This is a genomic window from Kiloniellales bacterium, assembly GCA_030066685.1.
Lineage (GTDB): Bacteria > Pseudomonadota > Alphaproteobacteria > Kiloniellales > JAKSBE01 > JAKSBE01.
In genome coordinates, this window is record JASJBF010000031.1 from 1 (window position 1) to 56,156 (window position 56,156).

Annotated in this window: 53 protein-coding genes and 2 tRNA genes; 37 read left to right on the forward strand and 18 right to left on the reverse strand. The window is 69.0% G+C overall.

What is annotated here, in order from left to right; genetic code table 11:
- On the forward strand, positions 1-551 hold a 551-nt coding region (locus tag QNJ30_17195; protein ID MDJ0945208.1), incomplete at its 5' end, for a transposase.
- Between the two features lie 585 nt (positions 552-1,136).
- Here QNJ30_17195 and QNJ30_17200 read toward each other — a convergent pair.
- The 3 genes from QNJ30_17200 to QNJ30_17210 form a co-directional block, all read right to left on the reverse strand.
- Positions 1,137-1,212 (reverse strand) — tRNA-Asn (locus QNJ30_17200).
- Between the two features lie 250 nt (positions 1,213-1,462).
- A complete protein-coding gene (locus QNJ30_17205; GenBank protein ID MDJ0945209.1) occupies positions 1,463-1,681 on the reverse strand; it encodes a hypothetical protein in 219 nt (72 codons plus the stop codon).
- Between the two features lie 585 nt (positions 1,682-2,266).
- Positions 2,267-2,340: transfer RNA gene (locus tag QNJ30_17210), tRNA-Cys, on the reverse strand.
- A 229-nt stretch (positions 2,341-2,569) separates the two neighbouring features.
- Here QNJ30_17210 and QNJ30_17215 point away from each other — a divergent pair.
- The 4 genes from QNJ30_17215 (at position 2,570) to QNJ30_17230 (ending at position 9,156) form a co-directional block, all read left to right on the forward strand.
- Complete coding sequence (locus QNJ30_17215; GenBank protein MDJ0945210.1) at positions 2,570-3,226, forward strand: protein-L-isoaspartate O-methyltransferase; 657 nt, start codon at positions 2,570-2,572, stop codon at positions 3,224-3,226.
- Between the two features lie 112 nt (positions 3,227-3,338).
- Positions 3,339-4,739: a TolC family outer membrane protein gene (locus tag QNJ30_17220; protein ID MDJ0945211.1), complete on the forward strand. Its 1,401-nt coding sequence runs from the start codon at positions 3,339-3,341 to the stop codon at positions 4,737-4,739.
- Positions 4,740-4,830: 91 nt separating this feature from the next.
- Entirely contained in the window at positions 4,831-6,366 is a 1,536-nt protein-coding gene (locus QNJ30_17225) for a DUF2497 domain-containing protein (protein MDJ0945212.1), read from the forward strand.
- Between the two features lie 132 nt (positions 6,367-6,498).
- On the forward strand, positions 6,499-9,156 hold the full coding sequence (locus QNJ30_17230; protein ID MDJ0945213.1) for a valine--tRNA ligase: 2,658 nt from the start codon (positions 6,499-6,501) through the stop codon (positions 9,154-9,156).
- 20 nt (positions 9,157-9,176) lie between these two features.
- Here the strand turns inward: QNJ30_17230 and QNJ30_17235 are convergent, their stop codons facing one another.
- Entirely contained in the window at positions 9,177-9,782 is a 606-nt protein-coding gene (locus tag QNJ30_17235) for a cysteine hydrolase family protein (protein MDJ0945214.1), read from the reverse strand.
- Between the two features lie 106 nt (positions 9,783-9,888).
- Here QNJ30_17235 and QNJ30_17240 point away from each other — a divergent pair, with 106 nt between their 5' ends.
- Positions 9,889-10,749 (forward strand): LysR family transcriptional regulator, encoded by an 861-nt coding sequence (locus tag QNJ30_17240; GenBank protein MDJ0945215.1) that lies wholly within the window; start codon positions 9,889-9,891, stop codon positions 10,747-10,749.
- Between the two features lie 12 nt (positions 10,750-10,761).
- Here the strand turns inward: QNJ30_17240 and QNJ30_17245 are convergent, their stop codons facing one another.
- Positions 10,762-11,385 (reverse strand): pentapeptide repeat-containing protein, encoded by a 624-nt coding sequence (locus tag QNJ30_17245; GenBank protein MDJ0945216.1) that lies wholly within the window; start codon positions 11,383-11,385, stop codon positions 10,762-10,764.
- A 240-nt stretch (positions 11,386-11,625) separates the two neighbouring features.
- The gene (locus QNJ30_17250) at positions 11,626-12,501 is read right to left on the reverse strand and encodes an arginine deiminase family protein (protein ID MDJ0945217.1); all 876 of its coding nucleotides are present in this window, start codon (positions 12,499-12,501) and stop codon (positions 11,626-11,628) included.
- A gap of 210 nt (positions 12,502-12,711) precedes the next feature.
- Here QNJ30_17250 and ilvD point away from each other — a divergent pair, with 210 nt between their 5' ends.
- From ilvD to QNJ30_17270, 4 genes are all read left to right on the forward strand, one after another.
- Positions 12,712-14,448 carry a dihydroxy-acid dehydratase gene (ilvD, locus tag QNJ30_17255; GenBank protein ID MDJ0945218.1) on the forward strand — a complete coding sequence of 579 codons (1,737 nt, stop codon included), beginning with the start codon at positions 12,712-12,714 and terminating at the stop codon, positions 14,446-14,448.
- Between the two features lie 115 nt (positions 14,449-14,563).
- Positions 14,564-15,469: a DMT family transporter gene (locus tag QNJ30_17260; protein MDJ0945219.1), complete on the forward strand. Its 906-nt coding sequence runs from the start codon at positions 14,564-14,566 to the stop codon at positions 15,467-15,469.
- Positions 15,470-15,608: 139 nt separating this feature from the next.
- Positions 15,609-16,139 (forward strand): DUF2314 domain-containing protein, encoded by a 531-nt coding sequence (locus tag QNJ30_17265; GenBank protein ID MDJ0945220.1) that lies wholly within the window; start codon positions 15,609-15,611, stop codon positions 16,137-16,139.
- 78 nt (positions 16,140-16,217) lie between these two features.
- Positions 16,218-17,705, forward strand: a complete 1,488-nt coding sequence (locus tag QNJ30_17270) for a M81 family metallopeptidase (protein ID MDJ0945221.1) — start codon at positions 16,218-16,220, stop codon at positions 17,703-17,705.
- 13 nt (positions 17,706-17,718) lie between these two features.
- Here the strand turns inward: QNJ30_17270 and QNJ30_17275 are convergent, their stop codons facing one another.
- The 3 genes from QNJ30_17275 to erpA all read right to left on the reverse strand — a co-directional run bounded on the left by QNJ30_17275 (position 17,719) and on the right by erpA (position 19,760).
- The gene (locus QNJ30_17275; GenBank protein ID MDJ0945222.1) at positions 17,719-18,462 is read right to left on the reverse strand and encodes a rhomboid family intramembrane serine protease; all 744 of its coding nucleotides are present in this window, start codon (positions 18,460-18,462) and stop codon (positions 17,719-17,721) included.
- A 43-nt stretch (positions 18,463-18,505) separates the two neighbouring features.
- Positions 18,506-19,279 carry an exodeoxyribonuclease III gene (xth, locus tag QNJ30_17280; protein ID MDJ0945223.1) on the reverse strand — a complete coding sequence of 258 codons (774 nt, stop codon included), beginning with the start codon at positions 19,277-19,279 and terminating at the stop codon, positions 18,506-18,508.
- A 124-nt stretch (positions 19,280-19,403) separates the two neighbouring features.
- A complete protein-coding gene (erpA, locus tag QNJ30_17285; GenBank protein ID MDJ0945224.1) occupies positions 19,404-19,760 on the reverse strand; it encodes an iron-sulfur cluster insertion protein ErpA in 357 nt (118 codons plus the stop codon).
- A gap of 151 nt (positions 19,761-19,911) precedes the next feature.
- Between erpA and QNJ30_17290 the strand changes: the two genes are divergently transcribed.
- From QNJ30_17290 to QNJ30_17370, 17 genes are all read left to right on the forward strand, one after another.
- Positions 19,912-21,099: a deoxyguanosinetriphosphate triphosphohydrolase gene (locus QNJ30_17290; protein ID MDJ0945225.1), complete on the forward strand. Its 1,188-nt coding sequence runs from the start codon at positions 19,912-19,914 to the stop codon at positions 21,097-21,099.
- A complete protein-coding gene (argS, locus tag QNJ30_17295) occupies positions 21,100-22,854 on the forward strand; it encodes an arginine--tRNA ligase (protein MDJ0945226.1) in 1,755 nt (584 codons plus the stop codon). It begins immediately after the preceding gene.
- Positions 22,854-23,951, forward strand: coding sequence for an SPOR domain-containing protein (locus tag QNJ30_17300; protein MDJ0945227.1), 1,098 nt, complete (start codon positions 22,854-22,856; stop codon positions 23,949-23,951). Before argS ends, QNJ30_17300 begins: the two co-directional genes overlap by 1 nt.
- A gap of 52 nt (positions 23,952-24,003) precedes the next feature.
- Positions 24,004-25,017 (forward strand): beta-N-acetylhexosaminidase, encoded by a 1,014-nt coding sequence (gene nagZ / locus QNJ30_17305; protein MDJ0945228.1) that lies wholly within the window; start codon positions 24,004-24,006, stop codon positions 25,015-25,017.
- Between the two features lie 109 nt (positions 25,018-25,126).
- Entirely contained in the window at positions 25,127-25,912 is a 786-nt protein-coding gene (locus tag QNJ30_17310) for a ScpA family protein (GenBank protein MDJ0945229.1), read from the forward strand.
- Complete coding sequence (scpB, locus tag QNJ30_17315) at positions 25,909-26,691, forward strand: SMC-Scp complex subunit ScpB (protein ID MDJ0945230.1); 783 nt, start codon at positions 25,909-25,911, stop codon at positions 26,689-26,691. The genes QNJ30_17310 and scpB overlap by 4 nt, the downstream gene beginning before the upstream one ends.
- Positions 26,692-26,866: 175 nt before the next feature.
- Complete coding sequence (locus QNJ30_17320; protein ID MDJ0945231.1) at positions 26,867-27,943, forward strand: ABC transporter ATP-binding protein; 1,077 nt, start codon at positions 26,867-26,869, stop codon at positions 27,941-27,943.
- A gap of 98 nt (positions 27,944-28,041) precedes the next feature.
- A complete protein-coding gene (locus tag QNJ30_17325; GenBank protein ID MDJ0945232.1) occupies positions 28,042-28,299 on the forward strand; it encodes a twin-arginine translocase TatA/TatE family subunit in 258 nt (85 codons plus the stop codon).
- A 58-nt stretch (positions 28,300-28,357) separates the two neighbouring features.
- Positions 28,358-28,876, forward strand: coding sequence for a Sec-independent protein translocase protein TatB (tatB, locus tag QNJ30_17330; GenBank protein MDJ0945233.1), 519 nt, complete (start codon positions 28,358-28,360; stop codon positions 28,874-28,876).
- 3 nt (positions 28,877-28,879) lie between these two features.
- Positions 28,880-29,686, forward strand: coding sequence for a twin-arginine translocase subunit TatC (gene tatC, locus QNJ30_17335; protein MDJ0945234.1), 807 nt, complete (start codon positions 28,880-28,882; stop codon positions 29,684-29,686).
- A gap of 102 nt (positions 29,687-29,788) precedes the next feature.
- Positions 29,789-31,072, forward strand: a complete 1,284-nt coding sequence (serS, locus tag QNJ30_17340) for a serine--tRNA ligase (protein ID MDJ0945235.1) — start codon at positions 29,789-29,791, stop codon at positions 31,070-31,072.
- The gene (gene surE / locus QNJ30_17345; GenBank protein ID MDJ0945236.1) at positions 31,065-31,847 is read left to right on the forward strand and encodes a 5'/3'-nucleotidase SurE; all 783 of its coding nucleotides are present in this window, start codon (positions 31,065-31,067) and stop codon (positions 31,845-31,847) included. Before serS ends, surE begins: the two co-directional genes overlap by 8 nt.
- Positions 31,844-32,539: a protein-L-isoaspartate(D-aspartate) O-methyltransferase gene (locus QNJ30_17350; protein MDJ0945237.1), complete on the forward strand. Its 696-nt coding sequence runs from the start codon at positions 31,844-31,846 to the stop codon at positions 32,537-32,539. Before surE ends, QNJ30_17350 begins: the two co-directional genes overlap by 4 nt.
- Before the next feature lie 41 nt (positions 32,540-32,580).
- Entirely contained in the window at positions 32,581-33,741 is a 1,161-nt protein-coding gene (locus QNJ30_17355; GenBank protein MDJ0945238.1) for a peptidoglycan DD-metalloendopeptidase family protein, read from the forward strand.
- Positions 33,742-33,937: 196 nt separating this feature from the next.
- The gene (locus QNJ30_17360) at positions 33,938-34,687 is read left to right on the forward strand and encodes a hypothetical protein (protein ID MDJ0945239.1); all 750 of its coding nucleotides are present in this window, start codon (positions 33,938-33,940) and stop codon (positions 34,685-34,687) included.
- Positions 34,688-34,697: 10 nt separating this feature from the next.
- The gene (locus QNJ30_17365) at positions 34,698-35,840 is read left to right on the forward strand and encodes a M48 family metallopeptidase (GenBank protein MDJ0945240.1); all 1,143 of its coding nucleotides are present in this window, start codon (positions 34,698-34,700) and stop codon (positions 35,838-35,840) included.
- Between the two features lie 8 nt (positions 35,841-35,848).
- Positions 35,849-36,412 carry a hypothetical protein gene (locus QNJ30_17370; protein MDJ0945241.1) on the forward strand — a complete coding sequence of 188 codons (564 nt, stop codon included), beginning with the start codon at positions 35,849-35,851 and terminating at the stop codon, positions 36,410-36,412.
- Positions 36,413-36,430: 18 nt separating this feature from the next.
- Here QNJ30_17370 and QNJ30_17375 read toward each other — a convergent pair whose 3' ends face one another.
- From QNJ30_17375 to QNJ30_17385, 3 genes are all read right to left on the reverse strand, one after another.
- Entirely contained in the window at positions 36,431-37,555 is a 1,125-nt protein-coding gene (locus QNJ30_17375) for a M15 family metallopeptidase (GenBank protein ID MDJ0945242.1), read from the reverse strand.
- Between the two features lie 48 nt (positions 37,556-37,603).
- Positions 37,604-38,233 (reverse strand): hypothetical protein, encoded by a 630-nt coding sequence (locus QNJ30_17380; GenBank protein MDJ0945243.1) that lies wholly within the window; start codon positions 38,231-38,233, stop codon positions 37,604-37,606.
- Positions 38,234-38,385: 152 nt separating this feature from the next.
- The gene (locus QNJ30_17385) at positions 38,386-39,264 is read right to left on the reverse strand and encodes an ATP-binding protein (GenBank protein ID MDJ0945244.1); all 879 of its coding nucleotides are present in this window, start codon (positions 39,262-39,264) and stop codon (positions 38,386-38,388) included.
- Positions 39,265-39,470: 206 nt separating this feature from the next.
- On the opposite strand from QNJ30_17385, the gene yajC reads away from it, so the two are divergent.
- The 5 genes from yajC (at position 39,471) to QNJ30_17410 (ending at position 43,315) form a co-directional block, all read left to right on the forward strand.
- Positions 39,471-39,875 carry a preprotein translocase subunit YajC gene (gene yajC / locus QNJ30_17390; GenBank protein ID MDJ0945245.1) on the forward strand — a complete coding sequence of 135 codons (405 nt, stop codon included), beginning with the start codon at positions 39,471-39,473 and terminating at the stop codon, positions 39,873-39,875.
- Positions 39,876-39,942: 67 nt separating this feature from the next.
- Entirely contained in the window at positions 39,943-41,493 is a 1,551-nt protein-coding gene (gene secD / locus QNJ30_17395; protein MDJ0945246.1) for a protein translocase subunit SecD, read from the forward strand.
- Between the two features lie 16 nt (positions 41,494-41,509).
- A complete protein-coding gene (secF, locus tag QNJ30_17400; protein ID MDJ0945247.1) occupies positions 41,510-42,454 on the forward strand; it encodes a protein translocase subunit SecF in 945 nt (314 codons plus the stop codon).
- A 22-nt stretch (positions 42,455-42,476) separates the two neighbouring features.
- Entirely contained in the window at positions 42,477-42,857 is a 381-nt protein-coding gene (locus QNJ30_17405; protein MDJ0945248.1) for an Mth938-like domain-containing protein, read from the forward strand.
- A 20-nt stretch (positions 42,858-42,877) separates the two neighbouring features.
- A complete protein-coding gene (locus QNJ30_17410) occupies positions 42,878-43,315 on the forward strand; it encodes a GNAT family N-acetyltransferase (GenBank protein MDJ0945249.1) in 438 nt (145 codons plus the stop codon).
- A gap of 73 nt (positions 43,316-43,388) precedes the next feature.
- On the opposite strand, the gene QNJ30_17415 is transcribed toward QNJ30_17410, so the two are convergent.
- Positions 43,389-43,994 (reverse strand): urate hydroxylase PuuD, encoded by a 606-nt coding sequence (locus QNJ30_17415; GenBank protein ID MDJ0945250.1) that lies wholly within the window; start codon positions 43,992-43,994, stop codon positions 43,389-43,391.
- 202 nt (positions 43,995-44,196) lie between these two features.
- Between QNJ30_17415 and QNJ30_17420 the strand changes: the two genes are divergently transcribed.
- A complete protein-coding gene (locus QNJ30_17420) occupies positions 44,197-45,063 on the forward strand; it encodes a phytoene/squalene synthase family protein (protein MDJ0945251.1) in 867 nt (288 codons plus the stop codon).
- Positions 45,064-45,250: 187 nt separating this feature from the next.
- Here QNJ30_17420 and QNJ30_17425 read toward each other — a convergent pair whose 3' ends face one another.
- Together QNJ30_17425 and trmFO are read right to left on the reverse strand one after the other, a co-directional pair.
- Positions 45,251-45,715: a TerB family tellurite resistance protein gene (locus QNJ30_17425; protein ID MDJ0945252.1), complete on the reverse strand. Its 465-nt coding sequence runs from the start codon at positions 45,713-45,715 to the stop codon at positions 45,251-45,253.
- 12 nt (positions 45,716-45,727) lie between these two features.
- Positions 45,728-47,113 (reverse strand): methylenetetrahydrofolate--tRNA-(uracil(54)-C(5))-methyltransferase (FADH(2)-oxidizing) TrmFO, encoded by a 1,386-nt coding sequence (gene trmFO / locus QNJ30_17430; GenBank protein ID MDJ0945253.1) that lies wholly within the window; start codon positions 47,111-47,113, stop codon positions 45,728-45,730.
- Positions 47,114-47,312: 199 nt separating this feature from the next.
- On the opposite strand from trmFO, the gene QNJ30_17435 reads away from it, so the two are divergent.
- Positions 47,313-48,038: a hypothetical protein gene (locus QNJ30_17435; protein ID MDJ0945254.1), complete on the forward strand. Its 726-nt coding sequence runs from the start codon at positions 47,313-47,315 to the stop codon at positions 48,036-48,038.
- Positions 48,039-48,226: 188 nt separating this feature from the next.
- On the opposite strand, the gene QNJ30_17440 is transcribed toward QNJ30_17435, so the two are convergent.
- The 3 genes from QNJ30_17440 to uvrA form a co-directional block, all read right to left on the reverse strand.
- Positions 48,227-48,841, reverse strand: coding sequence for a hypothetical protein (locus QNJ30_17440; protein MDJ0945255.1), 615 nt, complete (start codon positions 48,839-48,841; stop codon positions 48,227-48,229).
- A 95-nt stretch (positions 48,842-48,936) separates the two neighbouring features.
- On the reverse strand, positions 48,937-50,184 hold the full coding sequence (locus tag QNJ30_17445) for an adenylate/guanylate cyclase domain-containing protein (GenBank protein ID MDJ0945256.1): 1,248 nt from the start codon (positions 50,182-50,184) through the stop codon (positions 48,937-48,939).
- A gap of 102 nt (positions 50,185-50,286) precedes the next feature.
- The gene (gene uvrA / locus QNJ30_17450) at positions 50,287-53,163 is read right to left on the reverse strand and encodes an excinuclease ABC subunit UvrA (protein MDJ0945257.1); all 2,877 of its coding nucleotides are present in this window, start codon (positions 53,161-53,163) and stop codon (positions 50,287-50,289) included.
- Between the two features lie 310 nt (positions 53,164-53,473).
- Between uvrA and ssb the strand changes: the two genes are divergently transcribed.
- From ssb to QNJ30_17465, 3 genes are all read left to right on the forward strand, one after another.
- Positions 53,474-53,944, forward strand: coding sequence for a single-stranded DNA-binding protein (gene ssb, locus QNJ30_17455; GenBank protein ID MDJ0945258.1), 471 nt, complete (start codon positions 53,474-53,476; stop codon positions 53,942-53,944).
- Positions 53,945-54,109: 165 nt separating this feature from the next.
- Complete coding sequence (locus QNJ30_17460; GenBank protein ID MDJ0945259.1) at positions 54,110-55,252, forward strand: 2'-deoxycytidine 5'-triphosphate deaminase; 1,143 nt, start codon at positions 54,110-54,112, stop codon at positions 55,250-55,252.
- Between the two features lie 146 nt (positions 55,253-55,398).
- Positions 55,399-56,010, forward strand: coding sequence for a hypothetical protein (locus tag QNJ30_17465; GenBank protein MDJ0945260.1), 612 nt, complete (start codon positions 55,399-55,401; stop codon positions 56,008-56,010).
- The last annotated feature ends 146 nt before the right edge of the window (positions 56,011-56,156 follow it).

Genomic DNA, 56,156 nt, shown 5'->3' on the forward strand with positions numbered 1-56,156 from the left:
CGCTGCACGCCCCGGAGGTCGAGTGCATCGGCAAGGGAAAGGCGCACCGACCCTACGAGTTCGGCGTCAAGGTCTCGATCGCCACCACCAACGCCCGCGCGCCGGGCGGTCAGTTCGTGGTCCATGCCAAGGCCCTGCCCGGCAACCCCTATGACGGCCACACCCTGGCGGAGGTCCTCAAGGAGACCCAGGCGCTGACCGGCGGCGAGATCAAACGGGTCTATGTCGACAAGGGCTATCGCGGCCACGACGCGCCCAACCCCTTCCGGGTCTACCGCTCAGGCCAGAAGCGTGGTGTCCATGGTGTGATCCGCAAGGAACTCCGGCGTCGAGCCGCCATCGAGGCCGTCATCGGCCACCTCAAGACCGACGGCCATCTCGGGCGCAACTACCTAAAGGGCCGCCATGGCGACCAGGCCAACGCCGTCCTCACCGCCGTCGGCCACAACCTCCGCCTCGTCCTCAGATGGCTGAGCGCTCTCTTGACCCAAATCCTCGCCGCCATCCTGGCCGCCTTCATGCCCGTCCCGGCGCTCAAGACGGCTTCCTAACGGTCAACTCCATAGCATGCGTGCCGAAGGTCATTTGGCTCGAGGATTCGAAGATTGCCCCTGGACAAAGGTCAGTGCGCCGCAGAGCAGCATTCTGGGGCGCCCCATTATCTGCTTTGGTGGTCGTGCCTGGCCCCAAATTTCGGCACCCGAATTGGTACCGAAAAGAGGGGAAGGGGCGTAAAAAAAGGTTACGGCGCTATTGCGGCCAGGCTCAAAAGCGCAGATTCCCCAATGCGCGATGACGGACAGTGGTCTTCGGTGAAGGCTCTATTCGGTTTAGCAAACCGGCCCGCAATGCTGCGGAAGGCCATTGCCGGCACCTTTAGAAACAGGCCGATGTCGGACGCCCGCACAGCCTCGAGGGAATTGGTTCCGCGATGAGCATGGCCTATTAGGGCAAGAAGCTTAACGGGGACACGGTGGTCCGCGATCGCGGCGTTAGACTTCTTGCGATCGCCTTGGAGGACATCATGAAGCTTGCAGCAGGCTCAAGCCTTCGTTTCGGTGGGACCATGGTGGGACCACAGCAGGATCTCAAGAGAAAAGGGCTTGGGAGTTTATCTCCCAAGCCCTTGTTAAAATTGGCTCCCCGGGCCGGACTCGAACCAGCGACCCAGTGGTTAACAGCCACTTGCTCTACCAACTGAGCTACCGGGGATCAGGGACCGCCAGCTGTCCCGCCGATGACGTTCGGCGGCGGTCTCAAGACCGCGGGGTTATAGCAAAGTCGCGCCGGCCCTGCAATTCGTTCCGGCGCCGCGATCACCCCGGATCCGGGTCCGGCAAGAAGAAAGGCGCGCCGTCGTCGCGCGCGCCTGGGATTTCTGCTTCGAAGGCCGGTCTCCTTGCCGCCGAGCCGCTCCCGGACCCTCGTCGTCCCGCGGCCCGGCTGGCCGCTGCGGCCCTATTCAGCCGGTCTTGCGGTTCTGCCAGAGGTCCTGGGGGACCATGGAAACGTTGGCCGGCAGGGCACCCTTCGCCTGGCCCCGCTCCAGCACGGACAAGGGGATCGCGTTCAGGACACCCCAGGGAGTCAGGATATCGAGCTTGGGATCCTTCTCGTAGGTGCGGCCAATCACCTTGCCCTTGATGTTGATGTTGACCGTCAGCTCCTCGCCGATCTTCATCTTTCTCTCCACTACTTGCGCGTCCTTCGCCCCCGGCTTTCGGCAGGTCCACCGAGGGAGGCCAGTCCGGTGTGCCGCCCGACCCGCCGGGCATTCAGCCACCGTGTTGAGGCACGCTTCCGTCGCTTTCCTGGCGGGAACCAACGATCCGAGTACTTCCCCTCTCGACCGCGCCCGGTTTCCGCTTCTGGCGTCTGCTACCTGCTACGCTCCCCAACCCTTAACGTAAGATTAAAGGGTTCACGCGGGATTTCAAAGATTATTTATGCTTCGTTAATATCCGTGAGTAATTCCACCCAGGGATTTCCGCACGAACATGGTTAACACTTCATGAATCGCAGCAAGGACTGTGACGTCACGCGCAGGATTCCGCGGATTCTTGAGCATACGGCAAAGGGCGTATATGGCTTTTCGGGGCAGCCGCGGGCAGCGGGCCGCGACGGCGCCTCTTTCCCGCCGCGGTTAGGCGAGGCTCGCGACGCCGTCGGCGACTCCGCAAAACCGGCAACCTTGGGGGCCTGGAAGAGGCACAGGGCGGGGCTGCGGTGGCGGGGCCACCAGGGCGAGGGCCAGGCTTTGCGGCGGTGGAGGCCCGGGCCGGAATCGAACCGACGTACGAGGCTTTGCAGGCCTCTGCATAACCACTCTGCCACCGGGCCAAGGAAAGCGCAGGGCCGGAGGTATAGAACCCGCCCGGTATCGGGTCAAGGCGGCCCGGACCGCGCTGCGCGCCGGGCGGGCGGCGGGCTTCGCGGAGCGGCGATTGTCATCCTCAACGGGGCTCTCTATAAAGCGCTGGATCCCGAGCGAGCCCGGGCCCGAGAGAGCCCGCTGGGGCGTTCCGGGACAAGAACAGGCAACCACGGCAAAGCAGGGTGGGCAGCCAAGATGTTCGACTTCGCGACAGCCCGCAGCAACATGGTCGACAGCCAGCTCCGGACCAACAAGGTCACGGACGCCCGCGTCCTGGAGGCCTTTGCAGCCGTCCCGCGCGAGCGGTTCCTGCCCGAGGCGCGGGCCCGCGTGGCCTACGTCGACGAGGACTTGGAGGTGGCGCCGGGGCGTTATCTGATGGAGCCCCTGGTGCTCGCCCGGCTGCTCCAGGCGGCCCAGATCGAGGCCAGCGACGTGGTCCTGGACGTCGGCTGCACGACCGGCTACTCCAGCGCCGTCCTGGCCAGGCTCGCCGGGACCGTGGTGGCTCTGGAAAGCGATGCCGCGCTGCGCGATCAAGCCAACCAGACCCTCCAGGACCTGGGCATCGACAATGCGGTCGTGGTCGCGGGCGAGCTGACCGAGGGCTACCGCAAGCAGGCGCCCTACAACGTCATCCTGCTCGGCGGCGCCGTCACCGAGGTGCCGGAGGCGGTCCTCTCCCAGGTCGCGGAAGGCGGCCGCCTGGTCACCGTCATGGCGCCGCAGGCGCATACTGGCCAGGCGGTCCTGATCCGCAGGAGCGGCGGCCAGTCCTCGCGCCGGGTGCTCTTCGACGCGGCGGTCCGGCTGCTTCCCGGGTTCGCCAGGGCGCCGGGGTTCGTCTTCTGAAGGCTTCGGCGCCGGGCGCAGCCGGGCATTTATCGATAACTTAACCCTAACGATTTCCGGTATATAGTATCGTCGCTTCCGCTCACGACTGCCTCGGGGGGCACGGACTCTCATGACTTGGTTCTCAACGGACGAGACGCTGAACGGCTGCGCGCGCGCGACGATCACCCTGTTGGGGGTCGCTCTTGCCCTGGCAGCCTGGTCCGGCCCGGCGCGGGCGCTGACCTTGGAGGAGGCGCTTTCGGCCGCCTACGAAGAGAACCCGACCTTGCGCGCGGCGCGCGCCCAGCTTCGCTCGGTCAACGAGCAGGTCCCGCAGGAGCTCTCGAACTGGCGGCCGACGGTCACCGTCAACACGACCGTGGGGCAGGAGTACGTGGACAGCGACAACAGCGAAGAACAGAATAGCACGACTCCCTTCGATGCCGAGGTGGTGGTCCAGCAGCCGCTCTATCGCGGCGGGCGGACCGTGGCCGGAACGCGGCGGGCCGAAAATGACATCCGTGCCGAGCGGCAGCGCCTCAGGTCGACTGAACAGGACGTGCTATTCGATGCGGTCGCCTCCTACATGGACGTCTGGCGGGACGAAGCGGTGCTGCGCCTGACCATCAACAACGAGCAGGTGCTGACCCGGCAGCTCGAGGCCTCGCGCGACCGCTTTTCGGTCGGCGAGATCACCCGCACCGACGTGGCGCAGTCCGAGGCGCGCCTCGCCCAGGCCACCGCCGACCGGATCCAGGCGGAAGGCAACCTGGCGGCCACCCGGGCCGTCTTTCGCGAGGTCATCGGCCTGGAGCCGGTCTCGCTCGCGCGGCCGCCGACCCTGGAGGACATTCCCAGCAACCTGAACGACATCGTCGGCCAGGCGCGGGTCGAAAACCCGGACGTTCAGGCTGCCGAGTTCGCGGAACGCTCGGCGCGCGACGAGGTCCGGGTGAGGATCGGTGAGCTCCTGCCCTCCGTCGCCCTGGAAGGCTCGCTGAGCCGGAGCGAGGACCTCGACGGCTCGGACTTCGAGCGCGACCAGGCCCAGATCCTGGCCCAGGTTACCGTGCCGCTCTACCAATCGGGCTTCGTCTACAGCCGGGTCCGCGAGGCCAAGCAGGTCGTCGGCCAGCGCCGCCTCGAGATCGACGAGGCCCGCCGGCGCGCCGAGCAGGAGGCCGTCAGCGCCTGGGAGCGCCTGACCACCGCCCGGGCCCAGATCGAGTCCTTCACCTCCCAGGTGCGGTCCAACGAAATCGCCCTCGAAGGCGTGCGCCAAGAGAACGCCGTGGGCGCCCGAACCATCCTCGACATCCTGGATGCCGAGCAGGAACTGCTCGATTCGCAGGTCGAACTGGTGCGCTCCGAAAGGGACGAAGTGGTGGCGAGCTACGACGTTCTCAGCGCCGTCGGGCGCCTGACCGCCACCGAAATTGCGCTGCCCGTTGAAATCTACGACGCAGAGTCCGATTATGGGACGGTTAAGGACCGGTGGTTCGGGACGACAGCGCCTGGCTCAGGATACTGAAGGATAGCGCTGCCCGGCCTGCTGCGACGACGAGGAAGGGACGGGCCCGCCGTTCAAGGGACCGGCCTTTCGGGCGTTTGGGCAGAGGAACATGACCGACGCGAATCCAGAGAACGAACCCTCGATGGAGGAGATACTCGCCTCCATCCGGCGGATCATCTCCGACGGAGAAGAGGGCGAAGGCGAGGGGGAGGGGCAGGCCGAGGCCGTCGAGGCAACGGCGGCCGAGGCCCCGAGCGACGTCTTCTCGGCCCTGCCCAAGGGCGAGCCGGAGCCGGAGGCCGAGGAGGACATTCTCGATCTCACCCAGATGGTCACGGAGCAAGGCGAGGTCGTCGACCTCAACGAGGCGAAGTCGGCCCGCGGCCTCAGCCCTGCGGTCACCGAGCCGGCGGCGGCGAGCGATGACGACGTCGAGCTGACGATGGAAGGCCTGGCGCGGGCCCTGGACGACGTGATCGGCGAGGCGCCGGCGGAGGATCAAAGCGACGACGCCGCTACACTGGCCCCGGCGGCCGAGCCGGCCCAACCGGAAGAAGATGTCGTCCTGGCCGCCGCGGAGGAGGCCGTCGAGGTCGAGGAGGCGCTCGAGGAGCCGCTCTCGCCCTTGGATGCCCTGGCCGAGATCCAGGCGCTGGCCGAACAGCAGGCCGAGATGGAGGCCGCGCAGGCGCAAGCGCCGGAGGCCAGCGAGATGCCGGAGCCCTTCGAGGCTCCGGCGCCCGAACCTCTGGCCGTCGAGCCCCAGGCTCTCGAGCCCCAGGCCATCGAATCCCAGGCCATCGAACCCCAGGCCATCGAACCCCAGGCCATCGAGCCCCAGGCCATCGAGCCCCAGGCCATCGAGCCCCAGGCGATCGAGCCCACGGCTGCCGAAGAGGCGCCGCCGCTGGCCGCGTCTCCGGCGCCCGAAGCGCCGCTCGAACTCGTCGACCAGCTCGGCGCAGCGTCGGCCCCGGACGAGGACGACGATGCCTTGACGGAGATCGACCAGATCCTGGCTCGGGCCCGCGAGGCGGCGCAGGCGCAGGCCGCCAAGATCCTGGAAGACGAGCCCGAGGCGCCGCCGCTCAGCCCCGAGGACCAGACGGCGGCCCTGCTGGCCGGACTGGAGCAGCAAGAGCAGATCACGCCGGGGCAGGGAATCCCCGACGACATCAGGACCGCCGTCGAAGAGAGTCTCGGCGGTGGCGGCGAGGAGGCCGATCCCAGAGGGGCCGGGCGGGATCCCTTCCAGGCGGTGATGCAGGCAGAAGCGAACATGGCCGGAGCGCAAGCGCAGGCGGACTCCGGAGGAGAGGAGCAGAACTTGGCCGACAGGAAAGAAAGCAGCCATCCGGACTACCGGTCTCGCGGCGACGAGTCCGACTCCGGCCTGATCTCGTCGAACACGGCCGCCGGCGCCATTGCGGCGCTGGGCGATCTCTCGCGCGCGGCGAGATCGAGCACCGGCGGCCAGGGCGGCGCGGCGACCGCGCTGGGCATGAACCGCACCCTGGAGGAGCTGGTCCTCGACGCCATGACCCCGCACCTCAAGGCCTGGCTCGATGCCAACCTGGAGCCCCTGGTCGAGCGGATCGTACGCGAGGAGATCCAGCGGCTGCGGCGGCGGTCCGAGGACTACTAGGGCCGCGGGGCGCCGGCACCCGAAGCGAGAGCCTCTGGATCCGGTTCCGGGACAGGCACCCCCGCGGTGCCTGCCCGTTTCGATGTGACCCGCATCAGAACTCAAGCGAATTCTCGGAAGGACGGTTCAGCGATGCTGGACAAGACCTATCGGCCGAAAGAGGTCGAAGCCAAGCGCTACAAGCAGTGGGAAGAGCAGGGCGCCTTCGCCGCCCGCCCCGACTCCAACGAGGCGCCCTATGCGATCATCATGCCGCCGCCGAACGTCACGGGCAGCCTGCACATCGGCCACGCGCTCACATTCACGATCCAGGACATCCTGATCCGCTACCACCGCATGGCCGGCCGCGACGCGCTCTGGCAGCCGGGCATGGACCATGCCGGGATCGCGACTCAGATGATGGTCGAGCGCCAGCTCGATGAGGAGGGCCTGCACCGGCGCGACCTCGGTCGGGAGAAGTTCCTCGAGCGGGTCTGGGCCTGGAAGGAGGACTCCGGCGGCACCATCCTGAAGCAGTTGCGCCACCTCGGCGCTTCGGCGGACTGGCCGCGGACCTGCTTCACCATGGACGACGGCCCCTCCGCGGCGGTGCGCAAGGTCTTCGTCGAGCTCTACAAGCAGGGCCTGATCTACCGCGACAAGCGGCTGGTGAACTGGGACCCCAAGCTGCACACCGCGATCTCGGACCTGGAGGTGGAGCAGGTCGAGACCCAGGGCAAGCTCTGGCACTTCAAGTACCCGATCGAAGGCGAGGCGGGCCGCTTCATCGTCGTGGCCACGACCCGGCCCGAGACCATGCTGGGCGACACCGGGGTCGCGGTGCATCCGGAGGACGACCGCTACAAGGACCTGGTTGGCAAGCACGCGATCCTGCCGCTGGTCGGCCGTCGCTTGCCCATCGTGGCCGACGACTACGCCGATCCCGAGCAGGGCTCGGGCGCGGTCAAGATGACCCCGGCCCACGACTTCAACGACTTCGAGGTCGGCCGCCGCCAGAACCTGGATCTGGTCAACATCTTCGACCGGGACGCGGTCCTCAACGACAACGTGCCGGAGACCTATCGTGGCCTCGACCGCTATGCGGCCCGCGAGCGGGTCGTCGCCGATCTGGAGGCCGGGGGCCTGCTGGAGAAGGTCGACGAGCACCTGCACACGGTGCCCCACGGCGACCGCTCGAAGGTCGCGGTCGAGCCCTGGCTGACCGACCAGTGGTTCGCCGATGCTGCGACCCTGGCCAAGCCCGCCATCGAGGCGGTCGAGGACGGCCGCACCGCGTTCGTGCCCAAGCAGTGGGAGAACACCTACTTCGAGTGGATGCGCAACATCCAGCCCTGGTGCATCTCGCGCCAGCTCTGGTGGGGCCATCGGATCCCGGCCTGGTACGGCCCGGGCGGCGAGATCTTCGTCGAGGAGAGCGAGGCGGCCGCCCTGGCCGCCGCCGAGGCCCACTACGGCACGCCAACCGAGCTGCGCCGGGACGAGGACGTGCTGGACACCTGGTTCTCCTCGGCGCTCTGGCCCTTCTCGACCCTAGGCTGGCCCGAGGAGACTCCGGAGCTGAAGCGCTACTATCCGGGCGACGTGCTGGTGACCGGCTTCGACATCATCTTCTTCTGGGTCGCCCGTATGATGATGATGGGCCTGCACTTCCGGGGCGAGGTGCCCTTTCGGACCGTCTACATCCACGGCCTGATCCGCGACAAGTTCGGCCGCAAGATGTCGAAGACCACCGGCAACGTGGTCGATCCCCTGGAGACCATCGAGAAATACGGCTGCGATGCGCTGCGTTTCGGGCTGGCGGCCCTGCTGTCGCCGGGCCGGGACATCAAGCTCGACACCGATCGCATCGAAGGCTTCCGCAACTTCGCCACCAAGCTCTGGAACGCCTCGCGCTACTGCCTGATGAACGGCGCCGCGCTCGACCCCGGCTTCGATCCCTCGGGGTGCAGCGGCAAGATCAACCGCTGGATCGTCGGCCGGGCGACGGTGACCATGCAGAAGCTGACCGCCGCAGTCGACAGCTACCGCTTCGACGAGGCGGCGGACCTGCTCTACCACTTCACCTGGCACGAGTTCTGCGACTGGTACATCGAGTTCTCCAAGCCGGTCCTGACCGGCGACGACGAGGCCGCGGCCGCCGAGACCCGGGCGGCCATGGCCTGGACCCTTGCGCAGATCCTGCACCTGCTACACCCCTTCATGCCCTTCATCACCGAGGAGCTCTGGGAGCAGCTCGGCGGCGCCGAGGCCGGCGACCTGATCTCCCGCCGGCTGCCGGAGCCGGACCCGCGCCTGGTCGATTCCGCCCTGAACAACGAGCTGGACTGGGTGATCGCCCTGATCCGCGACGTCCGTTCCCTGCGCTCCGAGACCAACGTCCCGGGCGGTGCCAAGATCGATCTGCTTCTGCGGCCGGAGGGCGAGGGCATCGCCGAGCGTCTGGCGGAGTATCGCGGCTTCGTGCAGCGCCTGGCGCGCCTGAGCGACATCAAGCCTCTGGACGGCGAGGCACCGCAGGGCTCGGTGCCGCTTCTGGTGGACGGCGCGACAGCGGTCCTGCCCTTGGCCGAGGTCATCGACGTCGGCAAGGAGGCGGCGAGCCTCAAGAAGGAGATCGCCGGCCTCGACCAGGACTTCGCCAAACTCGACAAGAAGCTGTCGAACGAGCAGTTCCTGGCCAAGGCGCCGCTCGAGGTGGTCGAGGAGAACAAGCAGCGCCGCGAGGCCCTGGTCGAGAAGCGGGCCAAGCTCACCGCGGCCCTGGAGCGCCTGACCGGGGGACCGGCCTGAATCCTCGGGGCGGCGGCGGCTCAGTCCTGAATAGCGGCGGCGTCCTCGGCGACAATCGCGAAGCGGTCGGCGAGGCCGGCGAGCGCGGCCTCGTGCACGGTCTCGGCGGCCAGGGCGGCCTCGGCGCTGCCGACCTTGGGCAGGGGCCGGGTGCCGGTGGCCGAGGCGACGACGGTGCAGGCATAGCCGAGGTCGAAGGCCGCGCGCACCGACGAGCTGATGCACATGTGGGTCATGAAGCCGACGAAGATCAGCTCGTCGCGGCCCAGGCGGCGGATCTGCCCCTGCAACCCGGTCCCGGCAAAGGCGTTGGGCAGGTGCTTCTCGACGATGGTCTCGCCGGCCAGCGGTGCGGCGGCGGCCAGGAACTCCGAGCCTTCGCCCTGGGGATCGAAGAGGCCGCCGGGTTGGCCCAGGTGCCGGACGTGGATCACAGGCGTCCCGCAGCTCCGGGCGCGCGCCAGCAGCGCGGCGATCTCCGCGGTCTTCGGCGGCAGCTCCGGCAGCGCGAGGCCGCCGCCGTCGTACTCCTTCTGGGCATCGATGACGACCACCGTGGCACGAGACAGCGCGGCTGGTTGTCGTAGGGCGCCGGCCATCTCGAGCAAAGTCATGACTCGCGTCATCTGCCGTACTCCTCAGACCTGGCCAAGTCGACGCTGAAGAGGATCAGGCGGGCACGGATGCCGGTAAAGGGTTGAACCCGCCTGAAGAACCTGCGAATTTGCAGTCATGCTGGATTGGGATGATTTGCGGCCGATTCTCGCCGTGGCGCGGGGCGGCACCCTGGCGGCGGCGGCCAAGGGCTTGAGGATCGACGCGACCACGGTCGGCCGACGGATCCAGGCCGCGGAGACCGCCCTGGGGGTGCGGCTCTTCGACCGGATCGACGGCCGCTACACGGCGACCGCGGCGGGCGAGCTGGCGATCCGCCACGGCGAGGCCATCGAGCGCGAGATCCTGGCCCTGGAGGGGCAGGTGGCGGGCCAGGACCAGTCGCTCGAGGGCAGCGTCCGGGTCACCTCGGTGGTCATGCTGGTCAACCACCTGCTAGGGCCCTGCCTGCCGGCGCTGCTCCGCGAACATCCCAAGCTGCGGCTCGAGCTGACCGGCTCCAACGTCAACCTTAGCCTGACTCGGCGCGAGGCCGACCTGGCCCTGCGCCTGGGCCGGCCCAGCGACGGCAGCGACCGCCTGCGCAAGGTCGGAGTCCTCGACTACGGGGTCTACGCGGCCCGTGCCCTGGGTGAAGCGGCCCACGACCTGCCCTGGCTGAGCTACGACGAGGAGCTGAGCCACGTGCCCGAGGCGGTCTGGCTGCGCAAGCAGCTCGCGCCGGGGGAGGCGCCGGTGGTCTGCGTCAACCAGGCCGACGCCCTGCGCTATCTCGCGGCGGCCGGTCTGGGCCGGGCCGTCCTGCCCCGGCTCCTGGGCGAGGGCCAGGAGGCGCTGAGGTGCCTTTCGGGGCCGGAACCGGTGGTCAGCCGCGACGTCTGGATGGTGGTCCACCCGGAGCTGCGCAAGACCGCGCGGGTCTCGGCGGTGGTCGACTGGATCCTCGGCCCCTGCGTCGACCGCCTGCGGGCGGTCTGACCGCGAGAGGTCTCAGCGGAACTCCAGGCCCTTGGTCTCGTCGAGGGTGGCGCGCCAGAACAGGGTGCTCTCCAAGGTGGTGCCGTTGAAGTCGGCCCCGCTCAGGTCGGCGGCGATGAAGCTGGCGCCGGAGAGGTCCGCCTCGCGCAGGTCGGCGCCCTTGAGGTCGGCCTTGTAGAAGCTGGCACCCTGCATACGGGCGCCGCGGAAATCCGCGGCCCCGAACTGGGCCTTGTAGCCCTGCGCGCCTTCGAGGTCGGCGCCGGCGAAGTTCGGCGGGGCCACGCCGGCCTCGGCCTTGTAGAAGCTGGCGCCGTGCAGCTTGGCGCCGGTCAGGCGGGCGCCGTCTAGGTAGGCCTTGCGCAGGATCGCCTCCGAGAGATCGGCCCGCTCCAGCTTGGCCGATCTGAGGTTGGCGCGGGTCAGGTTGGCGCCCTGAAGCTGCGCCGAGGAGAGATCGGCGCCCTGGAGGTCCCGGCCGCTCAAGTTCATGCCCTTGAGGTCCGCCCGCGTCAGGTCGCAGCGCGGGCAGCCGCCGCCGGCCTTCAGCTTGGCGAGTTCGGTCGCCTCGAAGGCGGCGGCCCCGGTCATGGGAAGCGAAATCAGCGCGATCGCGCAAAGAATGGTCCTGAACACAAGCGGATCCCCCTGTCTACCTGATTGAGCGTCTCTACCTGATCCGGACAGTCGTCACATAGGCGCGCGGACTCTAGACCGAAAGCCGCGCCGAGACGAGGCCCAGAGCACGATGACATGAGGTCGAAGCGACCTCTTGTACGAGTCGATCTCTAAACTGTTGAAATTGATCGAAATTCAGACATGAAGCCGGATTGGCTTCACGTCATCCCGCTCCAGGATGGCCCGCCGGGCCGAAAATCAGGTGTCGTCGCGCTCCAGGGGCAGGGTCAGGCAGGTTGGGCCGCCGTCGCCCTTCTGGGTGATCTCCCGGCCTTCGTAGACCAGGACCTCGCAGCCCGCGGCCTCCAGGCGCCGGCGGGTCTGCGGATTGCCGTCCACCGCAAGGCAGAGCCGCGGGCCCAGGGCCAGGACGTTGCAGCCCTTGGTCTCGAACTCCTCCTCGGCCGCCTCGACCAGCTCGATCCCCCGGTCCAGCAGCTTGCGCCGGAAGGAGATCGGCATGAGCGGCGAGAAGACCAGGGCCAGGTCCTTGTCCAGGGGGCTCAGGATCGACATCAGGTGGAAGACGTCGTCCGGGCCCTTGTAGTGTGGCAGGTCGACCAGGATCATGTGCTCGGTGCCGTCGCCGAGATGGCCCTTGAGCTGCCAGACCCCCTCGGTGTCGCTGCGGTAGGTCAGGCCGACCACGCAGGTCTGGTCGTCCAGCCAGACGAAATCGCCGCCCTCCAGCAGGCCGGGAGTCTCGACCTGGCCGGCGATCGTGAAGCCGGCGGCCCTGAGGCCGTCGCCCACCGCCTTTGGCTCGCTTCGGCGCGCCGCCTTGCCCATCCGGCAGAGCATCACGCCCTGCTTGGTGGCGATGGCGGAGTCCCGGGCGTAGAGGGAATCCAGGGTCAGGTCATCGGTGCCGGGCAGGAAGACCGGCTCGGCGCCGCTGCCGGCGAGGGCGGTCACCAGGCCGTCGAACTCCCGGATTGCCGCCTCGAGATCCGGAGGGCCGCGCCAGCCCAGGTCGCGCCACTGCGCGGCGATCCGCGCCTCGCTGCGGAAGGCCTCCTCGGGCGTCCGCAGGCCCACCTTCCTGAGGTGGGCGTATTCGTTGAAGCACCGCATCGGGTTCTGTCTTCAGCCTCCTGAAGGAAGGAACAGCCTAGCCGCCGTCATCCATCCCTGCCTCACGCAGGCCACGCTTGCTGAAAAAGCGGTGGTGAGCCCTTATCCTGGCCGATATCCTGCCGGGCAAACAAGGAAAAGACCGCCGCGACCTGCGATTTTCGGCGCTTTTGCCCCGTTTGGGGGACCGCTTTCAGGGGAGGGACGACCATGCCGCTCGACGCCAAGACGCCCAAGTTCGACAAGTCCAAGCTGCCGAGCCGCCACGTCTCGGTCGGCCCGGCCTCGGCGCCGCACCGCTCCTACTACTACGCCATGGGCATGACCGACGAGGAGATCGCCCAGCCCTTCGTCGGGGTGGCGACCTGCTGGAACGAGGCGGCGCCCTGCAACATCGCCCTGTCGCGCCAGGCCCAGTCGGTCAAGCAGGGGGTCAAGGCGGCGGCCGGGACGCCGCGGGAGTTCACCTCGATCACGGTGACCGACGGCATCGCCATGGGCCACGCCGGCATGAAGTCTTCCCTGGTCAGCCGCGAGGTCATCGCCGATTCCGTCGAGCTGACCATGCGCGGCCACTGCTATGACGCCCTGGTCGGCCTGGCCGGCTGCGACAAGTCCCTGCCCGGCATGATGATGGCGATGATCCGGCTCAACGTGCCGGCGGTCTTCATGTACGGCGGATCGATCCTGCCCGGGCGCCTGCGCGGGAAGGACATCACGGTGCAGGACGTCTTCGAGGCGGTCGGCGCCCATGCCGCCGGGACCATCGACGACGAGGAGCTGCGCGCGATCGAATGCGCCGCCTGTCCCTCGGCCGGGGCCTGCGGCGGCCAGTTCACCGCCAACACCATGGCCTGCGTCTCCGAGGCCATCGGCCTGGCCTTGCCCGGCTCGGCCGGCGCGCCGGCGCCCTATGAATCCCGCGACGCCTACGCCGAGGCCTCGGGCGAGGCGGTCATGCGGCTGATCGCCGACAACCTGCGGCCGCGCGACATCGTGACCCGCAAGTCGCTGGAGAACGCGGCCCGGGTCGTGGCCTGCTCCGGCGGCTCGACCAACGCCGGCCTGCACCTGCCGGCCATGGCGCACGAGGCCGGGATCGACTTTGACTTGTTTGACGTCTGCGAGATCTTCAAGGAGACGCCCTATATCGCCGACCTCAAGCCGGCCGGGCGCTACGTCGCCAAGGACCTCTTCGAGATCGGCGGCGTGCCGGTCCTGATGAAGGCCCTCCTGGACGGCGGCCTGCTGCACGGCGAATGCATCACCGTGACCGGCAGGACCATCGCCGAGAACCTGGCGGAGGTCGTCTTCCCCGAGGACCAGGACATCGTGCGCCCGGTCTCCAACCCCATCACGCCCACCGGCGGCGTGGTCGGCCTCAAGGGCAACCTGGCGCCCGAGGGGGCGATCGTGAAGGTCGCCGGCCTGCCCAGCCTGCAGTTCCGCGGGCCGGCCCGGGTCTTCGACTGCGAGGAGGACGCCTTCCAGGCCGTGCAGGACCGGAACTACGAGGAGGGCGAGGTCATCGTCATCCGCTACGAGGGCGCCCGCGGCGGCCCGGGCATGCGCGAGATGCTGGCGACCACGGCGGCGCTCTACGGCCAGGGCACCGGCGGCAAGGTGGCGCTGATCACCGACGGCCGCTTCTCCGGCGCGACCCGCGGCTTCTGCATCGGCCACGTCGGCCCCGAGGCGGCCTTGGGTGGGCCCATCGGCCTGCTGAAGGACGGCGACATGATCGCCATCGACGCCGAGGCCGGGACCATAGGCGTCGAACTCTCCGAGGCCGAGCTGGAGGAACGCCGCAAGTCCTGGCAGCCCCGCACGCACGACTTCCAGTCCGGCGCCCTGTGGAAATTCGCCCAGACCGTCGGCTCTGCCCAGAAGGGCTGCGTCACGCATCCGGGCGGCGCGGCGGAGACCCACTGCTACGCGGATATCTGAGCGTCGAAACCCATAGAACGCCGCGCTCACGCTTCGACAGGCTCAGTATGAGGCTAGATCTTGGTCCTCGTCCTGAGCTTGTCGAAGGGCGAGGCGGCACTGCTGGTCGAAGAGAGTGCAACGTCCCGCAAAGGATCCAGACGACCACCACGTCTTCGGCTTGGCCTGCGTCATCTCGGCCAGCTTTTTTACAAGCTTGGCCGGAATTCTTGTGCGTCTGGTCGAAGAGGCGGACGGCTGGCAGCTGCAGTTCTATCGCCAGGCGAGCTTCCTGGTCTTCATCCTGGGGTTCCTGGTCTGGCGGCATCGCGGGCGCAGCCTGCGGGCCTGCCGGGAGATCGGGCGGCCGGGGCTGATCGCGGCCTGCTCGCTCGCCATCGCCTTCACCGCCTACATCTTCGCGCTCATCGAGACCAGCGTCGCCAAGGTGGTCTTCATCGGCAGCGCCTCGCCCTTCGTCGCGGCGCTGATCGCCTGGCTGGCGCTGCGCGAGCGGGTGGCGCCTTCGACCCTGGCCGCCATCGCAGTGGCCATGCTGGGCATCGGGGTCATGATGGGCGAGGGGCTGGACGGGGAAGGGCCGCTGGGCGCCGGCTTGGCGGTGGTCGCAGTGGTCGGCTACGGCGTCACCCTGGTCTGTCTGCGCGCCCGGCGCCGGGTCGACATGCTGCCGGCCGCGGCGCTTGCCGGGCTGCTGGCGATGCTGGGCTGCGGGGTCATGGCGCCGGACCTGGAGATCTCGGCACACGACCTCGGGCTGGCGATGCTGCTCGGGGTGGTCCAGCTCGGCTTCCAGTACGTCCTGATCGCGCTGGGCACCCGCCACGTGCCGGCCGGCGAGGTGGCGCTGCTGGGCCGCCTGCAGGTCGTCCTGGCGCCGCTCTGGGTCTGGCTCGCCCTGGGCGAGGTGCCGAGCCCGGCCACCCTGCTCGGCGGCACCGTCGTGGTCGGGGCGGTCCTGGCGAACTCCTACGCCGCGCTGCGGCGCGAGCGACAGCCCGCGATTCTCCCGGGCGACTGAGGCCCCGACCGAGAGCTTGGTCGCAAAGGCTGGCGCGGCCTCGGACCGCGGCCTTAACGCCACGTAAAGGCTGCGGCCTTAGGTTGCCGATCTCGTTTCTCTCTGCACCCCTCTCTCGACGTGATTTCGGAGGCGATCCATGATCAAAGGCCGCGTGCTGCCCGTTCTGGCCCTGCTTCTCGCCCTGGCGCTTCCCGGCACTGCCGGGGGGCAGGACGTCGTCCGCCGCGACGGGGAGCCGGAGGTGCATATGTTCCAGAGCGGCGATCCGGATATGGCGGCGGCCTACCGGGCGGCGCGCAGCAGCGTTCCCGGCCTGGTCGAGCGGCTGCCAAAGCTGCAGGCGGCCGGGATCTATGCCTCCGTCAAGGTGCCGGTGGAGGAGGACGGCCAGGTCGAGCACATCTGGCTGAGCGACATCCGCTTCGGTGACGGGCAGGTGCACGGCGCCCTGGGCAACACGCCGGTGAACCTGCCGTCCTGGTCGCTCGGCGATCCGATCTCGGTTCCCCTAAACCGGATCTCGGACTGGATGGTGGTCTATGAAGATCGCCTGATCGGCGGCTACACGCTCTTCGTCGCCCGCAACCGCCTGCAGGGCGAGGATCTGGCGTCCTTCGACCGCCGGGTCGGTCTGATCTTCCCGGCGCAGCCGCAGAGCTTCGACTAGGCTCCGGAGCGACGCCGCTCTGGACGGCGCCGGGCGTTTCGTGCGACAGACTCCCTGGCATACCAGGGAGACACACGCGTGGCGCGTATCGCCGTCGGCGGCTTTCAGCACGAGACCAACACCTTCTCGCCCTCCAAGGCGAGCTTCGAGGAGTTCGCGGCCGGCAGCGGCTGGCCGGCGCTGAGCCGGGGCGACCCGCTGTTCCCGGCGGTGGCGGGAATCAATCTGCCGATTTCCGGCTTCGTCGATGAGGCGCGCAGCCTCGGCCACCAGCTCGTGCCGCTGGCCTGGGCCGCCGCCTCGCCCTCGGCCGAGGTGACCGAGGAGGCCTTCGAGCGCATCACCGGCCAGATCTTCGAGGAACTGGCGCGGGCCGGCGGGGTCGACGCGGTTTACCTGGACCTGCACGGCGCCATGGTGAGCGAGCACTTCCAGGACGGCGAGGGCGAGATCCTGCGGCGCCTGCGCGCCCGGGTGGGCGCCGAGCTGCCGGTGGTGACCAGCCTCGACCTCCACGCCAACGTGACCCCGGCGATGGTCGCGCATTCGGATAGCCTGGTCGCCTACCGTACCTATCCGCACGTCGACATGGCCGAGACCGGCGCCCGGGCGGCACGCCAGCTCACGGGCATCCTGAGGCGCGGCCGCAAGCCGGCCAAGGCCTACCGCCAGATCCCCTTTCTGCTGCCGATCACCCAGGGTTGTACGCTCACCGATCCGGCCAAGGGGGTCTACGAGACCCTGGCGGAGCTGGAAGCGGGCGATGACCGGTTGCTGTCCTTCTGCTGCGGGTTCGCGCCGGCGGACATCCACCACGCGGGACCCTCGCTGGTCGCCTACGGCGCCGAGGCGGATGCCGCGGCCGAGCGCCTCGACGGCTTCGTGCAGGCGCGCGAAGCGCAGTTCCTGCCCGAAGTCTGGAAGCCCCGGGAGGCCGTGGCCCACGCCATCGCCAAGGCGCGCGAGGCCGGACGGCCCGTGGTCCTGGCCGACACCCAGGACAATCCGGGTGCCGGCGGCGAGTCCGATACCGTCTTCCTGCTCGAGGAGCTGGTGCGGCAGCGCGCCGAAGGCGCGGCCCTCGCGATTCTCTTCGACCCGGCCTCGGCCAAGGTCGCCCACGAGGCCGGGCTGGGCGCCGAGATCACCATGGGGATCGGCGCCCATTCGGGCCAGGCGGGGCACGAGCCCTTTCACGCGACCTTCAAGGTCGAGCGCCTGGGCGACGGCCGCTTCACCGGCACCGGGCCCTTCTACAAGGGCGCGCGGATGCGGCTCGGACCGATGGCGCTGCTGTCTCTCGGCGGGGTGCGGGTGATCTTGGGGTCGCGCAAGGTTCAGGCCGCCGACCAGTCGATGTTCCGCCACCTCGGGGTCGAGCCGACCGCCGAGAAGATACTGGTCCTCAAAAGCTCGGTGCATTTCCGGGCCGACTTCCAGCCGATCGCCGAGGAGGTGCTGGTGGTGGCCGCGCCCGGGCCGAACCCGGTCGATCACGGCGAGTTCGACTACCGGAACCTGCGCCCCGAGATCCGCCGCATGCCAAGGTCGAGCGACCGGGGCTGAGGCGATCCCGCCGTCAGGCCGACCCGTCCGGGTCGCCGTCGCGCGGCCGGTTGGCCAGGGTCACCCCGCTCGGCACCTCCGCCGGTCCGAAGAGCGGCACGGTCTTGCGTCGCATCGGCACGACCAGGACCAGGCCGATAAGGAAGCCGCCGATGTGGGCGCCCCAGGCGATGCCGTTGCCCGACCAGCCGGTCGAGTAGGCGGCGTAGAACTGGAAGCCCGCCCAGACGATGAGCCAGAACCAGGCCGGCAGCGCGATGGGCGAGGGGAAGAACCAGACCTTGGCCCGGGGATGCAGCAGCAGGTAGCCGCCGAGGATGCCGGAGATCGCACCGCTGGCGCCGAGGGTCGGCGCCAGCGAGGTCGGATCGACCCAGACGTGGGTCAGGCCGGCCGCGATGCCGCAGGCCAGGTAGAAGGCCAGGAACCTGAAGTGGCCCATGTTGTCTTCGATGTTGTCGCCGAAGACCACGAGGTAGAGCACGTTGACCGCCAGGTGGACCAGGTCGACGTGCAGGAACAGTGAGGTCCCCAGGGTCAGCCAGGGCGGCACCGCCAGGGGCAGCGGGGATTCGAAGATCCCCGAGACGTAGCCGGGGACGACGGCGAAGTCGAGGACCCGGCCGTCGAAGCCGTCCGGGTTGATCAGCATCTCCCAGACGAAGAGCAGGCCGCAGGTGAAGGCGATGCCCCAGGTGACCCAGGGCCGCGGCACCAGGACCCGCGGGTTCTTGTCGCCCAGGGGGAAGAAGGTCATCCCGCGGGCCCTCTCGCACAGGGCTTGACCGGCAAAGCGCCGCTCATCCCGAAAGCTCGCACCAGATCGGCGTGTGGTCCGAGGCCTTGGGCTTGCCGCGCGGCGCGCGGTCGATCTCGCAGGCCTGCAGGCGGTCGGCGGCCTGGGGCGAGAGCAGCAGGTGGTCGATTCGGATGCCGTGACCCTGGTCCCAGGCGCCGGCCTGGTAGTCCCAGAAGGTGTAGGCACCGCTCTCCTGGTGCAGGGCCCGGAAGGCCTCGGTCAGGCCGAGGTTCTGGATCGTCCGGAAGGCGGCGCGGCTCTGCGGCTGGAATAGGGCATCGCCGGCCCAGGCCTTGGGGTCGTAGCAGTCCCGATCCTCGGGGATGACGTTGTAGTCGCCGCCCAGCACGAAGGGCTCTTCCAGGGGCAGTAGCGCATCGACCCGGCGGCGCAAGCGGTCCATCCAGGCGAGCTTGTAGCCGAACTTGTCGCTGGCGACCGGGTTGCCGTTGGGCAGGTAGATGGTCGCGACCCGCAGGCCGTCGATCCGGGCCTCCAGGTAGCGGGCCTGCTCGTCCTCTTCGTCGCCGGGCAAGCGCTCCAGCAGCACCTCGGGCGCCTGCCGGGCCAGGATCGCGACCCCGTTGTAGCTCTTCTGCCCGACCACCGCGGCCTTGTAGCCGGCCGCCTCGATCTCCAGCCGGGGGAAGTTCTCGGCCAGGCACTTGGTCTCCTGAAGCAGGGCGATATCGGGCTTGGCCGCCTCCAGCCACTCCAGGACGTTGGGCAGACGCGCCTTGATCGAGTTGACGTTCCAGCTGGCGATCTTGACCATGTCCGTTGTTCCGAAGCTTCGACCTAGCGCGGGGAGAAAACGCGAAGGCCCGCGAAGCCGCGGGCCCGTTCTTCTAGCACCCTTCGCCGGATCGGCGGATCGAAAAGCGCCGGCATCGGCGGCGTCAGACCGCGAAGGAGGAGCCGCAGCCGCAGGAGGAGGTTGCCTTGGGGTTGTTGATCTGGAAATAGGCGCCCATGAGGTCCTCGACGAAATCGACCTCGGAGCCCTCGAGCAGCTGCAGGGAGACCTCGTCGATCACGATCCTGGCGCCGTCGCGCTCGAAGGTCAGGTCGTCGGCCTGGACCGCATCGTCGAAGCTGAAGCCGTACTGGAAACCGGAGCAGCCGCCGCCGGAGACCGCGATCCGCAGCATCAGGTCCGGCTCGGTCTCGGCTTCGATCAACTCCAGGATCCGCTTGGCCGCGCTCGCGCTCAGCGTCAGTCCCGCGCTCTCGGCCATCTGGGGCCCGCCGTCCATCTTCTTCTCCTCAGCCTTCGCCTCCAGTCTACTCCAAAAATGTAAGCAGATTCCCCAGGAATTCAAATCACCGAGCCGCGGCCCGATACCCCGGGATTCCGGGGCTTTGCCGTTGCCAAGCCGGAAGGCCGGGGGTAAGAGGGGCTCCAGGATGTCCGCGCCCGCAAAGCCCGCCCTCGCGCCCTACGCCAGCCATCCGGCGGCAAGCCGGGGCCGCCGCCACGCGGAGCCGGAGTCGCCGACCCGCTCGGTGCACCAGCGCGACCGCGACCGGATCATCCATTCCGGGGCCTTCCGGCGGCTGCAGTACAAGACCCAGGTCTTCATCTTCCACGAGGGCGACTATTACCGCACCCGACTGACCCATTCCCTGGAGGTCGCCCAGATCGCCCGCTCGATCAGCCGCTCCCTGGGCCTGAACGAGGACTTGGCCGAGGCCCTGGCCCTGGCCCATGACCTGGGCCACACCCCCTTCGGCCATGCCGGCGAGGACGCCCTGCACGAGGCCATGGCGCCCTTCGGCGGCTTCGATCACAACGAGCAGACCTTCCGAATCCTGACCAGGCTGGAGCAGCGCTACGCCGCCTTCGACGGCCTCAACCTGACCTGGGAGACCCTGGAGGGCACGGTCAAGCACAACGGGCCGCTGGACGGGGCCCTGGCCGGCGCCCGCGGCCTGCCCGAGTCGATCCGCGCCTTCAGCCACGACTTCGACCTGGAGCTGACCAGCTTCGCCGGGCCCGAGGCCCAGGTCGCGGCCCTGGCCGACGACATCGCCTACAACAACCACGACATCGACGACGGCTTGCGGGCCGGGCTCTTCACCCCGGCGGACCTGGCCGAGGTGCCCCTGGTCGGGCCGAGCCTCCAGGACGTGCGCGACGAGCTCGGCGACCTGGAGCCAGGGCGCCTGACCCACGAATGCGTCCGCCGGGTGATCAACGCCATGGTCAACGACCTGCTGGCCGAGACCCGCCGTCGCCTGGCCGCGGCGGTGCCGCAGAGCGCCGATGAGGTCCGGGCCCTCGATCATCCGGTGGTTGCCTTCTCCGAGGCGATGCGGGAAAAGAACCGCGGCCTCAAGGCCTTCCTCTTCGAGCGTATGTACCGCCACTACCGGGTGAACCGGATGATCACCAAGGCCCGCCGCGTCGTGACCGAGCTCTTCGAGCTCTACCTGGGCGAGCCGCGCTGCCTGCCCAACGAATGGCGGGCCGGCGCCGGCCGCCCAGGATCGGCCGAGACCGCGCGTCTGGTCGCCGACTATATCGCCGGCATGACCGACCGCTATGCCCTGGACGAGCACCGCCGCCTTTTCGACGCCTACGCCCGCAGCTGAATGAACCTCTTCCGCACCTTCAAGGACCTCATCGCCGCCGAGGTCGAGGCCCTCTCCGAAGCCGGCAAGCTGCCGCCCGGGCTCGACACCGCGCGGGTCACGGTCGAGCCGCCGCGCGAGGAGAGCCACGGCGACCTGGCGACCAACGCGGCCATGGTCCTGGCCAAGCCCGCGGGCATGAAGCCGCGCGACCTCGCCGCGCTCCTGGCGGCGCGGCTGGAGGGCCAGGAAGCGGTGCGCGCGGTCGAGGTCGCGGGGCCCGGCTTCATCAACCTGCGCCTGACCGAGGACTACCTGCGCGACCGCCTGATCGACGTGCTGAACGCCGGCACCGCCTACGGCGACGCCGACCTGGGCGGTGCCGAGAAGGTCAATGTCGAGTATGTCTCGACCAATCCGACCGGGCCGCTGCACATCGCCCATGCGCGCGGCGCCGTGATCGGCGATGCCCTAGCGGCCCTGCTGGAGAAGGTCGGCTACGACGTCACCCGCGAGTACTACATCAACGACGCCGGCGCCCAGGTCGACGTCCTGGCGCGCTCGGTCCACCTGCGCTACCGCGAGGCGCTGGGCGAGGACATCGGCGCGTTTCCCGAGGACGGCTATCCCGGCGACTACCTGAAGCCGGTCGGCCGGGACCTGGCCGCCCGCGACGGCGACAAGTGGCTCGGCGTCGAGGAGGCCGCGTGGCTGGCGCCCATTCGCGACTTCGCCACCGCGGCGATGATGGACCTGATCCGCGGCGACCTGCGGGACCTGGGGGTCGAGCAGGAGGTCTTCACCTCCGAGCGCGGCTTGGTGGAGGCCGGGCGCGTTGAGGAGGCCTATCAGATCCTCGAGTCCAAGGGCCTGATCTACACCGGCACCCTGGAGCCGCCAAAGGGCAAGCCGGTCGAGGACTGGGAGCCGGTGCCCCTGACCCTCTTCAAGGCCACGGAGTTCGGCGACGACGTCGACCGGCCGATGAAGAAGTCCGACGGCTCCTGGACCTACTTCGCCCCGGACATAGCCTACCACCTGGACAAGTTCCGCCGCGGCTTCACGGTCATGGTCGACGTCTTCGGCGCCGACCACGCCGGCCACGTCAAGCGCCTCAAGGCGGGAGTGGCGGCCCTGACCGAGGGCCAGGCCGTGCTCGACATCCGGCTCTGCCAGCTCGTCACCCTGCTGCGCGGCGGCAAGCCGGTGCGGATGTCCAAGCGGGCCGGCAGCTTCGTGACCCTGAAGGAGGTCATCGACGAGGTCGGCAGGGGCGTCGTGCGCTTCATCATGCTGACCCGGCGCAACGACGCGCCGCTGGACTTCGACCTGGAACAGGTCTTGGAGCAGAGCCGCGAGAACCCTGTCTTCTATGTTCATTACGCGCACGCGCGCTGCTGTTCGGTCTTACGCAGCGCGAAGGCCGAGTTTGCCGATATCGACCTCGACCGGGGCGCGCTGGCGGCCGGTCCCCTGCATCGCTTGACCGACTCGGGCGAGCTTGGTTTGATCAAGCAGCTGACCAGCTGGCCGAGAATCGTGGAAGGCGCAGCCGAATCCTTCGAGCCGCACCGGATCGCTTTCTACCTTTACGACTTGGCTGCCGCGTTCCACAGCCACTGGAACAGGGGCAACGACAATGCCCAGTTGCGCTTCCTGCTCGCGGCCGACAGCGAGCTGACGGCCGCCCGCTTGGCGCTGGTCCAGGCCGTCGCCTCGGTGATCGCGTCGGGACTGCAGATCATGGGCGTAGAGCCGGTTGAGGAGTTACGCTGATGCCATCGGAATCGATTCCTGAGGACGAGCGCCTGGCCCTGGCACGCGCGCTGCGCCACGTCAGCGAGGAGGACTCGCCGCAGCGGACTCCGGAGAACGAGGAGGAGATCGCGCGGCTCTTCGGCGACGAGCAGGACAGCGGCGAGGACGGAGAGCCGGAGGTCAAATCCGTCACGCGGCCCAAGTTCCGCCTTCTGCACCTTCTGATCGGCCTGCTGGTCCTCGCCTGCCTGGCCCTGGTGGTGCCCCTGGCGATGGACTTCCTGGGCGGCGAGGACAGCGGCGAAGTTCCCGTGATCCAGGCCGAGCCGCAGCCCGACAAGGTGCGCCCGGATGAACCCGGCGGCCTGCAGGTGCCGCACCAGGACCTGCAGGTGCTGAACCAGGGCGGTGAAGGGGCGGGCCGCGAACCGGAGCAGCTTCTGCCGCCGCCCGAGACACCGGAGCCGCTGCCGCAGGCGACCCAGGATACCGCGAACCTCGGCGCCGCGCCCGCGGTGCCGGCCGAAACCCCGCCTTCGACGGCGGCCGAGGACACGACGGCCGCCAGCGTGGTGCCGGGCGCCGGCGCGCCGGCGGTCTCGGAACCCGCCGCTCCGGCGGAGGTCGCAGAGGTTCCCGCGGCGGCGCCGGCGGAGATCACCGGCGGCCCCGGCGCAAGCGAGGCGCCGGAAGCGCCCGCGGCTCCGACCGCGTCCGGCCCGGCGGCAACCGCCCCGGCGCCAGAGGCCCCGGCGCCTGTCGAAACCGCTGCGCCCGAGCCGGAGGCGGCCGAGCCGCCCGCGCCGGCGGAGAGCCAGCAGGCCGCCCTGCCGCCCGCCGCCGAGCCGGCCCCCGCGGCCGGCGAGGCCGGGATCTACATCCAGCTCGGCTCGCTGAGCAACCGGGAGGGCGTGCCGAAGGAATGGGCGCGCCTGCAGAAGGCCTTTCCCGATTTCCTGGGCGACATGGAACTGGCGGTTCAGACCGTGACCCTGGAGGGCCGCGGCACCTTCCATCGAATCCAGGCCGGCCCGCTGCCGAACCGGGGCACGGCCGAGGAGATGTGCGCCTTCCTGAAGAACGCCGAGCAGGCTTGCATCGTCATCAAGCGGTGAGACCGGGGCCAGGCCCGGGACGCCGTCCGAAACATCTGGAGTCGCCCCGTCCATGACCGCTCAGGCCGTGATCTACGGCTGCGAAGGGCCGGCGCTCACCGACTGGGAGCGCGGCTTCTTCGCCGCGGCCGATCCCCTCGGCTTCGTCCTCTTCGCCCGCAACTGCGTCGATCCGGAGCAACTGCGCGCCCTGGTCGCGGCGCTGCGGGCGACGGTCGGGCGGGAAGATGCGCCGGTGCTGATCGACCAGGAGGGCGGCCGGGTGACCCGGCTCAAGCCCCCGGCCTGGCGCGCGGCGCCGGCGGCGGGAGTCTTCGACGACCTCGCCCGGCGCGACCTGGCAAGCGCCTGCGAGGCAGCCGAGGTCAACGCAAGGCTGCTCGCCCTGGAATTGCGGGCGCTCGGTATCGACGTCGATTGCCTGCCGCTCCTGGACCTGCGCCTGCCGGAGGGCCACGGGATCATCGGCGACCGCGCCCTGGGCAGCGATCCGGAGCAGGTCATCGCCCTGGGCCGGGCGGTCTGCAGGGGCCTGTCGGCGGCCGGCGTGACCCCGGTGATCAAGCATATCCCCGGTCACGGCCGGGCCCGCGTCGACAGCCACGAGGCGCTGCCGCAGGTGGACGCGCCGCTGGCGGTCCTGCGCGACAGCGACTTCTTGCCCTTCAAGGCGCTGGCTGAGGCGCCCTGGGGCATGACCGCGCACATCGTCTACGGCGCGATCGACCCGGAGCGGCCGGCAACCACCTCGCCGAAGGTGATCGCCGAGATCATCCGCGGCGAGATCGGCTTCGACGGCCTGCTGCTGTCCGACGACCTCTCCATGAAGGCGCTGAGCGGCGGCCTGGGCGAGCGCGCCCGCGCCGCGCTGGCGGCCGGCTGCGACGTGGCGCTGCACTGCAACGGCGAGCGGGCCGAGATGGAGGCCGTCGCGGCGGCGGTTTCGCCGCTGAGCCCGGCGGCGGAGGCCCGGCTCGCCCGCGGCCGCGCGGGACTGGGCACGGCGCCGCCGATCGCGGAGTTCGCGGCGCTGTCGCAGCGCCTGGAGCGGCTGCTCGCGGGCTGAAACCCGGCCCGCGGGGCGGAAGAGACGCGCCGGGCCTGAAGATGGTGACAGCGGCCCGGCTTCTGTATCATTGCCGCATTAGGCGGAGTCGCGGCAGGGAAACAGCCAGGTGACCTCAGCGGAGATTCTCGAGTTCGAAGCGCCGGAGCGCGACCGGCAGCGCGACTTCGTCCTGGATCTGGACGGCTACGGCGGCCCGATCGACGTGCTGCTGGACCTGGCCCGGGACCAGAAGGTCGACCTGACCAACATCTCGATCCTGCAGCTGGCCGAGCAGTACCTCGAGTTCGTGCGCCGGGCCCGCCAGCTGCGCCTGGAGCTGGCCGCCGACTACCTGGTCATGGCGGCCTGGCTGGCCTACCTGAAGTCCAAGCTGCTGCTGCCCAGCGAGCCGGAAGGCGAGGAGCCCAGCGGTCCACAGATGGCGGCGGCCCTGCGGTACCAGCTGCAGCGCCTGGAAGCGATGCGGAACTCCGGCGAGCGGCTGATGACCCGGGCTCAGCTCGGCCGCGACTTTTTCGCCCGGGGCGCGCCGGAGCGCCTGCGCACCGACCGCATCACCGTGTTCAGCGCGACGCTCTACGACCTGCTGAAGGCCTACGGCAGCCAGCGCTCGCGGGGCGGCAAGGTGACCAACCTGCGGATCCAGGCTACGGAGCTCTATTCCGTCGACGAGGCGATGGAACGGCTGACGGCGCTCTTCGGCAGCATTCCCGAATGGCGCACCCTGCACAGCTTCCTGCCGCCGGACCTCTCCGGGGCGCTGCTGACCCGCTCGGCCATTGCCGCGACCTTCGCCGCCAGCCTGGAGCTTTGCCGGACCGGCCGCCTGGAGATCCGGCAGGACGGAACCTTCGGCCCGATACTACTGCGTCACAAGGAGGAGCAGCCGTGACCGAGGGCGCCGATCACCTGCGCTTGCTGGAGGCGATTCTCTTCGCCTCCGCGGCCCCGGTCAGCGAGACCGAGCTGGCCCGCTTCCTGCCGGAGGGGACCGATGTCTCGGCGATCGTCGGCCAGCTCGCCGAGCACTACCGCCCCCGGGGCGTCAACCTCGTCCAGGTTGGCAAGGCCTGGGCCTTCCGTTCGGCGCCCGACCTGGCGCCGCTGATGCGCCGGGAGCAGGAGGTCCAGCGCAAGCTGTCTCGGGCCGCGATCGAGACCCTGGCGGTGGTCGCCTACCACCAGCCGGTGACCCGTGCCGAGATCGAGGAAATCCGCGGCGTTGGCCTGTCCAAGGGGACCCTCGACGTGCTGCTCGAGGCGGGCTGGATCCGGCCCAGAGGCCGGCGCCGGACGCCGGGGCGTCCGGTCACCTGGGGCACCAGCCAGGCCTTCCTCGACCACTTCGGCCTGGCCCAGCTGGACGACCTGCCGGGCCTGGACGAGCTCGCCGCGGCCGGCCTCCTGGACAAGCGGCCGGCACTCTCCGCCCTGTCGAGCCGCGGCACCCTGACCGACCTGGCGGATGCTCAGGACACCGAGCCCCTGGCCGAAGACGAGGACGAAGACGAGCTGGACCACGCGGAGGCCGCCGCCCTGGAGGCGGGCCTCGACGAGGACCCGGCCGAAGAGACGCCAGCGGAGGTCGGAGAAACGACCGGGGACACGACGGCCGAGGGGAAAGAGGAAGAGGCCTCTCAAGTGGGCCGGCTGCGTCAGGTCGAGGCCTGACCCGCCGGGCCTGCTCCCGGCGCTGGAAAGCCCCGAAGGGCGACGCCATGAAGCCGGCCAAGCCGGTTGTTGCATTTGAGAATTGCTCGCAATACCTTGGCGGGCCGCGCGCGGCAGGACCTGGTGCGCGGCGGGACCGGGCCGGCCGACCAGGCGGGACCGGGGTGGAAGGGATATGGACGCGCTCGCCTTGGAGCACATCTGCCACGCCTTCGACGAGGTGCTGGCGGTCGACGATCTCAGCCTGACCGTGGGCGAGGGCAAGCTGGTGTGCCTGCTCGGCCCTTCGGGCTGCGGCAAGACCACGGCGCTCAGGGTCGCCGCCGGGCTCGAGCGGCTGCAGAAGGGGCGGGTCCTGATGGACGGCCGGGTGATCGCCGACGGCAATCAGGACCTGCCGCCGGAGGCCCGCAGCGTCGGCCTGGTGTTCCAGGACTACTCTCTGTTTCCGCACCTGTCCGTGCTCGACAACGTCGCCTTCGGCCTGCGTGACCTGGCGTCCGAGGCGCGGCGCGGGCGCGCCCTCGAGGTGCTCGAGCAGGTCGGTATGGCGGCACGCGCGAGCGCCTACCCGCACACGCTCTCGGGCGGGCAGCAGCAGCGGGTCGCCCTGGCCCGGGCGCTGGCGCCGAAGCCCCGGGTCATGCTTCTGGACGAGCCCTTCTCGGGCCTGGATTCCAGCCTGCGCCACCAGATCCGCGACGACACCCTGCACGTCCTCAAGGAGAGCGGAACCGCGACCCTGATGGTGACCCACGACCCCGAGGAGGCCATGTTCATGGCCGATACCGTGGTCCTGATGCGCGAGGGTGCCGCGGTCCAGCACGGCACGCCGGGCGAGCTCTACTTCGCGCCGCGAGATGCCTTCGTGGCCAGCTTCTTCGGCGAGGTGAACCGGCTGCAGGGCCGCATCGAGGCCGGCCACGTGCCGACGCCCCTGGGTCAGATCTGCGCGCCGGACCTGCCCGAGGGGGCCGAGGTCGAGATCCTGATCCGGCCGGAGGCCCTGCGCCTGGACCCCCGGCCGGGAAGCGCCGGCGGCGGGACGGCCGGCGCGGGCGGCGTGGCCCGGGTCCTGGCGGCCCGGGTGCTGGGCCGCAGCAGCCTGATCCATCTCAGCCTGCCGGGGCGCAGCGGGTCCGACCTGCACCTCCACGCCCGGGTGCCGGGGCGCTTTCTGCCGGCCGAGGACCAGGCCATGGGAATTCACCTGGATCCCAGCCAGACCTTCGTCTTCCTGAAGGCCCGCTGAGCTCGGGCGGGCGGCCAGACATGGATTGCGGCTGCCAGGGCTTTCTGCGATAGTCCCGGCCAACTGGGAAGACCAATGGATTTCGAGGGAGAACCCCCATGGGGACCTTTAGCATCTGGCATTGGCTGATCGTCCTGGCGGTTGTCCTCCTGCTCTTCGGCGGGGGCGGCAAGATCCCAAAGCTGATGCGCGATATGGGCCAGGGAATCAACGCCTTCAGGAAAGGCCTTAAGGAAGAAGATAAGAAAAAGGCGGCAGGCGGCGATGACAACAAGGCGATCGAGCAGGAGGCCTCGGCCTCTGCCAGCGTCACGGCCGAGGGGGAGGAGCAGCCCAAGAAGGCTGCGGAGGGCTGAGCCCAAAGCCGGCTGCGCGCGAGGCGGCGCAGGCCGGCGAAGTTCTTGAGGCACCGCCGTGTTTGATCTGGGTTGGTCCGAACTCGCGGTCGTCGCCCTGGTGGCGCTGATCGTCGTCGGCCCTCGGGAGTTGCCCGAGGTCCTGCGCACGATCGGCAAGTGGGTCCGCAAGGCGCGTTCCATGGCCCGCGAGTTCCAGACCAGCGTCGACGACATGGTCCGCGAGGCGGAGCTGGACGAGGCGCGCAAGACCATGGAATCCGCCCGGCACCTGGACATCGGCAAGGAGATCGAGAACAGCATCGATCCGACCGGCAGCGTCAAGGAGGAGATGGCCGAGCTCGACTCCGCCGCCCGCCGGGCCGCCAAGGGCGAGGACGAGGTGCCGCCGGAGTTCCGCGAGGAAGAGACCGGGGCGGACGCCGCCGGCGCGACGGTCGAAGAGGCCGGGGACAAGGGCGCCACGGTGATCGAGCAGCCGGCCCAGCCGGCGCCGCCCCATTCGATCACGCCGCCCGAGGCGACCCCCGCCGAGGCCCCGAAGGCGGCCGGAAAGTCCCGCAAGCAGAGCGCCTAGACCATGGCCGACGCCAGCGACGCCCACAAGATGCCGCTGCTCGATCACCTGATCGAGCTGCGCCAGCGCCTGCTTTACAGCGTCATCGGGCTCTTCGTCGCCTTCCTGATCTGTTTCTACTTCGCCCAGGACCTCTACAACATCCTGGTCGATCCCCTCGCCAAGATCCTGCTGGAGAGCGGGGTCCAGAGCGATCCCCGGCTGATTTACACCGATCTGACCGAGGTCTTCTTCACCCACGTGAAGGTCGCCTTCTTCTTCGGCGCCTTCATCTCCTGCCCGGTCTTCCTCGGCCAGCTCTGGCTCTTCGTCGCGCCGGGGCTGTACCGCAACGAGAAGCACGCCTTCGCGCCCTTCCTGATCGCGACCCCGGTGCTGTTCTTCATCGGCGGCGCCCTGGTCTACTTCGTGATCATGCCGCTGGCCTGGCAGTTCTTCCTGTCCTTCCAGCAGGCCGGCGGCGACGGGGTCTTGCCGATCGAGCTGGAGGCCAAGGTCAACGAGTACCTCTCGCTGGTCATGACCCTGATCTTCGCCTTCGGACTCTGCTTCCAGCTGCCGGTGATCATGACCCTGCTGGCCCGTGTCGGCCTGGCGACCTCGCAGGGCATGGCGGCCAAGCGCAAGTACGCCATCGTCGGGGTCTTCATCGTGGCGGCGATCTTCACGCCGCCGGATCCGATCAGCCAGATCTCGCTCGCGATCCCGATCATCCTGCTCTACGAAGTCTCGATCCAGATGGCCAAGCTGGTCGAGAAGAAGCGCAAGGAGCAGGAAGCGGCCGAAGAAGCCGAAGCGCTCTCCGACTAGCTCTCGCAGGGAGCTGTCCGGAGGCTAGCGTCTAGACGCCGGGGGCCGAAGCGCCCTATAAACGGCGCGGTTACCTGGCGCAGCCCCGATTCGGACGCTTCCATGCACGACCTCAGGTCGATCCGCGAGAATCCCGAGGATTTCGACAAGGCGCTCGGCCGCCGGGGTCTGCCAGCCCAGTCGGCCGCGATCCTGGAGCTCGATTCCAACCGCCGCGCCACCCAGACCGAGCTGCAGGACCTGCAGAACCGGCGCAACGCGGCCTCCAAGGAGATCGGCAAGCTGAAGGCCCAGGGCAGCGACGCCGAGGGTTTGATCGCCGAGATCGCCGGCCTCAAGGACCGCATCGGAGAGGGCGAGGCGCGCGAGCGGCAGCTCGGCGAGGACCTGAACTCCCTGCTCGCCATGCTGCCCAACCTCCTCGACGCCGAGGTGCCCGAGGGCGCCGACGAAAGCGCCAACCGGGAGGTTGCGGTCTGGGGCGAGAAGCCCGTGCGCAACTTTCCCGTTAAGCAGCACTTCGAGCTGGGCGAGGCCCTCGGCGGCATGGACTTCGCCACGGCCGCCAAGCTCTCGGGCTCGCGCTTCGTGGTCCTCAAGGGCGCGCTGGCGCGCCTGCACCGGGCGCTCGCCCAATACATGCTGGACATCCATACCGAGGAGTTCGGCTACACCGAGGTCATGCCGCCCTACCTGGTGCGCGACCACGTGCTCTACGGCACGGGGCAGCTGCCGAAGTTCGCCGAGGACCAGTTCCGCACAACCGACGACTTCTGGCTGATCCCGACCGCCGAGGTGCCGCTGACCAATCTGGCGGCCGGTGAGATCTACGACGAGGGGCAGCTGCCGCTGCGCTTCACCGCCTTCACGCCCTGCTTTCGTTCCGAGGCCGGCGCGGCCGGCAAGGACACCCGCGGCATGCTGCGCCAGCACCAGTTCGAGAAGGTCGAGCTGGTCTCCATCGCCCATCCAGACCACTCCGCCGAGGAGCACGAGCGCATGACCGCCTGCGCCGAGGCCGTGCTGCAGCGCCTCGGCCTGCACTACCGCAAGGTCGTGCTTTGCAGCGGCGACACCGGCTTCGGTGCGCGCAAGACCTACGACCTTGAAGTCTGGCTGCCGGGGCAGGAGGCCTATCGCGAGATCTCCAGCTGCTCCAACTGCGGAGACTTCCAGGCGCGGCGGATGATGGCCCGCTTCCGGCCGGCGGAAGGCAAGGGGACCCGCTTCGTCCACACCCTCAACGGCTCGGGCCTGGCGGTCGGGCGGACCCTGATCGCGGTGATGGAGGCCTATCAGCAGGCCGACGGCTCCATCGCCCTGCCTGAGGCCCTGGCCCCCTACCTGGGCGGCCGGGAGACGATCGGGGCCGGCCGCGATGCTTAGGGCGCCGCTGGACCTCACCGGGGCGCGAATCCTCCTCAGCAACGACGACGGCATCCATGCGCCGGGGCTCGAGGCGCTGGAGCGCGTCGCCCGCTCGCTCAGCGACGACGTCTGGGTGGTCGCGCCCGAGACCGAGCAGAGCGCGACCAGCCATTCCCTGACCCTGCGGCGGCCGCTGCGGATCCGCCACCTCGGGCCGCAGCGCTACACCATCGACGGCACGCCGACCGATTGCGTCCTGATCGCGGTCAAGAAGATCATGGCCGACCGGCCGCCGGACCTGGTGCTCTCGGGCATCAATCAGGGCGCCAACCTGGGGGAGGACGTGACCTATTCCGGCACGGTCGCGGCGGCCATGGAGGCGGCGCTGCTGGGCTATCCGGCGATCGCGCTCAGCCTGCTGCGGCGCGGCGACCACGAGTACCGCTGGGAGACCGCCGAGCGGCATGCCGCCTCGGTGCTGCGGCGCCTGACCAGCCTGTCCTGGCCGCGCGACGTGCTGATGAACGTCAACTTCCCCGACGTCCCGGCCGAAGAGGTGCGGGGCATCCGGGTCTGCCGCCAGGGCCGGCGCGATGTCGACAGCCAGGTGGTCGACGGCTCGGATCCGAGCGGCCGGCCCTACGTCTGGGTCGGCAACTACATGAGCGACGAGACCTCGCAGGTCGGCAGCGACCTCGCCGCCCTGGCCGAGGATGCGATCTCGGTCACGCCGCTGCACCTGGACCTGACCCACGGCGAAACCCTGGAGCGCCTGACGGGGGTCTTCGCATGACCCTGGCCGCCCGCAAGATCCGCCTGCTGATGGAGCTTCGCCGCAACGGCATCACCGACACCGCGGTGCTGCGGGCGATCGAGCAGATCCCGCGCGAGGCCTTCGTGCCAGCGCCCTTCCTCGACCAGGCCTACGAGAACCTGGCGCTGCCGATCGAGCGCGGCCAGACCCTGAGCCAGCCCCAGGTGGTCGCCCGCATGACTCAGGGCCTGACCGCCGCGGGCGCGGGCAAGGTGCTGGAGGTCGGGACCGGCTCGGGCTATCAGACGGCGGTCCTGTCGCGGCTCTGCCGCCGGGTCTACAGCGTCGAGCGCTATCGCGAGCTGAGCGGCGATGCCGAGCAGCGCTTCCGCGCGCTCAGGCTGCACAACATCGTGCCGAAGGTCGGCGACGGCTGGAACGGCTGGCCGGAGCAGGCGCCCTTTCCGCGGATCATCGTCACCGCCGCGCCGCCCGACGTGCCGGGAACCCTGGTCGACCAGCTGGCCGAGGGCGGCGTGCTGGTGATCCCGATCGGCCGCCGCAGCCGCCGGCAGGAACTGCTCCGCGTGACCAAAGAAAATGGTAAGGTGTCCGAGGAGACACTGGGATCGGTTCGCTTCGTACCACTGGTCTCGGGCGTTCCGGAAGAAGCGCCCAAGCCCGCGGGCCGGGTCCGCTACTCTGGACCTCCGGGCTGGTCTTTGGCATGAAGGCAGCAGAGGTCGTTATGCTGGCTCGACCGAAAGGCTTCATGACTCTGTGCTTGGCCGTGGCCGCCGCCGTGGCCCTGGCCGGTTGCGTGCGCACCACCAAGCCAGCCGGCAGCACCTACAAGCCCAGGCCGGCGCCGGGCGTCAATGCCTCCTACGGCGGCTCCGAGGTGGTGCCCCTGCCGCGGCGCAAGCCGCGTGTGACGGCCAGGGTCCTGCGGCAGATCAAACCGAAGATTCCGAAGTCGGTAGAGACGGTAAGCGCGGCCCGGCCGGCTAAACCCTCGCCGGCGGTCCGGCCCAACCCGGACCGCGGCCGAGTTGGCTCGGCCGGAATCTACTACGTCACCGTCAGGGACACTCTTTATAGCATCTCGCGGCGCTTTCACGTGCCCCTGCGCAGCTTGATCGACGCCAACGGCCTGGAGCCGCCCTACACCCTGCGGGTTGGCCAGAGGCTGACCCTGCCGAAGGCGCGGACCTACACCGTAGTCAAGGGAGACACGGTCTACGGGATCTCGCGCCGCCACGGCGTCGACATGAGCGAGCTGATGCGGCTGAACGGGATCAAGCCGCCCTATACGATCTCCGTCGGCCAGGCGCTGCGGGTGCCGGATCCGAGCGGCCGGCCGATCGTGGTGGCGACGGCAAGTCTGGCGTCGAACGGCAGCGCTGCGGCCGCGAAGCCGACCCGGCCGGCGGCGAGCGTGGCTTCGCCGGCACCGCAAGTGCCGGCCGCCGAGGCGGCGCCCCGGCCGGTGCCGGTCGCTGCCGGCACGGGGCCGGTGCCCAGGCCGCCGCCGCGCTCCGGCAGCAAGTTCCTCTGGCCGGTCCAGGGCAAGGTCGTCTCCGGCTTCGGCGCCCAGGGCAAGGGCTACCACAACGACGGCATCAATATCCTGGCGCCCCGGGGCGCGGAGGTGCGGGCCGCCGAAAACGGCGTCATCGCCTATGCCGGCAACGAGCTGCGGGGCTTCGGCAATCTCGTGCTGGTCAAGCACGACGGCGGCTGGACCACTGCCTACGCGCACACTGACCAGATCCTGGTGAGCCGCGGCCAGACCGTGAAGCGGGGCCAGATGATCGCCCGCGTCGGCTCCAGCGGCAACGTCGCACGGCCGCAGCTGCACTTCGAGATCCGCAAGGGCGCGCGCGCCGTGGATCCGACGCGCCTGCTCGGCCCTCAGGACGCGAAGCTCTAGGCTTGGCCGAGACCGGCCCGGCTCTCGAATCCGCGTCCTTCGACCGGCCCGAAACGACGGCAGTTCACGCCGAATAGCTGGCATTCTCGCTTTTATCGTCTCTTAAGCTTCACTGGCCATAGTCGCGCCGGTTGCAACTCCCGGGCGGCGTCTTCATCCCCCCGCGCGTCCGCAGGATTATCGCAAGGAACTCGTCATGGCCGTGACCTCGATGCCGACCCCGCCGAAGCCGAACGACGCAAGCGGACGGATGGGCCGCTGGTTCGCCCTCCTCATCGTCGGGCTCGGGCTCTCCGCCTGCGTTCAGATGCCGACGACCGTACGCCTCGACCCCGCGGCACAGCCGATGCGGGGCGCCAAGGTCCTGATCATGCAACCTGACGTGGAGGTCTCGGAGCTGACCGCCGGCGGTCTGCTGGAGCCCAACGCGGCCTGGACGGCGGCGGCCGAAGCCAACATCGACCGGGCCCTGGAGAGGGTGCTCGCCGACATGGGCGCCAATTGGGTCCACATCAACCGCAACGGCAAGCTGATCCGCAGCCCCAAGGTCTCCCAGCTGGTCAAGCTGCACCAGATCGTCGGAACGTCGATCCGCCTCTACGAATACGGCCGGGTCGCGCCGTTGCTGAGCAAGCAGGGCGCGTTCGACTGGACTCTGGGCAAAGACGCCGCCGAGCTGGGCAGGGCCTACAAGGCCGACTACGCGCTCTTCGTTCACTTCCGGGACAGCTTCTCCAGCGATGCCCGTATCGCCATGAACGTGGTGAGCACCATTTTGTTCGGGCAGGCGCAAGGCGGGCTGCAGAGCGGCTTTGCGTCGCTGGTCGACCTGCGCAGCGGCAAGATCATCTGGTTCAATGAATTCTGGCGGGAAACCGGAGACCTGCGCGAAGCGGAGGCCGCGGTCGACGCCTCGAAGGTCCTCCTCGCCGAGCTGCCCTTCTAGGAGCGGAGCGATGTCAGGGCTGCAGCGACACTTGGCGTCGGCCACCATCGGCCTGCTTCTGGCAGCCTGCTCGTCGGCCAGCAGCATCCAGGACATCCGCCCGGGCGAACGGCCGAACCTCGAGACCGACGAGGCCGGTCTCTGGATGCGCGTGGACCGGGCCGAACAGGACTTGCGCGACTCCGGCCAGGTCGTCGAGGACCCGGCCTTGCAGGCCTATCTGGAGGGGATCGTCTGCAGGCTGGCGCCCGACTACTGCCAGGACGTGCGGGTTTACATCGTCCGCAGCCCCGGCTTCAACGCCAGCATGGCGCCGAACGGGATGATGGTGGTCTGGACCGGCCTGTTGCTGCGCTGCCGGAACGAGGCTCAGCTCGCCCACGTCCTGGCGCACGAGCTCGCCCACTACGTCCAGCGGCACAGCCTGAAGCACTGGCGGGATCTGCGGGACACCTCCAGCGGCATGGCCTTCGTTCAGCTCGGCCTGGGCGCGATCGGCGACCTCGCAACGCTCGGCGCGCTGGGCGGGGTCATGTCCTACGCCCGAGAATACGAGCGCGAGGCCGACCGGATCGGGATGTCGATGATTCAGCGTGCCGGCTACAGCGGCGCCGAAGCCATGGGAGTCTGGGACTACCTGGTCCGCGAAAAAGAGGCCGCCGATGATGGCGACGGCTTTATCTTCTTTGCGAGCCATCCGCCCAGCGACGAACGGCGCGACACTCTGGCCGCGTTGGCGCAAGCGAAGCCCGGAAAAGGACGGGTCGGCAGCAAGCAATACCGAAGGCTGACGGCCGGCCATCGCGTGGCCTGGCTGCGCGACGAGCTGCAGCTGCGTGACTATCCGCGCATCGAAGCCCTGACGGCACACCTTCTGGAGACCGGGGCCGCCCCCGGCCCGGTGCACTTCCTGCGCGGCGAGGCCTATCGCCTGCGCGACGAAGAGGGTGACACCCGCAAGGCGCTGGCCGCCTATCACGCCGCCCTGAAGACCCGGCAGGCGCCCGCCGAGACCTTTCGCTCCCTGGGCCTGGTGCTCTGGTCCATGGGGGAGCCGGGGAAAGCCCAGAGCGCCTTCCGGCAGTACATCCGCCGGCGGCCGGAGGCCGATGACCGCGCGATGGTCGAAGACTACATCAATCAGCTCAACTGAGGTTGGTCATGAGAGCGAAGATCTCCTGTCTGGTTCTGCTTCTGGTTCTTGCGTCCTGCAGCCCCTACCGCTTGGTCGAGCCGAAGCAGCAGATCATCGGCGAGCGCTACAGCGTTACCACCCCGATCGCCTGGACCGGCGCCGCGATACAAGGCGGCGAGACCTGGACCATAAACGGGCCGGCGCTGGACGAGCTGAACTTCTTCGCCGGCATTGGCGAGGGGCGCAGCCTGGTCTCGCCGGACGCCGGCACCGGCATTCCGCCGGCGTTCAAATCGCGGATGCGGGCCAACGAGGTCATGGAGCTGGTCACCGACAGCCTGGCCTATCTCGGCTTCAAGCGGGCCAAGGGCAGCAAGCTCCGCCCGGCCAAGTTCGGCCAGCTTTCCGGCTTTCGCTTCGAGTTCGTCTTCACCTCGGAGGACGGGTTGAAGTACGCCGGCAAGGCCATCGGCGCGGTCCACCAGGGCGAGCTGCACCTGATCCTGTTCTCGGCGCCCTTCACCCACTACTTCCCGACCTACAACCAGACCGTCGAGCAGATCTTCACCTCGATCGACGTGGTGTCTTAGGGCCGTCAGCTCCCCGCCTCAAGGCAAGGATCTCCAGAGGGCCCAGGCCCGGTCGGCGGCCTGGAAGTCGGCCTGCAGCGACGCCCGGACCGAGGCGATGTCGGCCGGCGTGATCGGCGGTGTCGCGGCCCGGCCCATGCCCGCCGGGCCGCCGAGCGGCCCCGGTCTCACCCAGCCGGCGCTCTGGATCTCCGCCGCGGTGACCGTGGCGGTGCCCGCCCAGACCTGGTCGGCGGTGCCCACCGCCACGAAGGTGCCGGTGGTGCCGCCGAGGTCGCAGGTGTAGTGCCAATCCCGCGCGGCCCGGTCGTAGCGCGCGGTCTGCCAGTTCCAGGCGCCGACGGCGGTGAGGTGCGCGGCCAGGGAGCGGCCCGCACTGGTCGTGGCCTGATTGAAGTCCTGCAGGTGGATGCGCTCGAAGTTGAGGCGGAACAGGCCGACCGGCGCTCGCAGCGCGATCGCGTCCCGCGCGTCCCACATCGCCGCCGCCGCCGGCGCTTCCTGGCGCTCCAGCGCGCTCAGCCAGTGGTTGTCCCGCCGGGGCGCAGCGTCTTGGCGCAGCCAGACGGTGCCATCGAACCCGAGGTCGACCGCGTTGCCGTAGTTGTGGTTGCTTTCGCCCGGTCCGGCATAGGACTGCGGAGGCCGAATCCGCGCCTGCTCGGCGAAGCTCCGCCGGCCGCCGTTCGGGGTCGTGCTGAGCACCAGCCCATGGGCCCGATGCATGGCCTGCACGAGATCCGCGACTCGGGCGCGGAACGCTGGCCGCAGGTTGGGGTCGGTCCGGATCGCCTGCGCCGCCGCATTCGCATCCGCGGCCGGGCGGCCGAGGTAGACCACCCGCTGACCCGAAAGCACCCGAAGGTCGCGCCGGTCGGCCGGCAGCAGGCGCGCCAGGCTGGTTTGCGTGTGGCCGCCGGGCGTGACGACCAGCGGGGCGATGGGGACCGCATCGCCGCCGTGGTCGGCCTGAAAGGCGCCGATTGCCGCCTCGGTGATCGGGCCGTAGCCGCCGTCTATCCGGCCGCCGAGATAGGGTCGGCCCTGCGGACCGTCGACCAGTCGCAGCGCCGCCTGCACCAGGGCCACGTCGTGACGGGCGTTGGGCTGGCCCGGCCCGACCGCTTGCGCCAGTGTCTGCACCTCGAACTCCTCCGCTTGAAACCGGTCTCGGGGACGCGGGCACCGCGTCTATTCGGGGTTCGGCGCAAGCTCCGGGCCCGAGGGGCCCGGGCGCCACTCCAGGGTCTCAGAAGTGACGGCTCCATCCGGTGCCACGCGACGCAGCGCGATGCCGCCCTCGATTGGCGCCATGCTGAGGACCTCGGGGCCGGGCCCTTCGACGCCCTTCTTGACGGCGACGAGCCCGCCGCCGTCGACGGTGAGTACGACGTGGGCGCGCTTCACGTGATCGAAGCCGGCGGTCTGATGCACCAGGACCGCCGGCCCGCCGACGCCGGTATCGATGACCTCGACGGCGACCCCGATGCTGTTCTCCTCGCGCCCGATGGCCCAGGCGGTCAGGGCCCGGGCCTTCTCGCCCGGCAGGAGGTGACCGAAGCTCGGATCGGCGGGGATCGGCGCGATCTCACCGCTTGGGGCGCGGAACGGCAAGGGATCGGAGCGGAGCTGGCCGCCCTCGATCCAGGCCGTGATCGTGATATCGCAGCCCTGCGCATCACAGGAGACCTCGGGCCTGGGGTCGGTGAGCGCCGGGCCTTCGGTCCCGGCGCGCGTGGGCAGGCCAGGAAACAAGGCCGGTCCCAGGGCCAGAACGGCGAGGAGGGCGATAGCGGGTCGCCGGTGCGGCGCGAGGCTCATCCAGGACCCTCTCCAAGGAATGCCCGTGGTCATGTCCCCGGCCACAGGTTCGCTAAGGGGTGTTCCGGGGCGGCCTTTGCTGCCCCTCAACCTCGGCGCGCACGATAGGCTGTCCGGTCGCGGAGTTCAATCTTGGCGGCCTGGCCGCGGCCTCAGGTCAGGGGCTTGCCCAGGCGGCCGGCGAGGTCCTGGATGTACTGCCAGGCGACCCGGCCCGAGCGGCTGCCGCGGGTCACCGCCCATTCCTTGGCCTCGGCGCGCAGCTGCTCGGCCGGCAGCTCCAGGCCGTAGTGGGCGGCATAGCCCTCGATCATCGCGAAGTAAGTGTCCTGGTCGCAGTTGTGGAAGCCGAGCCAGAGGCCGAAGCGGTCCGACAGGCTGACCTTCTCCTCGACCGCCTCGGACGGAGCGATCGCGGTCGAGCGCTCGTTCTCGATCATCTCCCGCGGCATGAGATGGCGCCGGTTCGAGGTCGCGTAGAACAGCACGTTCTCGGGCCGGCCCTCGATGCCGCCCTCGAGGACCGCCTTCAGGGACTTGTAGCTGGTATCCGCGCTGTCGAAGCTCAAGTCGTCGCAGAACAACAGGCAGCGCCGCTCGGCCTCGCGCAGGCGCTGCAGCAGGCGCGGCAGGCCGGGGATGTCCTCGCGGTGGATCTCGACCAGGGCCAGGGCCGGGTGGCCGCCCTCGGCCGCGCCGTCGTTGACCGCGGCGTGCACCGCCTTGACCAGTGAGCTCTTGCCCATGCCCCGGGCGCCCCAGAGCAGGGCGTTGTTGGCCGGCAGGCCGCGTGCAAAGCGGCGGGTGTTCTCGAGCAGGGTCGCCTGCTGGCGCTCGACGCCCTTCAGGAGGCCGATCTCGACCCGGTTGACCCGGGGCACCGGCTCCAGGTGGTCGCCCTCGGCGTGCCAGACGAAGGCGTCGGCGGTGTCCAGGGGGACCAGGGCCGGGGGCAGGGGCGCCAGCCGCTCGAGGGCGTCGGCGATCCGCCGCAGCAGCAGGGAAAGGTCCTTGGCCGGCGGCCTGCTCATCCGTCCTCTCCGGTCACGAAAGGCGCCCCGGAGCCCGCCCGCCGAGGCTGCCGAAGCCTATCGGCCGTCCGCCGGGGCGTCAACGCGGCCCCCGGCGATCCAGGCCGCTTCAAGAGCCCGTGAAGCCGGCGGCGAGGGGGTCGGAATCGTTGCAAAACCCGCTTGGAGAGCTATAGTCGCGCGCTGATTCCGACGAGGAGCCAAGTATGCTGATTTCCCCGGCTTACGCCCAAAGCGCGGCGGGACCTGACGCCTTCACGACCTTCGTGCCGCTGATCCTGATCGGCGTCGTCTTCTACTTCCTGCTGATCCGGCCGCAGCAGAAGCGGATCAAGGACCACCGGGCCATGGTCCAGGCGCTGCGCCGGGGCGACAAGGTGGTCACCGCCGGCGGGATCTTCGGCACCGTGACAAAGGTCGTCGACGACAACGAGCTGCAGGTCGAGATCGCCGAGAACGTCCGGATCCGGGTGGTCCGCTCGACGATCAGCGAAGTTCTGCGGAAGCCGGAGCCGGCGAACCGCAACGAGCAGACGGGCGATGGCGGCCAGGGCCAGGAGCCGGCCAAGAAGGGCGGCTTCAAGCTCTTCGGCGGCGGCAAGTCCCGCTGATTTCCCTGGAACCAGCTGGGGCGGGCCCCATTTCTCAGTCACAGCGCTCACGGATCGCGATATCCCCATGGTTCAAATCCCGAAATGGCAGGTGATCCTGGCGGCGGTCGTGGTGCTGCTGGGCTTGGCTTACGCTTCTCCCAACGCGGTTGAGCGCGATCTCACCCAGGACATCCCGAGCTGGCTGCCCAGCAAGAAGATCAACCTCGGGCTCGATCTGCGGGGCGGCTCCTACCTGCTGATGGAGGTGAAGCTCGAGGCGGCGCTGGCCGAGCGCCTGGACAACATCGCCGACGGCATCGCCTCGCCCCTGCGCCGGGCCAGGATCAAGTACAGCGCTGGCGTCCAGGACAACGAGATGTTCATCGACCTGCGCGATCCCGCCGATATGGAACGTGCCCGAGAGCTGATCCGCAACGATGTGCAGCTCTATCCGGTCTCCCAGGACGGTCCGCGGATCGTGATCGAGGTGCCCGAGGAGCGGCTCCGCGAGATCCGGACCAGCATCATGAGCCAGGTCATCGAGGTCATCGGGTTGCGCGTCAACGAGACCGGCCTGACCGAGGCCACGGTGCAGCGCCAGGGCGCCGACCGGATCCTGGTCCAGGTTCCCGGCGTCGAGGATCCGGACCGGATCAAGGAGATTCTGGGCAAGACCGCGCAGCTGACCTTCCACTTCGTCGATCCGACGGTCGACTTCAACGCGGTGCGGCCGCCGCCCGGACATGTCTTCATGCCTTCGGCAGAGGAAGAAAACGTCCGCTATGCCGTCCAGCGCCGGGCCATGGTGCGGGGCGAGAACCTGGACGATGCCCAGGCCACCTATGACCAGTACGGCCAGCCCGTGGTCTCCTTCCGCTTCGATTCCGTGGGCGCCAAGCGGTTCGGCAAGGCGACCCAGGACAACGTCGGCCGGATCTTCGCCATCGTGCTCGACGACAGGGTGATCAGCGCGCCCCGGATCCAGGAGCCGATCCTGGGCGGCAGCGGGCAGATCAGCGGCAACTTCTCGCTGCAGTCGGCGCAGGACCTGGCGCTGCTTCTGCGCGCCGGCGCCCTGCCGGCCGATGTGACCTATCTGGAGGAGCGCACGGTCGGCGCCAGCCTCGGCGAGGACTCCATTGCCGCCGGCGAGATCGCCTGCATCCTGGGCATGCTCTTCGTGATCATCTTCATGGCGATCTCCTACGGGAGCTTCGGCCTGATGGCCAATGTCGCGTTGCTCGCGAACCTGGTGATGATCGTCGCGGCGCTCTCGGTGCTCCAGGCGACTCTGACCCTGCCGGGCATCGCCGGGATCGTGCTCACCATCGGCATGGCGGTGGACGCCAACGTGCTGATCTTCGAGCGCATCCGCGAGGAGGAACGGGCCGGCCGCGGCCCGGTCACCGCCATCGACACCGGCTATCGCCGGGCGCTCACGACCATCATCGACGCCAACCTGACGACCCTGATCGCCGCCACCATCCTCTTCGTCTTCGGCACCGGCCCGATCAAGGGCTTCGCGGTGACCCTGGCGATCGGGCTGGTGACCTCGATGTTCACCGCGATCATGGTGACCCGCGTCTTCGTGGTCGGCTGGCTGCGCCGCACCAAGCCGAAGCTGCTGCCGATCTAGGGGCTGGAGAGCGAACATGGCACTGATCAAACGCCTTCCGACCGAGCCCAAGTTCAACTTTATCGGGCGCTATCGCCTGACCCTGGCCCTCTCCGCCGTGTTGGTCGTGATCTCGCTGGGGCTGTTCTTTACCGGCGGCCTGAACTACGGCGTCGATTTCCGCGGCGGCGTGATGCTCGAGGTGCGGACCAAGGACAAGGCCGACCTGGGGGCCTTGCGCAGCCAGCTCAGCGGGCTGGGCCTCGGCGAGGTGACCCTGCAGTCCCTGGACGAGGAGACGGACGTCCTGATCAACGTCCAGCGTCAGGAGGGCGGCGACGAGGCGCAGAACGCGGCCATCGCGATCATCAAGGATGCCCTGGCCGACACCGTCGTCGAGTACCGCCGCATCGAATTCGTCGGGCCGAAGGTCGGCGGCGAACTCAAGGAAGCGGCGCTGATCGCGACCATCCTCGCCCTGGGCGCCATCGCGCTCTATATCTGGTTCCGCTTCGAGTGGCAGTTCAGCCTAGCGGCGCTACTTGCCCTGACCCACGACGTGATCACCACGATCGGCTTCTTCGCCATCACCGGGCTGGAGTTCAACCTGGCCAGCGTGGCGGCGATCCTGACCATCGCCGGCTATTCGATCAACGACACCGTGGTGGTCTTCGACCGGGTCCGGGAGAGCCTGCGCAAGTACAAGAAGGTCCCGGTCGCCGAGGTCCTCAACATGGCGCTGAATGCCACCCTCTCGCGGACCCTGTTGACCTCGATCACCACCTTGCTTGCCCTGATCGCGCTCTCGGTCTTCGGCGGGCACGTGGTGCGCGGCTTCAGCCTGGCGCTGATCTGGGGCGTCGTGGTCGGCACCTATTCCTCGATCGGCGTGGCGACGCCCTTCCTCATGCTGATGAACCTGCGCCACAGCCAGGTCGCCAAGCCGGAGCCGGAAGGCACCGAGAGGGCAGCGGCGAGCTAGCAGGGCTGCGACCGAGGGCCCGATGGTCGAGGTCATAGAAGGCGGACCGAGGGATCGGCTTCTCGTCGAGGGCTACGGCAGCGGCGGATTCGAGGTCGGCGGCATCCGCCATAGCGGCTCCATCCTGATCCTTCAGGACCGGGTCCTGGACTGGCCCGTCAAGAGCGCCTCGGAGATCGACGAAGCCGCGCTGCAGCCGGTCCTGGATGCGGCAGGGGGCCTGGAGATCCTGCTGATCGGCAGCGGTGATCGCGTCGTGCTTCTGCCGACCGGCCTGCGGCAAGCCCTGCGCGACCGTGGCCTGGGCGTCGACGTCATGGCGACCGCGGCGGCCTGCCGCACCTTCAACATCCTGATGATGGAACAGCGTGCCGCGGCGGCCGCCCTGGTCGCGGTGGACTGACGGCGCCGGGGCTGAGCGGCATGGCCGAGAACGGGACCGAACCCAGGATTGCGATCGAGGAACCGGGGACCGAGGCCCTGGCCAGCCTCTTCGACAGACTGGGGCGCGAGAACCTCGAGACGTCTCCCTGGGACCGCCGGACCTTCACCGTGGCCCTTCGGGCGCCGGACGGCGCGCTGCTCGGGGGCGCCCATGCCATCCTCAACATGGGCCTGGTCGAGATCCGCGGGCTGTGGATCGAGCCAAGCTGCCGCGGGGCAGGTCACGGCCGGAGCGTCATGGCGGCCCTGGAGCGGGAGGCGCTTGACAGAGGGGTGACCCGGGCGGCGCTGGACACCTACGAATGGCAGGCCCGCGACTTCTACGAGAAGCTCGGCTACCGGATCTTCGGGACGCTCGGCTATCCGGCCGGTCCGCGGCGCTTCTACATGGAGAAGGACCTGACACCGCAGACCTGAGGCCGCTTGCGCCGCAAAGAAGAACGGGGCCCGAAGGCCCCGTCCCGCGGATCTTCTTGAGGGTCTCCTGCGATCAGGCGAAGCCGCCGTTCTGGGCGGCGACCATGCTGTAGAGCATGGGAATCGAAAGCAGGGTATTGGTGCGCGAGAACAGCATCGCGGTGCGCGCCGACTTGGCCTTGGTGTCGGCGTCGGCCTCGACGATGCCCAGGGCCCGCTTCTGGTTCGGCCAGATGATCATCCAGACGTTGAACCACATGATCGCGCCCAGCCACATGCCGATGCCGATCGCCGTGCTGGCTCCGCCGTCGGTGGTGCCCAGCAGGATGGCGTCGACGATGTAGCCGTTCATGGCGGCCAGGATCAGACCGGTCACGATGGTGGCCATGGCACCCCAGCGGAACCACCACAGGGCGGCCGGCGCGATCACCTTGCCGATCGCCGGCTTCTGCTCGTCCGGGATCTTGGGCATGTTGGGGATCTGGACGAAGTTGAAGTACCACAGCAGACCGATCCACATCACGCCGCTGAGCACGTGCAGCCAGCGGAACAGGAAGGCGAACCAGGCGTGGTCGAAGGACGGAAAGCTGACCGTCGCGCCGACCACGACGATGATCACCACCAGCAAGGCGATGCCCGCGAGCACCGTGTTCCGCAGATCGGAGAGAATTGCAGCCATTGGAACCCCCTAGCTTTGAGTCTTAGCCCAGGACAGCGCCCGCGTGACCTTGAGGCGCCATGGCAAAAGAGCTACGAACTGACAGGTCTCAGAGCCGATTCGGCCCTGCAACCTCGCCGGGGAAGGTAAGCGTTCCGCTTTGGCTTGCCAAGGGCATCGAAGCGGATAAGACCTTGCGATCCATGGAGAACAGGGATTTGGCATGGCGGCCGAGGCGGCGATCCGACCCAGCAGCGCGCTCGGGTATTGCGGCGAGGAGCTGCGCCGCTACGACCACGACCGCTATCTGGCCTGTCTCTTCGCGCCCAGGGCGGCGCGGGCCCATCTCTTCGCGCTCTACGCCTTCAACCTCGAGGTGGCCAAGACCCCGGAAGTGGTCAGCGAGGCCATGCTGGGGCGAATCCGTCTCCAGTGGTGGCGCGAGGCGATCGAGGGCATCTACGCCGGCAGCCCGCGCCAGCACGAGGTGGTCGAGCCCCTGGCCATTGCGGTCGCCGAGCGCGGCCTGACGCGCGACCACTTCGAGCGCCTGATCGACGCCCGGGAGGCGGATCTGGAGCCGGCGTCGCCGGGTTCCCTCGCGGCCCTGGAGGCCTATGCCGAGGCGACCTCCTCGACCCTGGTCTGGCTCGCCCTGGAGGTCCTCGGCGCCCAGGACGAGTCCAGCCGCCGGGCCGGACGGGGCCTAGGGATCGCCTGGGCCTATGTGGGTTTGCTGCGGGCGCTGCCCTTCCACGCCGGGCGCCGGCGGCTCTACCTGCCGCAGGACCTCATGGCGCAGGCCGGCCTGGAAGCGACCGAGGTCTTCGCCGGCCGCTCCCCGCCGGCGTTGCGGGATGTGGTGTCGCGGCTCGCGACGGAGGCCGGCCGCCACCTCGGCGAGGCCCGCAGGCTGCGCCCCAGCTTGCCCAAGGCCGCCGGCCCGGCGCTGCTGCCCGCCTGTCTGGCCGGGGGCTACCTGCGGATCCTGGCCAGGGCCGGGCACGACCCTTTCGATCCCAGGGTCCAGTCGCCGCAGCCGGGCCGGGCCTGGCGTCTGCTCTGGGCGGCGCTGACCGGCCGCTACTAGACGCCTAGGATCGCTTTTTGTGGTCGTCTGGGCAGGACGTGCCGTTGCATCGTGGAGCGGCGCTGACGCCGCCCAGAGGGCGAAAAAAAGCGCCCCTATGGGGCGGCCCAGATACAACGAACTTAGGAACCACCACACGAGAGCACGGTTCAGATTTGAAGCCGGTTCGGCTTCGAGTCATCCGCCTCTAGGGATCTTCCCTGCTGGCTCGGATGATCTCGTCGAGGTCGCAGTCTTCCGGGCTGATGTCGAGCTGCAGGCAGAGCTCGGCGACCTGCTCCTGTTCGCCCTCGGTGAAGACGCCGTCGGCCACGCAGAGGTGGCAGGCAATCCGCACTATCAGCCGCGCCGAGGCCGCGTCGCCGGCAAAGGCTTCGACGGCGTCCATCGCCCGCGCGTGGCCCTCTTCGGGCTCGCTCTTCAGGTCTTCGATCACCTTGTTGAAGTGGTTGATCGCATCGTGCACGTCGAAGGCCCGCAGCTGGCGCAGCTGCTCCAGGATCTGGTCGAGCCGCATGCGCTCGGTGAAGGAGACCTCGCCGTCGGCATAGGCGACCAGCGCGCTGGTCGCCATGGTCGCCTCCAGGAAGCGACGGTCGCGCTGGCGCGCCGAGCGCTTCTTCAATCCTTCGCGGAGCAATTCGAGCACCATGGTGATTGCTTCCTATTCGGCGGCCTGGGCCAGGCCGCCCAGCCAGGCCTGAAGATCGGCGAGGGCGCGCCGGCTCATGGCCTGCTTGCGGGCGCGGCCTTTGGGCTGGCGTCCCTGGCCTTTCGGCAGCGGCGGGAAGAGCCCGAAGTTGACGTTCATCGGCTGGAAGGTCTCGGCCGCGGCGCCGCCGGTGATATGGCCCAGCAGGGCGCCCAGCGCCGTGGTCTCGGGCGGCGTAGCGATCTCGCGGCCGAGGCGTTCGGCGGCGGCGAAGCGCCCGGTCAGGAGGCCGATGGCGGCGCTCTCGACGTAGCCCTCGACGCCGGTGATCTGGCCGGCGAAGCGCAGGCGCGGCTCGGCCTCGAGGCGGCAGGTCGCATCGAGCAGCACCGGCGAGTTGATGAAGGTGTTGCGATGGATGCCGCCCAGGCGCGCGAACTCGGCGTTCTCCAGGCCCGGGATCATGCGGAACACCCGGATCTGCTCGCCGTACTTCAGCTTGGTCTGGAAGCCGACGATGTTGTAGAGCGTGCCAAGGGCGTTGTCCTGGCGCAGCTGGACCACCGCGTGCGGCTTCTCGGGCCGGTGCGGGTCGGTCAGGCCGACCGGCTTCATCGGGCCGTAGCGCAGGGTCTCGCGGCCCCGTTCGGCCATGACCTCGATCGGCAGGCAGCCCTCGAAATAGGGCGTGTCCTTCTCCCAGTCCTTGAATTCGGTCTTCTCGGCGGCGATCAGGGCGTCGAGAAAGGCCTCGTACTGCGCCCGGTCCAGGGGGCAGTTGATGTAGTCCGCACCGGTCCCGCCCGGGCCCGGCTTGTCGTAGCGCGACTGGAACCAGGCCTTGTCGAAGTCGATGGAGTCCTTGTGGACGATGGGCGCGATGGCGTCGAAGAAGGCGAGTGCCTCCTCGCCGGTCAGCATCGCGATGGTGTCCGCCAGCGCCGGAGAGGTCAGCGGGCCGGTCGCCAGGATCACCGAGTCCCAGTCCTCCGGTGGCAGCCCGGCGACCTCCTCGCGGCGGATCTCGACCAGGGGCTCGGCCTCCAGGCGCGCGGTGACGGTCTCGGAGAAGCCGACCCGGTCGACCGCCAGTGCGGAGCCGGCCGGGACCTTGTGGGCGTCGCCGGCCGCCAGGATCAGCGAATCGCAGCGCCGCATCTCCTCGTGCAGCAGGCCGACGGCGTTGCCCTCGGCGTCGTCGGAGCGGAAGGAGTTTGAGCAGACCAGCTCGGCCAGGCCGTCCGTCAGGTGGGCTTCGGTGCCGCGCTGCGGGCGCATCTCGTGCAGGACCACCGGCACGCCGGCCCGGGCGATCTGCCAGGCGGCCTCGCTGCCGGCCAGTCCGCCGCCTACGACGTGCACCGGCTTGCCGTTCTGATTCAGACGCTTGTCGGACATTCTTCCCACCACCACCAACCCGACCGGCGGGGATCCGAACCCGCCCGACCGTCCGTCACTCCGCGCCTTTTGCCCCGACTTGTCAACAACAAGGCTGGCGCCCTTGCACGGCCCAGTTGCTGGACTTGGGTTGCAATCTGAAGGAAGATCCCTGCCGAAGGCTGCGCTTCTGGCGGGCGCGGCCAATGGGGGGCGATAGATGGCGAACGGCATGCAGGCGTGGCGGCTGGTCTGCGTTCTTGGCCTGGGTTTGGGGCTTTCCGGTTGCTTGTTCAATCACGGCAGCAACCTGCCGCGGGCCGAGGCGGCGCTGGCCTACAGCGCCCAGAACCCCTTGCAGCCCGATGACTTCACCCTTTGCCGCGACCACGGCTGTGCGACCGAACGCAAGGTCAGCCTGACCCCGACGGAATGGGCGGAGATCACCGCGCCGTTGCGTGTGGCGGCGGCGGACGCCCGCTCGGAGCGGGCGCAGGTCGCGCGGTCGGTCTCTCGCTTCGAGCTCGCGGTCGGCCCCAAGGCGGGCACCGCCGGCGACGTGGGCGGCACCTTGACCGGCTTCGGCGAGGGCGGGCAGCAGGACTGCGTCGACGAGGCGGTGACCACCACGCGCTTCCTACTCATGTTGGAGAAGGATAGGCTGCTCCGCCACCACGTCGTCAGCACGCCGGTCCATCGGGCCTGGATTCCCGGGGAGATCACCCACCTCACCGCGACCGTGGTCGAGCTGGAGGGCGGACGCGGCCGCTACGCCATCGACTCCTGGTTCCACGGCAACGGTCACCTCGCCGAAGTCGTCGGCATCGAGGCCTGGCTCGAGGGCTGGGAGCCGCCGGTCTGGCGCTTCCGAGCGACCAACGAGCGAAGCGATCTGCAGAAGCTGGCCAGCGACGGAGACGAGCGCCTCTCCAGCCAATCCAGATAGGCGGCGGGCGGAGAGGGCGTGCGGGCCGTGCCTTCAGACTGAAACAGTCTGAGCGGACTTAGGGCATTGTCCGATCAGATGGAATCGCTTTGCGATCCATCTGGCCGAATGTAATGCCCTTGTTCCAACGTGTTAGCGCACTACTCCCGGCCAGACGCAAAGGCGTCTGATCGGGAAGTGCGCTAGAGTCAGGCTTCGGAAAGGGACAGCGGTTTTTGGTCCGGCTTGTCGACCAGCTCGCCGTCGGTCGACAGGCCGTAGCGCTCGATGCGATGGGGCGTCGAAGCTTCGAGGCCGAAAACCTCGACCCAGATGTACCGTCCCAGCTCGAAGGCGAGCTCGGGGTCCTGGCCGCAATCGACGAAGAGAGCCTCGCGGGCGTGCGAGCTCAGCTTGGGCCGGATGCGCAGGGGCATTCCCCGGTCTCGGCAATAGGCCTCGATCCGGGGTGCGAAATCCCGTGACCACTTGAGAACCGGGAAGACGAGCTGGATGCCGTAGTCGCCGGGGCCGCGGATGTACTTGTCGAACTCGATGGCCAGCTTCGAGCCCGCCGCCGCGGGCCGGAGGCGCACCCAGGCGCCGCGGAAGCCGCTCCGAAGCAGGTAGGCGATGGCGGGCGCGGCCTGGGCAAGGTCGTGGTTCTCGGTTTCCCGCGCCCTGGCCTGTGTCCCGTTCCTTCGTTGTGCCTGTCGGGCGGCTTTCCTGCGCCCCGAATCCAGGAACACAAGGCCGAGGAAGAGCGTGACGATGACTGCGAGCGCGAACCAAAGATAGCCGGGCAAGGTCTCTGCTGGCGACATAATCGAGGTCCCCTGGCCAGGAGCGGACTGCCGTCGAGACCTATCCTATGTCCTCTGGGTGTAAAGCTTTGGTTAAGCGCGCCGGCAGGCCGGGCCTAGCGCTTTGCCTCGCCGGCCAGGGTGAAGACCTCCCGGTCGCCGTCGATGCCCTTGAAGGCGTGGCGGCCGAGGGAGCGGTGGGGGCGGCCGCAGCGTTCGGCCACCTTGTGGGAGAACACGATCGGCGGGTCGAGGTCGCGGGCCTTGTCCTCGATCCGGGTCACCAGGTTCACCGCCGGGCCGATGACCGTGAAGTCGAGCCGCGCCGGCGCGCCGATGTTGCCGTACATGACGTCGCCCTTGTGCAGCGCGATGCCGCAGCGCAGCGGTACCTTGCCCTCTTCCCGGCGCGCCTCGTTGAGACGTTCCAGGCCCTGCAGGGCTTCGAGGCCGGCGTCGATGGCGGCGCAGCAGGCCTTTTCGGGGCTCAAGCCGTCGGTGATCGGGAAGATCGCCAGGATCGCGTCGCCGATGAACTTCAGGATCTCGCCGCCGTGGGCCTCGATGGGGACGGCCATCTGCTCGAAGTAGCCGTTCAGCAGCGCGATCAGCTCGTCCCGTGGCAGCCGCTCGGACATCCCGGTGAAGTCGCGCAGGTCGCAGTACCACAGCACGGCGTTGATCTCCTCGCCGTCACCGCGCTTGATCGTGCCGTTGAGGATCTTGCGCCCGGTGCGCGGCCCGACGTAGGCGTCGAGCAGGCCGCGCGCCGTGCGCAGCAGATGGCGCAGCTCGAGCACGGCGCCCAGGGCCGGCAGCACGGCGTCGATCAGCGCGATGTCGGCCGCGCCGAAGCCCTGCGGGTTCTTGGTCGAGAAGCCGATGGCGTTGATCCGGCCGGTGGAGAAGGGCAGGGGGCGTATGGTGTAGTCGTGGTAGCCCTGGGTGCGCAGGTCTTCGAGGATCGGAAACGCCAGCTTGCCTTCGCCCGGTTCGATTCGAGTGTGGATCGGGGCGCCGCCTTCGTAGATGTGTCGGATCGGGCTCACCATGTAGAGCGGCGAGACCTCGATTCCGTGCTCGCGGTCCATCTCCTGCGCGCCGCCGGCCTCGCGGTGCCAGAAGATGCCGCTGGTCCGGATCTGGGGGTGAAGCTGCGGCGAGTGGAAGGTCGCCCGGTCCAAAGGCAGGCCGGCCTCGACCAGGCGCCGACAGAACTGGTCGAAGATCAGGGTCGGCCGAGTGCTGCGCAACCGCTCTTCCAAGAGCCAGTCGACGATGGCCCGGCGCGGGGTCTTGGATCCGCAAACGGACTTCTCGCGACGGCCCAGGTCCGGGCCTTCCGCGTCGGGGGCGTCATTCATGTGTTCCGCCACGCTTCGTATGGGCACGGTGCCGTGCCTCTTTTCACCTCCCAATATGGGTGGCCTCGGGCGGACGACCAAACGTCCAAATCGTGCAGAGGCTCAGGCGGTCTTCTTCGGTTGGGGCAGGCGGGCCTGCAGCAGGGGGGCCAGGTACTGGCCGGTGTAGCTGCTCGCCGTGCCGGCGATGTCCTCCGGCGTGCCGGTGGCGATGATCTCGCCGCCCTTGTCGCCGCCCTCGGGGCCGAGGTCCAGGACCCAGTCGGCGGTCTTGATGACCTCGAGGTTGTGCTCGATGACGACCACCGTGTTGCCCTGCTCGACCAGAGCGTGGAGCACCTCGAGCAGCTTGCGGACGTCCTCGAAGTGCAGGCCGGTGGTCGGCTCGTCCAGGATGTAGAGGGTGCGGCCCGTGGCCCGGCGCGACAGCTCCTTGGCCAGCTTGACCCGCTGGGCCTCGCCGCCGGAGAGCGTGGTCGCCGGCTGGCCGACGTGGATGTAGCCGAGGCCGACCCGGGACAGGGTCTCCAGCTTGTTGCGGATCGCCGGCACCGCCTTGAAGAACGCCAGAGCTTCTTCGACCGTCATGTCAAGGACGTCGGCGATACTCTTGCCCTTGAAATGAATTTCCAGGGTCTCGCGGTTGTAGCGCTGGCCCTTGCAGACGTCGCACTGGACGTAGACGTCGGGCAAAAAGTGCATCTCGATCTTGATCACGCCGTCGCCCTGGCAGGCCTCGCAGCGGCCGCCCTTGACGTTGAAGGAGAAGCGGCCGGGCTTGTAGCCGCGCGCCCCGGCCTCCGGCAGCCCGGCGAACCAGTCGCGGATCGGGGTGAAGGCGCCGGTGTAGGTCGCCGGGTTGGAGCGCGGCGTGCGGCCGATGGGCGACTGGTCGATGTCGATGATCTTGTCCAGGTGCTCTAGCCCGGTGATCTTGTCGTGGGCGCCGGGCTGGCCGCGGGCGCCGTGCAGTCGCCGGGCCAGGGCCTTGTAGAGGGTCTCGATGATCAGGGTCGACTTGCCGCTGCCCGAGACCCCGGTGATGCAGGTGAAGGTGCCCAGCGGGATCTCCGCCGCGACGCCCTTGAGGTTGTGGGCGCTGGCGCCAGCGATGCGGATCGACTGCCTGCGGTGCCCCTTGCGCCGGGTCTTGGGCAGGGGGATCTGGCGGATGCCGGTCAGGTACTGGCCGGTCAGGCTGTCCGGGCTCTGCATGATGCGGTCCGGCCGGCCGACGGCGATGACCTCGCCGCCGTGGGTGCCGGCGGCGGGGCCCATGTCGACCACGTAGTCGGCCTCGCGGATCGCCTCCTCGTCATGCTCGACCACGATCACCGTGTTGCCCAGGTCGCGCAGCCGCTTGAGGGTCTCCAGCAGGCGGGCGTTGTCGCGCTGGTGCAGGCCGATCGAGGGTTCGTCCAGGACGTAGAGCACGCCGGTCAGGCCCGAGCCGATCTGCGAGGCCAGGCGGATCCGCTGGCTCTCGCCGCCGGACAAGGTGCCGGAGGCGCGCGACAGGGTCAGATAGCCCAGGCCGACGCTGCGCAGGAACCCGAGGCGCTCGTTGATCTCCTTGAGGATCCGCTGGGCGATCTCACGGCGCTTCGGCGTCAGGTGCTCGGGCACGGCCTCGAACCAGTCGCCCGCCTCTGCGACCGACATCTCGGCGACTTCGCTGATGTGCAGCCGGGCGATCTTGACCGCCAGGGCCTCGGGCTTGAGGCGGGCGCCGTCGCAGGCCTCGCAGGGCTTGGTCGCCTGGTACTTGGAGAGCTCGTCCCGGACCCAGTCGCTGTCGGTCTCCAGCCAGCGCCGCTCCATGTTGGGGATCACGCCCTCAAAGGGCTTTCGGGTCTCGTAGCTGCGCAGGCCGTCGTCGTAGCGCAGGGTGACGATTGCGTCGCCAGTGCCGAAGAGGATCGCCTCGCGGACCGGCGCCGGCAGGTCGCGCCAGGGCTCGTGGGTCGAGACCTTGAAGTGCCGCGCGAGGCTGTCCAAGGTCTGGCTGTAGTACTGCGAGGTCGAATGGGCCCAGGGCGCGATCACGCCCTCGCTGAGGCTCTTGTCCGCGTCCGGCACCACCAGGTCGGCGTCCATGTACATGGTCGTGCCCAGACCGTCGCAGGCGGGGCAGGCGCCGAAGGGGTTGTTGAAGGAGAAGAGCCGCGGCTCGATCTCGTCAATGGTGAAGCCCGAGACGGGACAGGCGAAGCGGGCCGAGAAGGTGGTGCGCGCGCCGCCGTCGGCGTCCTCGACGAAGGCCAGGCCGTCGGCCAGGTTGAGCGCGGTCTCGAAGCTGTCGGCCAGGCGCTGCTCCAGGTCCGGGCGCAGGACCAGGCGGTCGACCACGACCTCGATGTCGTGCTTGCGCTTCTTGTCCAGGGCCGGCGCCTCGTCGATCTCGTGGATCCGGCCGTCGATCTTGACCCGCTGGAAGCCGCGCTTCTGCAGCTCGGCCAGCTCCTTGCGGTACTCGCCCTTGCGGCCGCGCACGATGGGCGCCAGCAGGTAGAGCCGGGTGCCCTCCGGCATCTCCATGACCCGGTCGACCATCTGGCTGACGGTCTGGCTCTCGATCGGCAGGCCGGTCGCCGGGGAATAGGGCACGCCGACCCGGGCGAAGAGCAGGCGCATGTAGTCGTAGATCTCGGTCACGGTGCCGACCGTCGAGCGCGGGTTGCGCGAGGTCGTCTTCTGCTCGATCGAGATCGCCGGCGAGAGCCCCTCGATGGAATCGACGTCGGGCTTCTGCATCAGCTCGAGGAACTGCCGGGCGTAGGCCGAGAGCGATTCGACGTAGCGCCGCTGGCCCTCGGCGTAGATGGTGTCGAAGGCGAGGGAGGATTTGCCCGAGCCGGAGAGCCCCGTGATCACCACCAGCTTGTCGCGCGGCAGGTCGAGGTCGACGTTCTTCAGGTTATGTTCGCGCGCCCCGCGGACAGCGATTCTGGCTCCGTGGAGCCCGGTTGCGTCGATCACGGATCTGGTCACCCTATGAGGTCGTCTTGGTCTTCCCGGTTGGTCCCACTATGGGCGATTGGCCCGGCAAAATCGAGCCTCCCGGACAGCCAAGCGCCAAGCTCCTGACATAGCTGGAGACTTTTCCGGGGCTTGGCAAGAGCCGCGCTTGCGTTATCATGTTCACTGTATGTTCTGGGGTGCGACTCGGGCGTTTTGGCTCGTCTTGCAGAACGTTACGCAGGGTCGTTGCCTGTGGATCGTTGGCCTTTGCGCGATCCGGGTGCGGTCGCTAGAGTCCGCGAAAGAATCGAGGAAGGAGCGCCGAAACATGGCGGGGAGCGTCAACAAGGTCATTCTGGTCGGCAACCTGGGGCGGGATCCGGAGATCCGCACGACCAACGACGGCACCAAGGTCGCCAACCTGTCGCTGGCGACCAGCGAGAGCTGGCGCGACCGCAATAGCGGCGAGCGGCGCGAGCGGACCGAATGGCACCGGGTGGTGATCTTCAACGACCGCTTGGTCGACGTCGTCGAGAAGTACTTGAACAAGGGCTCCAAGATCTACGTCGAGGGCCAGCTCCAGACCCGCAAGTGGACCGACAGGGACGGCCAGGAGCGCTATACCACAGAGGTCGTGCTGCAGCGCTTCCGCGGCGAGCTGACCATGCTGGACGGCCGGAGCGGCGGCGGCGGGGGCGACTTCGGCGGCGGCGGTGGTGGCGGCCAGGACTTCGGCGGAGGCGGCGGGGCGCCCTCCGGCGGCGGCGCCGGCGACCTCGACGACGACATCCCGTTTTAGCGGGCGCTGAGCACTTGCAACACCCACCACTGTCATTGCCGGACTTGATCCGGCAATCCATAGGCTGGCAGCAGGGCGCGGTGGCTGCCATGGATGCCCGGATCAAGTCCGGGCATGACAGCGAGGGACTACGGCCCGATCGCTGTCCCTGGGATACGCGAGGCCATGACCGGCGCTAGCCTCCAGCAGTCCGACGCCTCCGAGCTCCGCGGCATCTTGCCGGCACAGGGGATCGAGGGGGCGATCGCGGCGGGTCAGATCACGGCCGCGGCGCCGATCGAGGCGGAGCAGGTGCAGCCGGCGAGCCTCGACCTGCGGATCGGGGCGGAGGCCTACCGGGTCCAGGCGAGCTTCCTGCCCGGGCCGGAGGCCAGCGTCATGGAGCGGGTGGCGGCGCTGGAGATGCACCGGCTCGACCTGACCGCGCCGGCGGTCCTCGAGCGCGGCTGCGTCTACATCGTGCCGCTGCAGGAATCCCTGGCGCTGCCGGCGGAGCTCTCTGCGCGCGCCAATCCCAAGAGCAGCACCGGGCGCCTCGACGTCTTCGCGCGCCTGATCACCGACCGGGGCCGCGCCTTCGAGGACATCCCGGCCGGCTACCAAGGGCCGCTCTACGCCGAGATCTCGCCGCGCACCTTCAGCGTCCTGCTGCGCGCCGGCGATCGCCTGAACCAGCTGCGCCTGATCAGCGGCGGCCCGGCGCCCGGCGACGCCCTGCTGGCCCAGGTGCACGCGCAGCACAAGCTGGTCTACGCCGCCGACGACCGGCCCGAGGACCCGCTGATCTCCGGCGGGCTCTGGATGTCCCTCGACCTCGCCCTCGGCGAGGTGGTGGGCTACCGGGCCAAGCGCCACGCGCCGATCATCGACCTGGCCAAGCGGCGCCACTACGAGGTGCTCGACTTCTGGGACCCGATCCCGGCACGCCCCGGCGGCCTGATTCTCAACCCGGACGACTTCTACATCTTGGCCTCCAAGGAGCGGATCCGGGTGCCGCCGGACTACGCCGCCGAGATGGTTGCCTACGACACCTCGGTCGGCGAGTACCGGGCGCACTACGCCGGGTTCTTCGATCCAGGCTTCGGCTACGGCGAGGGCGAGATCCTGGGCACCCGGGCGGTGCTGGAGGTGCGCTCCCACGAGGTGCCCTTCCTCCTGGAGGACGGCCAGGTCGTCGGGCGCCTGCTCTACGAGCCGCTGACCGAACGCCCGGCCCAAGTCTACGGCCAGGGCATCGGCTCCTCCTATCAGCGCCAGTCCCTGGCCTTGGCCAAGCAGTTCAAGTCTCCCGGGCTTTCGGCATCGTAATGCGCTGGTCATCCTGGCTGGGCATCTCTCGCGGAAAGCGGGCGGTTGTGCCAACGAGGCAGCGCGACAGGCTCCGGATTCACGGTGTTCATTCGGTCGAAGGGCCGGCAGCACGCGCGATCTTCATAGAGGCCACTCGGAATGAGTTGGAAGCCGCCGGTTTCGAGCTGGATCGCGACCGCCGCTTCGCCAGGCGGGCGTCCGAGGAGATCACTCATCTACTGGCGCTCATGCCCTTTAAGGGGAAAACCTATGGCTTTCAGTGGGGTGTCTCCCTCAGCTTCCTGCCACACGCCTGGAAGCGTCGGCCGGAATGGCATCGGACGGTCCGCGGGGCCCGAATGGATCTGTTTCATCTGCTGTACGACGATTTCCTGGTGAAAGACCCAGACCCAGAAGCCAAGCCCGGCGAAATCGACGGCCTCTATGGCGAAGCCGTCTTGCGTGAAGACCTCAGAATGGCCTGGACGACGCAACGGCAGCGGCTTTTCGACTGGTTCGAAAGAGCCACCGATGTTCAGGGCGTCGCAGCGATAGCAGGAGAGCAGTCGGCCTATTTCGATGCGGCCAATGGCTACCTGCATTGGCCGACCCCACGTCTGGTTCAGGCCTTCTGCTTGGCGAGGCTAGGGCGGCGTGACGAGGCGAGCGCCCTTCTGGAGCTCGAAATCTCAAAGAGCGAAGGGGAACTCAATCCGGTGGACGGCCTTCGGTCGGCATTCGAGATCGTCTTAAGCAGGGGTGGAACAGAGAGCTAGGAGGCGGTTTCCCGGCCCTGGTAGAGCAGTTCAAGAACCCCGATTCGCAGGCGCGAGACGGGTGACTGTGGCGGGCCATGGAAGGGCTCGCAAAGGCTCGAATTTCTCGCTGTGAATCAAAGCTCTAGAAGTCGTTTCTGGCCCCC

Bases quoted from the DNA above. Each gene is read 5' to 3' on its own strand.
- QNJ30_17420 (MDJ0945251.1), top strand. From the start codon at position 44,197: ATGGCGGCCGAGGCGGCGATCCGACCCAGCAGCGCGCTCGGGTATTGC.
- QNJ30_17225 (MDJ0945212.1), top strand. From the start codon at position 4,831: ATGACCGACGCGAATCCAGAGAACGAACCCTCGATGGAGGAGATACTC.
- QNJ30_17445 (MDJ0945256.1), bottom strand. From the start codon at position 50,184: ATGAATGACGCCCCCGACGCGGAAGGCCCGGACCTGGGCCGTCGCGAG.
- QNJ30_17365 (MDJ0945240.1), top strand. From the start codon at position 34,698: ATGTCAGGGCTGCAGCGACACTTGGCGTCGGCCACCATCGGCCTGCTT.
- QNJ30_17425 (MDJ0945252.1), bottom strand. From the start codon at position 45,715: ATGGTGCTCGAATTGCTCCGCGAAGGATTGAAGAAGCGCTCGGCGCGC.
- QNJ30_17405 (MDJ0945248.1), top strand. From the start codon at position 42,477: ATGGTCGAGGTCATAGAAGGCGGACCGAGGGATCGGCTTCTCGTCGAG.
- serS (MDJ0945235.1), top strand. From the start codon at position 29,789: ATGCACGACCTCAGGTCGATCCGCGAGAATCCCGAGGATTTCGACAAG.
- QNJ30_17435 (MDJ0945254.1), top strand. From the start codon at position 47,313: ATGGCGAACGGCATGCAGGCGTGGCGGCTGGTCTGCGTTCTTGGCCTG.
- QNJ30_17300 (MDJ0945227.1), top strand. From the start codon at position 22,854: ATGCCATCGGAATCGATTCCTGAGGACGAGCGCCTGGCCCTGGCACGC.
- QNJ30_17380 (MDJ0945243.1), bottom strand. From the start codon at position 38,233: ATGAGCCTCGCGCCGCACCGGCGACCCGCTATCGCCCTCCTCGCCGTT.
- surE (MDJ0945236.1), top strand. From the start codon at position 31,065: ATGCTTAGGGCGCCGCTGGACCTCACCGGGGCGCGAATCCTCCTCAGC.
- QNJ30_17415 (MDJ0945250.1), bottom strand. From the start codon at position 43,994: ATGGCTGCAATTCTCTCCGATCTGCGGAACACGGTGCTCGCGGGCATC.
- QNJ30_17385 (MDJ0945244.1), bottom strand. From the start codon at position 39,264: ATGAGCAGGCCGCCGGCCAAGGACCTTTCCCTGCTGCTGCGGCGGATC.
- ilvD (MDJ0945218.1), top strand. From the start codon at position 12,712: ATGCCGCTCGACGCCAAGACGCCCAAGTTCGACAAGTCCAAGCTGCCG.
- QNJ30_17205 (MDJ0945209.1), bottom strand. From the start codon at position 1,681: ATGAAGATCGGCGAGGAGCTGACGGTCAACATCAACATCAAGGGCAAG.
- QNJ30_17360 (MDJ0945239.1), top strand. From the start codon at position 33,938: ATGGCCGTGACCTCGATGCCGACCCCGCCGAAGCCGAACGACGCAAGC.
- QNJ30_17220 (MDJ0945211.1), top strand. From the start codon at position 3,339: ATGACTTGGTTCTCAACGGACGAGACGCTGAACGGCTGCGCGCGCGCG.
- QNJ30_17460 (MDJ0945259.1), top strand. From the start codon at position 54,110: ATGACCGGCGCTAGCCTCCAGCAGTCCGACGCCTCCGAGCTCCGCGGC.
- QNJ30_17235 (MDJ0945214.1), bottom strand. From the start codon at position 9,782: ATGACGCGAGTCATGACTTTGCTCGAGATGGCCGGCGCCCTACGACAA.
- argS (MDJ0945226.1), top strand. From the start codon at position 21,100: ATGAACCTCTTCCGCACCTTCAAGGACCTCATCGCCGCCGAGGTCGAG.
- erpA (MDJ0945224.1), bottom strand. From the start codon at position 19,760: ATGGACGGCGGGCCCCAGATGGCCGAGAGCGCGGGACTGACGCTGAGC.
- QNJ30_17350 (MDJ0945237.1), top strand. From the start codon at position 31,844: ATGACCCTGGCCGCCCGCAAGATCCGCCTGCTGATGGAGCTTCGCCGC.
- QNJ30_17410 (MDJ0945249.1), top strand. From the start codon at position 42,878: ATGGCCGAGAACGGGACCGAACCCAGGATTGCGATCGAGGAACCGGGG.
- QNJ30_17370 (MDJ0945241.1), top strand. From the start codon at position 35,849: ATGAGAGCGAAGATCTCCTGTCTGGTTCTGCTTCTGGTTCTTGCGTCC.
- ssb (MDJ0945258.1), top strand. From the start codon at position 53,474: ATGGCGGGGAGCGTCAACAAGGTCATTCTGGTCGGCAACCTGGGGCGG.
- QNJ30_17265 (MDJ0945220.1), top strand. From the start codon at position 15,609: ATGATCAAAGGCCGCGTGCTGCCCGTTCTGGCCCTGCTTCTCGCCCTG.
- QNJ30_17250 (MDJ0945217.1), bottom strand. From the start codon at position 12,501: ATGCGGTGCTTCAACGAATACGCCCACCTCAGGAAGGTGGGCCTGCGG.
- nagZ (MDJ0945228.1), top strand. From the start codon at position 24,004: ATGACCGCTCAGGCCGTGATCTACGGCTGCGAAGGGCCGGCGCTCACC.
- QNJ30_17290 (MDJ0945225.1), top strand. From the start codon at position 19,912: ATGTCCGCGCCCGCAAAGCCCGCCCTCGCGCCCTACGCCAGCCATCCG.
- QNJ30_17215 (MDJ0945210.1), top strand. From the start codon at position 2,570: ATGTTCGACTTCGCGACAGCCCGCAGCAACATGGTCGACAGCCAGCTC.
- QNJ30_17230 (MDJ0945213.1), top strand. From the start codon at position 6,499: ATGCTGGACAAGACCTATCGGCCGAAAGAGGTCGAAGCCAAGCGCTAC.
- QNJ30_17275 (MDJ0945222.1), bottom strand. From the start codon at position 18,462: ATGACCTTCTTCCCCCTGGGCGACAAGAACCCGCGGGTCCTGGTGCCG.
- QNJ30_17325 (MDJ0945232.1), top strand. From the start codon at position 28,042: ATGGGGACCTTTAGCATCTGGCATTGGCTGATCGTCCTGGCGGTTGTC.
- QNJ30_17240 (MDJ0945215.1), top strand. From the start codon at position 9,889: ATGCTGGATTGGGATGATTTGCGGCCGATTCTCGCCGTGGCGCGGGGC.
- xth (MDJ0945223.1), bottom strand. From the start codon at position 19,279: ATGGTCAAGATCGCCAGCTGGAACGTCAACTCGATCAAGGCGCGTCTG.
- QNJ30_17320 (MDJ0945231.1), top strand. From the start codon at position 26,867: ATGGACGCGCTCGCCTTGGAGCACATCTGCCACGCCTTCGACGAGGTG.
- yajC (MDJ0945245.1), top strand. From the start codon at position 39,471: ATGCTGATTTCCCCGGCTTACGCCCAAAGCGCGGCGGGACCTGACGCC.
- tatC (MDJ0945234.1), top strand. From the start codon at position 28,880: ATGGCCGACGCCAGCGACGCCCACAAGATGCCGCTGCTCGATCACCTG.
- QNJ30_17355 (MDJ0945238.1), top strand. From the start codon at position 32,581: ATGACTCTGTGCTTGGCCGTGGCCGCCGCCGTGGCCCTGGCCGGTTGC.
- secF (MDJ0945247.1), top strand. From the start codon at position 41,510: ATGGCACTGATCAAACGCCTTCCGACCGAGCCCAAGTTCAACTTTATC.
- secD (MDJ0945246.1), top strand. From the start codon at position 39,943: ATGGTTCAAATCCCGAAATGGCAGGTGATCCTGGCGGCGGTCGTGGTG.
- QNJ30_17440 (MDJ0945255.1), bottom strand. From the start codon at position 48,841: ATGTCGCCAGCAGAGACCTTGCCCGGCTATCTTTGGTTCGCGCTCGCA.
- trmFO (MDJ0945253.1), bottom strand. From the start codon at position 47,113: ATGTCCGACAAGCGTCTGAATCAGAACGGCAAGCCGGTGCACGTCGTA.